Annotated in this window: 50 protein-coding genes (1 of these 50 cut by a window edge); 32 read left to right on the forward strand and 18 right to left on the reverse strand. The window is 37.2% G+C overall.

Annotated features, from left to right (window positions below; genetic code table 11):
- Positions 1–136: 136 nt before the first annotated feature.
- Positions 137–655, forward strand: a complete 519-nt coding sequence (locus NZD88_RS02535) for a RidA family protein (RefSeq protein WP_259827184.1) — start codon at positions 137–139, stop codon at positions 653–655.
- 202 nt (positions 656–857) lie between these two features.
- On the opposite strand, the gene NZD88_RS02540 is transcribed toward NZD88_RS02535, so the two are convergent.
- Together NZD88_RS02540 and NZD88_RS02545 are read right to left on the reverse strand one after the other, a co-directional pair.
- Positions 858–1,217: a prevent-host-death protein gene (locus NZD88_RS02540; RefSeq protein ID WP_169234505.1), complete on the reverse strand. Its 360-nt coding sequence runs from the start codon at positions 1,215–1,217 to the stop codon at positions 858–860.
- A gap of 373 nt (positions 1,218–1,590) precedes the next feature.
- On the reverse strand, positions 1,591–4,074 hold the full coding sequence (locus NZD88_RS02545) for a DUF748 domain-containing protein (RefSeq protein ID WP_259827186.1): 2,484 nt from the start codon (positions 4,072–4,074) through the stop codon (positions 1,591–1,593).
- 498 nt (positions 4,075–4,572) lie between these two features.
- On the opposite strand from NZD88_RS02545, the gene NZD88_RS02550 reads away from it, so the two are divergent.
- The 8 genes from NZD88_RS02550 to hemH are packed head-to-tail and all read left to right on the forward strand — an operon-like array spanning position 4,573 to position 11,556.
- Positions 4,573–5,247, forward strand: a complete 675-nt coding sequence (locus NZD88_RS02550) for a MarR family winged helix-turn-helix transcriptional regulator (protein ID WP_259827188.1) — start codon at positions 4,573–4,575, stop codon at positions 5,245–5,247.
- Positions 5,248–5,249: 2 nt separating this feature from the next.
- Complete coding sequence (locus NZD88_RS02555) at positions 5,250–6,722, forward strand: phytoene desaturase family protein (RefSeq protein WP_259827190.1); 1,473 nt, start codon at positions 5,250–5,252, stop codon at positions 6,720–6,722.
- Positions 6,723–6,724: 2 nt separating this feature from the next.
- Positions 6,725–7,561, forward strand: a complete 837-nt coding sequence (locus tag NZD88_RS02560; RefSeq protein ID WP_259827191.1) for a phytoene/squalene synthase family protein — start codon at positions 6,725–6,727, stop codon at positions 7,559–7,561.
- Positions 7,562–7,590: 29 nt separating this feature from the next.
- Positions 7,591–8,058: an SRPBCC family protein gene (locus NZD88_RS02565; protein ID WP_259827193.1), complete on the forward strand. Its 468-nt coding sequence runs from the start codon at positions 7,591–7,593 to the stop codon at positions 8,056–8,058.
- Positions 8,058–8,516 carry a sterol desaturase family protein gene (locus NZD88_RS02570; protein ID WP_259827195.1) on the forward strand — a complete coding sequence of 153 codons (459 nt, stop codon included), beginning with the start codon at positions 8,058–8,060 and terminating at the stop codon, positions 8,514–8,516. The genes NZD88_RS02565 and NZD88_RS02570 overlap by 1 nt, the downstream gene beginning before the upstream one ends.
- Before the next feature lie 2 nt (positions 8,517–8,518).
- Positions 8,519–9,211 carry a lycopene cyclase domain-containing protein gene (locus tag NZD88_RS02575; protein WP_259827196.1) on the forward strand — a complete coding sequence of 231 codons (693 nt, stop codon included), beginning with the start codon at positions 8,519–8,521 and terminating at the stop codon, positions 9,209–9,211.
- Complete coding sequence (locus NZD88_RS02580; RefSeq protein WP_259827197.1) at positions 9,198–10,478, forward strand: cryptochrome/photolyase family protein; 1,281 nt, start codon at positions 9,198–9,200, stop codon at positions 10,476–10,478. Before NZD88_RS02575 ends, NZD88_RS02580 begins: the two co-directional genes overlap by 14 nt.
- Positions 10,479–10,527: 49 nt before the next feature.
- A complete protein-coding gene (gene hemH, locus NZD88_RS02585) occupies positions 10,528–11,556 on the forward strand; it encodes a ferrochelatase (RefSeq protein ID WP_259827198.1) in 1,029 nt (342 codons plus the stop codon).
- 219 nt (positions 11,557–11,775) lie between these two features.
- On the opposite strand, the gene NZD88_RS02590 is transcribed toward hemH, so the two are convergent.
- The 3 genes from NZD88_RS02590 to NZD88_RS02600 form a co-directional block, all read right to left on the reverse strand.
- A complete protein-coding gene (locus NZD88_RS02590) occupies positions 11,776–12,738 on the reverse strand; it encodes a beta-1,6-N-acetylglucosaminyltransferase (protein ID WP_259827200.1) in 963 nt (320 codons plus the stop codon).
- A gap of 361 nt (positions 12,739–13,099) precedes the next feature.
- A complete protein-coding gene (locus NZD88_RS02595) occupies positions 13,100–13,765 on the reverse strand; it encodes a hypothetical protein (protein ID WP_259827201.1) in 666 nt (221 codons plus the stop codon).
- A gap of 76 nt (positions 13,766–13,841) precedes the next feature.
- Positions 13,842–14,408, reverse strand: a complete 567-nt coding sequence (locus NZD88_RS02600) for a Crp/Fnr family transcriptional regulator (protein ID WP_259827202.1) — start codon at positions 14,406–14,408, stop codon at positions 13,842–13,844.
- A 447-nt stretch (positions 14,409–14,855) separates the two neighbouring features.
- On the opposite strand from NZD88_RS02600, the gene NZD88_RS02605 reads away from it, so the two are divergent.
- Positions 14,856–15,413, forward strand: coding sequence for a hypothetical protein (locus NZD88_RS02605; RefSeq protein ID WP_259827204.1), 558 nt, complete (start codon positions 14,856–14,858; stop codon positions 15,411–15,413).
- A gap of 89 nt (positions 15,414–15,502) precedes the next feature.
- A complete protein-coding gene (locus tag NZD88_RS02610; RefSeq protein WP_259827208.1) occupies positions 15,503–16,006 on the forward strand; it encodes a hypothetical protein in 504 nt (167 codons plus the stop codon).
- A gap of 58 nt (positions 16,007–16,064) precedes the next feature.
- Here NZD88_RS02610 and NZD88_RS02615 read toward each other — a convergent pair whose 3' ends face one another.
- From NZD88_RS02615 to NZD88_RS02625, 3 genes are all read right to left on the reverse strand, one after another.
- Complete coding sequence (locus NZD88_RS02615) at positions 16,065–17,270, reverse strand: MFS transporter (protein ID WP_423738652.1); 1,206 nt, start codon at positions 17,268–17,270, stop codon at positions 16,065–16,067.
- Positions 17,271–17,363: 93 nt separating this feature from the next.
- Positions 17,364–18,278, reverse strand: a complete 915-nt coding sequence (locus tag NZD88_RS02620; RefSeq protein ID WP_259827454.1) for a helix-turn-helix domain-containing protein — start codon at positions 18,276–18,278, stop codon at positions 17,364–17,366.
- 429 nt (positions 18,279–18,707) lie between these two features.
- Positions 18,708–19,223 (reverse strand): hypothetical protein, encoded by a 516-nt coding sequence (locus NZD88_RS02625; protein WP_259827211.1) that lies wholly within the window; start codon positions 19,221–19,223, stop codon positions 18,708–18,710.
- A 123-nt stretch (positions 19,224–19,346) separates the two neighbouring features.
- Between NZD88_RS02625 and NZD88_RS02630 the strand changes: the two genes are divergently transcribed.
- The 8 genes from NZD88_RS02630 (at position 19,347) to NZD88_RS02665 (ending at position 29,759) form a co-directional block, all read left to right on the forward strand.
- The gene (locus tag NZD88_RS02630) at positions 19,347–20,798 is read left to right on the forward strand and encodes an aminotransferase-like domain-containing protein (protein ID WP_259827213.1); all 1,452 of its coding nucleotides are present in this window, start codon (positions 19,347–19,349) and stop codon (positions 20,796–20,798) included.
- Positions 20,799–20,999: 201 nt separating this feature from the next.
- On the forward strand, positions 21,000–21,359 hold the full coding sequence (locus NZD88_RS02635) for a hypothetical protein (protein ID WP_259827215.1): 360 nt from the start codon (positions 21,000–21,002) through the stop codon (positions 21,357–21,359).
- A 70-nt stretch (positions 21,360–21,429) separates the two neighbouring features.
- Complete coding sequence (locus tag NZD88_RS02640; RefSeq protein WP_259827216.1) at positions 21,430–22,131, forward strand: ABC transporter ATP-binding protein; 702 nt, start codon at positions 21,430–21,432, stop codon at positions 22,129–22,131.
- A 10-nt stretch (positions 22,132–22,141) separates the two neighbouring features.
- The gene (locus NZD88_RS02645) at positions 22,142–24,616 is read left to right on the forward strand and encodes a TonB-dependent receptor (protein ID WP_259827218.1); all 2,475 of its coding nucleotides are present in this window, start codon (positions 22,142–22,144) and stop codon (positions 24,614–24,616) included.
- Positions 24,617–24,626: 10 nt separating this feature from the next.
- Positions 24,627–26,075: a DUF3526 domain-containing protein gene (locus tag NZD88_RS02650; protein ID WP_259827220.1), complete on the forward strand. Its 1,449-nt coding sequence runs from the start codon at positions 24,627–24,629 to the stop codon at positions 26,073–26,075.
- Positions 26,076–26,077: 2 nt separating this feature from the next.
- Positions 26,078–27,427, forward strand: coding sequence for a DUF3526 domain-containing protein (locus NZD88_RS02655; protein ID WP_259827222.1), 1,350 nt, complete (start codon positions 26,078–26,080; stop codon positions 27,425–27,427).
- 345 nt (positions 27,428–27,772) lie between these two features.
- On the forward strand, positions 27,773–27,949 hold the full coding sequence (locus NZD88_RS02660; protein WP_073332466.1) for a histone H1: 177 nt from the start codon (positions 27,773–27,775) through the stop codon (positions 27,947–27,949).
- Between the two features lie 238 nt (positions 27,950–28,187).
- Positions 28,188–29,759 (forward strand): M20/M25/M40 family metallo-hydrolase, encoded by a 1,572-nt coding sequence (locus NZD88_RS02665; RefSeq protein WP_259827226.1) that lies wholly within the window; start codon positions 28,188–28,190, stop codon positions 29,757–29,759.
- 122 nt (positions 29,760–29,881) lie between these two features.
- On the opposite strand, the gene NZD88_RS02670 is transcribed toward NZD88_RS02665, so the two are convergent.
- Complete coding sequence (locus NZD88_RS02670) at positions 29,882–30,445, reverse strand: RDD family protein (protein ID WP_259827228.1); 564 nt, start codon at positions 30,443–30,445, stop codon at positions 29,882–29,884.
- Between the two features lie 151 nt (positions 30,446–30,596).
- Between NZD88_RS02670 and NZD88_RS02675 the strand changes: the two genes are divergently transcribed.
- Positions 30,597–32,180, forward strand: a complete 1,584-nt coding sequence (locus NZD88_RS02675) for a right-handed parallel beta-helix repeat-containing protein (protein ID WP_259827230.1) — start codon at positions 30,597–30,599, stop codon at positions 32,178–32,180.
- A 92-nt stretch (positions 32,181–32,272) separates the two neighbouring features.
- Here NZD88_RS02675 and NZD88_RS02680 read toward each other — a convergent pair whose 3' ends face one another.
- Positions 32,273–32,908, reverse strand: a complete 636-nt coding sequence (locus NZD88_RS02680) for an HAD family hydrolase (RefSeq protein WP_259827232.1) — start codon at positions 32,906–32,908, stop codon at positions 32,273–32,275.
- A gap of 50 nt (positions 32,909–32,958) precedes the next feature.
- On the reverse strand, positions 32,959–35,082 hold the full coding sequence (locus tag NZD88_RS02685) for a Tex family protein (RefSeq protein WP_259827234.1): 2,124 nt from the start codon (positions 35,080–35,082) through the stop codon (positions 32,959–32,961).
- Positions 35,083–35,293: 211 nt separating this feature from the next.
- On the opposite strand from NZD88_RS02685, the gene NZD88_RS02690 reads away from it, so the two are divergent.
- Positions 35,294–35,971, forward strand: coding sequence for a YceI family protein (locus NZD88_RS02690; protein WP_259827236.1), 678 nt, complete (start codon positions 35,294–35,296; stop codon positions 35,969–35,971).
- A gap of 105 nt (positions 35,972–36,076) precedes the next feature.
- Entirely contained in the window at positions 36,077–36,355 is a 279-nt protein-coding gene (locus tag NZD88_RS02695; protein WP_259827238.1) for a DUF1294 domain-containing protein, read from the forward strand.
- A gap of 102 nt (positions 36,356–36,457) precedes the next feature.
- Here the strand turns inward: NZD88_RS02695 and NZD88_RS02700 are convergent, their stop codons facing one another.
- Positions 36,458–38,098 carry a hypothetical protein gene (locus NZD88_RS02700; RefSeq protein ID WP_259827240.1) on the reverse strand — a complete coding sequence of 547 codons (1,641 nt, stop codon included), beginning with the start codon at positions 38,096–38,098 and terminating at the stop codon, positions 36,458–36,460.
- A 305-nt stretch (positions 38,099–38,403) separates the two neighbouring features.
- On the opposite strand from NZD88_RS02700, the gene typA reads away from it, so the two are divergent.
- From typA to ychF, 4 genes are all read left to right on the forward strand, one after another.
- Entirely contained in the window at positions 38,404–40,209 is a 1,806-nt protein-coding gene (gene typA, locus NZD88_RS02705) for a translational GTPase TypA (RefSeq protein WP_259827241.1), read from the forward strand.
- 125 nt (positions 40,210–40,334) lie between these two features.
- Positions 40,335–41,945: a glycoside hydrolase family 10-like protein gene (locus tag NZD88_RS02710; RefSeq protein ID WP_259827243.1), complete on the forward strand. Its 1,611-nt coding sequence runs from the start codon at positions 40,335–40,337 to the stop codon at positions 41,943–41,945.
- Between the two features lie 304 nt (positions 41,946–42,249).
- A complete protein-coding gene (locus NZD88_RS02715) occupies positions 42,250–42,801 on the forward strand; it encodes a ferritin (RefSeq protein ID WP_259827245.1) in 552 nt (183 codons plus the stop codon).
- A 198-nt stretch (positions 42,802–42,999) separates the two neighbouring features.
- Positions 43,000–44,091 (forward strand): redox-regulated ATPase YchF, encoded by a 1,092-nt coding sequence (gene ychF / locus NZD88_RS02720; protein ID WP_259827246.1) that lies wholly within the window; start codon positions 43,000–43,002, stop codon positions 44,089–44,091.
- 113 nt (positions 44,092–44,204) lie between these two features.
- Here ychF and NZD88_RS02725 read toward each other — a convergent pair whose 3' ends face one another.
- A complete protein-coding gene (locus NZD88_RS02725) occupies positions 44,205–44,369 on the reverse strand; it encodes a bacteriocin-like protein (RefSeq protein ID WP_169234478.1) in 165 nt (54 codons plus the stop codon).
- Positions 44,370–44,520: 151 nt separating this feature from the next.
- Positions 44,521–44,682: a bacteriocin gene (locus NZD88_RS02730; RefSeq protein WP_169234477.1), complete on the reverse strand. Its 162-nt coding sequence runs from the start codon at positions 44,680–44,682 to the stop codon at positions 44,521–44,523.
- Between the two features lie 145 nt (positions 44,683–44,827).
- On the opposite strand from NZD88_RS02730, the gene NZD88_RS02735 reads away from it, so the two are divergent.
- The 3 genes from NZD88_RS02735 (at position 44,828) to cls (ending at position 48,262) form a co-directional block, all read left to right on the forward strand.
- The gene (locus NZD88_RS02735) at positions 44,828–45,766 is read left to right on the forward strand and encodes a helix-turn-helix domain-containing protein (protein ID WP_259827248.1); all 939 of its coding nucleotides are present in this window, start codon (positions 44,828–44,830) and stop codon (positions 45,764–45,766) included.
- Positions 45,767–45,866: 100 nt separating this feature from the next.
- Positions 45,867–46,631 carry an SDR family NAD(P)-dependent oxidoreductase gene (locus NZD88_RS02740; RefSeq protein ID WP_259827250.1) on the forward strand — a complete coding sequence of 255 codons (765 nt, stop codon included), beginning with the start codon at positions 45,867–45,869 and terminating at the stop codon, positions 46,629–46,631.
- A 167-nt stretch (positions 46,632–46,798) separates the two neighbouring features.
- Positions 46,799–48,262, forward strand: coding sequence for a cardiolipin synthase (cls, locus tag NZD88_RS02745; protein ID WP_259827252.1), 1,464 nt, complete (start codon positions 46,799–46,801; stop codon positions 48,260–48,262).
- A gap of 4 nt (positions 48,263–48,266) precedes the next feature.
- On the opposite strand, the gene NZD88_RS02750 is transcribed toward cls, so the two are convergent.
- Together NZD88_RS02750 and NZD88_RS02755 are read right to left on the reverse strand one after the other, a co-directional pair.
- On the reverse strand, positions 48,267–49,415 hold the full coding sequence (locus NZD88_RS02750) for a methionine aminotransferase (protein ID WP_259827253.1): 1,149 nt from the start codon (positions 49,413–49,415) through the stop codon (positions 48,267–48,269).
- 120 nt (positions 49,416–49,535) lie between these two features.
- The gene (locus tag NZD88_RS02755) at positions 49,536–50,777 is read right to left on the reverse strand and encodes a T9SS type A sorting domain-containing protein (protein WP_259827255.1); all 1,242 of its coding nucleotides are present in this window, start codon (positions 50,775–50,777) and stop codon (positions 49,536–49,538) included.
- Positions 50,778–51,037: 260 nt separating this feature from the next.
- Between NZD88_RS02755 and NZD88_RS02760 the strand changes: the two genes are divergently transcribed.
- Entirely contained in the window at positions 51,038–51,574 is a 537-nt protein-coding gene (locus tag NZD88_RS02760) for a DUF2867 domain-containing protein (protein WP_259827256.1), read from the forward strand.
- Between the two features lie 32 nt (positions 51,575–51,606).
- On the opposite strand, the gene NZD88_RS02765 is transcribed toward NZD88_RS02760, so the two are convergent.
- Together NZD88_RS02765 and NZD88_RS02770 are read right to left on the reverse strand one after the other, a co-directional pair.
- On the reverse strand, positions 51,607–52,338 hold the full coding sequence (locus NZD88_RS02765) for a LytR/AlgR family response regulator transcription factor (RefSeq protein ID WP_259827257.1): 732 nt from the start codon (positions 52,336–52,338) through the stop codon (positions 51,607–51,609).
- Positions 52,307–55,165: a sensor histidine kinase gene (locus tag NZD88_RS02770; RefSeq protein ID WP_259827259.1), complete on the reverse strand. Its 2,859-nt coding sequence runs from the start codon at positions 55,163–55,165 to the stop codon at positions 52,307–52,309. Before NZD88_RS02770 ends, NZD88_RS02765 begins: the two co-directional genes overlap by 32 nt.
- Positions 55,166–55,385: 220 nt before the next feature.
- On the opposite strand from NZD88_RS02770, the gene NZD88_RS02775 reads away from it, so the two are divergent.
- Positions 55,386–57,269, forward strand: a complete 1,884-nt coding sequence (locus tag NZD88_RS02775; RefSeq protein WP_169234470.1) for a DNA topoisomerase IV subunit B — start codon at positions 55,386–55,388, stop codon at positions 57,267–57,269.
- 29 nt (positions 57,270–57,298) lie between these two features.
- Positions 57,299–57,671, forward strand: partial view of a hypothetical protein gene (locus NZD88_RS02780; protein ID WP_259827262.1) — the 5' portion only. It continues 104 nt past the right edge of the window; only the first 373 of its 477 coding nucleotides appear in the window; its start codon is at positions 57,299–57,301; the stop codon falls past the right edge of the window.

Raw genomic sequence — 57,671 nt, forward strand, 5'->3', positions numbered from 1 at the left:
TCCTGTTGATCAGTATGAAGGATATAAAAATTTAGCGAATGTACTGCCAATAAAGAGCAAAAATGTCAACATATGTTGAATGTTTTAAAAATTTTGAAATCTACATTTGCTCTATTAATTCAATACAAAAAATATCATGAAACGTATATTATTTAGTCTGTTTGCTTTTAGCATAGGATGTCTGGCCTTTTCACAAAATAAGAACCACAATGTCATCAATCAGCAAAACAATACAGGTTCTGTCATCATCAAAAATCCAAAAGCTCTTTTTGATCCCACTCCGTTTGCTTTTTCTCATTCTGCAGCTCCTGAAGGTGAAGGTAAATATGTATTCATATCCGGACAAAGCGGTGGCGAAGATTTGAAACATAGTCTTTCCAAAGATTTTAGAACCCAGGTGAAATATGCCTTGAAAAATCTGGAAACAGTTCTTGCGGACTATGGACTCGGAGTTAATGATGTTCTGAAAATCACCATACTTATGGTTGATCATGATCAGGAAAAGCTTACAATCTGGACAGAGGAAATGCATGCAACTTGGAAGAATCATCAATTCCCGGCCAGTACTCTGATTCCCGTTCCCAAATTAGCCCTGGATGATATGATGATAGAAGTTGATGCTGTTGCTTTTATGAAAAAGAATACAACAAAGTAAATTCTTTCAGACGATAAAAAAGGCTTCCGGAATGAACCGGAAGCCTTTGCTTATTTTTGCACAAAAATTAATCTTGTTTTACCAGGTTCAATAGGAACTTTCCACTCTAATTCAGAGGGATTATTTACTGATAACAAAAGCTTTTAGCTCTGCCATCAGACCGTTTTCAAATCTCCAGATAAGCATGGTAATGCGACAGTGGTTAATTAAGTTGATAATTGGCAAGCACCAGGCTCAAAATAAAATGAACATAATTCTGATCAGCTTCCTGTCTGTTGATCAGTCTGTTTTTATAATCATATGAATTCAGGACCTGTATCAGCTTTTGGTACGTTTCAAAATGATCGCCTTTGATTTTAACCCTTCCATTACCTTCCTTTGTTTTAATGATTTCATTATCCAAAGTCCTGACTTTAAATAAGACATAAGATAATTTGGGATGAAAATTCATTCGTCCAACGTATCTTTCCACTATATTAACCTTGAACGGATCAAATACAATTGTGTTAAATACAATATTAGAATCAGATTCCTGTGTACTGAGTTCAAGCGTATAGTTCATAAATTTAATTTTCTACAAATTTACCCAGAAGCTAAAGAAAATCAAAGTAAAAATGAAAATTATGCGACAAAAGAAATATTCAGCTGTAATTTGAGGACCCTTTTTTTGAAATTCTTTATCTGTTTTCTGCGGCTGGATCGTATTTGGCGTACCAAACAGGCATTTTCCGGAATACCTGCTAAGTCCGAAATAAAAAGTAAAAAAAGATGGGCGAAGAGTATTTTTAATTAATTATATTCATAGTATCATTTTGGGTTATAATATAAGATATGAGAAAATTTTTGATGCTACTTGGTATGTGCAATGTATGATTTAATCTCAAGACAGCTTCCGGTCCTCTTCATGCTTCTAGCCTTTTTAATCCAAACTCAGATTAAATAAGATATTTTTTCAGCCCTTCCATAATTCCCTGCCACAAAGTATTGAAGAAACTTTTATTGGGATCACGTTTTACATCAACTTCTACATGATTGGGTTCTCCCTTGGAATCGTTTTTAACAAAAATATTGGCAATAGCGCTGAGGACTTTCTTCTCTTTCCCTGTATTTTTATTTAAAAAGTTCACATGCATGTCAGTGTATTTAAAATAAAAGTTCCCACCAATTTTATTGCTGTTGCCCTTATAATCAAATTTCAAATATTGAATCTGACCGTCGAGACTCACATTAAGATAAGGTCTTACAAACAGGTTGGCATTGTCTACAGAAAGATTTTTTATGGTTCCATTGATTGTGTAGTCATCATTTTTATTGGCCACATCAAATTGCCAATGCACATCGGTAGGGGCATCTCCAAAAAAATTAAAATTTGAATCCACTTTCACCAATGTTGGCTTTCCTTTCATCTTTGCATTGTTTACATCTTTGATTTTTGCATTAAAATCCCCGAAGGTAATTTTACCAGGGATATTTGCTTTTTCCGCCACTTCTTCATAGGAAAGTTTTGAGTTTTTGATGTTTATCTGATTGATATATAGCGGGAATTTCACGTCACGAAGTTTTTTACTGAACATATACCGTACACCAATGTCATCTGGTGGCGCTAGATCATGATAAATATTACAGTCGATTCCGTCAAAAATAATTTGATCCAGGTTTATACTTGTTTTTGCACCCAATACTGAGTTCCTGTCAGTAATCATAATAGATTTTGCCTTTATCGTATAAAGATCCTCTTCAACGGCAATTAAACGGTTAAACTGGGCTCGCGAATATTTAGGAAGAAAAGCAAAATTAGTAACAGCCGTCACTTTTCCGGTATTTTTTATATGATCAACTTTCAGGCGGTAATATTTTCCGGCATCAACATCAATCTTACGGGCAGTGATCAATTGATTTTTAACGTGAAAAGGAACCGATTCTTTAAGGATATCTCTGTTGGTGGTCACTGAATTGAGTTGTACATTAAATTGGTCCACCTTTAATTTTTCATGACCTTCTTTTTTCTGGGTAAATCTTCCGTCTATAATATGAAGCTCTCCCAGATGGGCCAGCAGGTCCGGTGTTGCGTTGTTACTTTTTTTAGCCTTCGTTTTATGCGTTGCGGTAATGATTTCTATAGCAGGACGGTATACATTGATTTTGCCGAGCTGAAGCTGTAATTGCTGTCCAACAAATTTTGAGGTATTATTCAGTATTTCAACTTTCTCTGTTTTGATGTTGAGAAGATCTTTTGTTGTGCTTTTACCGAGGGCTTTAAACTCTACATCATTCAATAAAATATTAGCATCGTTTGACGTTATTTTTTTTATGTTCACTGCCTGCAAAGGATCAGATTTAAAATAGATGTTTTCAAATTCAATATTGTGGGTGGAAAATGCAAACGGAATCTTTTCCTTCACTGTTTTTTTGTCGAAGACAATATCTTTTAAATTCAAATGGAAATTGTCTACAGAAGCCACTTTTGTTTTATCCCGGTGCTGAACGAGAACAGAACCCTGTCCAAAATCAAGATTCTTGATACCGATCTTCAGGTTAACTTCTTTGGGATTTTCCTTTACCTCTTTTTTATTGGTTGAAGTAACGATCAGCTGAGGTTTTACGAATTTTGCATTTTCAATGATAAGAGAATCGTGATTAACGGTGAAGTTGTCTGCAGCAAGCTGGTTGATTTTTAAGTCAAAAACATTCTTTGCATTGTACAGTGCAGGACTTTCAATAGGTTTCAGATGAAATTCGGAAATATTGAGATGCTTGTTTTTCGCATCAATAGTCGTGGCATAAATCTGATAAAAATCGTTGACCGTGATAAGCACATCATGGGCATTAATTTTAAACTCTTTAAATTCAACAGGTAGTTTTGAGGCATTTTGGCTCTGCTTAATGTCGGTAAGATTAATGTTTACATTCTTTCCGGTAATAAGATCTTTCTTGTTTTTGTCCTTAACAGAAATATTTCCGTTGGTTACCAGAATATTTTCAACCCCAAAATTCATTTTCTTTGGGGATGGATCTTTTTTCTCTTTTGGCTTACCAAGTACAACGTTTACATTGGGATCAATGAGCTGTATATTTTTGATATGATAAGAAGTATTGAAAATGGCATTCCAGATCCCGAAATTTTCGATACGCAGACTTTTAACATTCCCATTGATTTGAGTAACGGAAGGATCTTTCGTCTCTTTGGTTTTAATGCTTATGGAGTGGGCAGAAATATCACCTTTGAAAATATTAAGATTGAAATCTTCAAGACTGATTTGGTAAGGTGTTTTTTCATTTACCAGCTGTGGCAATTTGTTTTTGAGGTATATATTCAGCACAAACGGGAAAATAAGCGCTAGAAAAACCAAAATCCCAATGACAATCAGCGCGACCCTTTTTCTCTTTCCGGTTCCTTTGTTTATTAGTTTTTTTTCCATCTTATATTTTTACTGGTGTTAGTTGGCTAAGTTAATCTTTGAACTTACAATATAAATATTACTGTCCAATCCTGTTCCAATTTACATTATAATTGAAATTATTTTGCAATTTTGGTCTTTTAAATTGTATATGAGTAGATGGAGGGACATTATTGAATAACCAATAGGTTGCTGAAAAACGGATCAATTGTTCTGAATTCAGGGGTACATATTTGAAATAAGGCTTAGATGATAAAATCCAAGCCTAGTGTTCAGCTTATGTTTCTGAAGAGTAATGTCTTATGAGGATTTGCTCGTTGTTATTACTACGAGCATGTATTTTATGTCTGGTCAGACTGAAATTTTTCTATCAAGGCTCTTCTTATCAATAAATCTTTACAGATAGACTCATTTTATCATGATCCAATTTTTATAGGGAAATTAAGGTTTTTGATTTTAGTTTATTTGTGTTCTTTATGTCTTTTTATTTAGTATATTTGTATTCTAAATATTCATAAGATGCATTATTCAATTGTTAAAGATGTTATTCAATTACTTGAGGAATTTGAGGGAGAGAATAAAATGAATTCTTACCCTTCAGATGTTGATGGTTTTAAAGCATGGCTATGCGAAAAAGAATCTCATGCAGTAAAGAATGACAGTAATGAACCTTATTGGGAAGGTAAAGAAAACGGGAGAAGTCCCGAAAGTGTAATAAGCACTTCTTTGGTTCACCTTAACAGATATGCTAAATCTTACTCAAAATCTGCCATTTCCGATTCGGACTTTGCGACTCAGGAAGATTTCATTTATCTCATTAATCTTAAGGCATTTGGAGAAATGACCAAAATGGAACTTATTAAAAAAAATGTTCATGAAAAATCCGTTGGAATGTTGATTATCAATCGACTTATAAAATTAGGATGGATTGAACAGGCAGATTCAGAGACGGATAAAAGAACAAAAATCATACATATCACAAGCTCAGGCAATATCTCCTTAGAACATCAGATGCAGAAAATCAGGATGGCCACTCATATTGTCGCTGGAGATCTTAACCATTCTGAAAAAATGGAGTTGATCCGTATTTTAGGAAAATTAGAAAAATTTCACCATCCGATCTTCAGCAGGAATATAGAATCCAGAAACCTTATTGATGTCGTCAGCCAGGAATATTTATTCTTAAAAAATTAATCATGAACAAGAAAATAGCCGTCATCGGTTCAGGCTTTTCCGGATTATCTGCAGCTTCCTATTTGGCAAAAGAAGGAAATGAAGTACACGTGTTTGAAAAAAACAACGAGGTAGGAGGCAGAGCAAGACAGTTTCGGACGGAGGAAGGCTATGTGTTTGATATGGGACCAAGTTGGTATTGGATGCCGGATATTATGGAAGCATTCTTTGAGGATTTTGGAAAAAAAGCATCGGATTTTTATGAGCTTATTCCGCTGGATCCTCAGTTTGAAATGGTGTTTTCAGATGGTGTCATGAATATTCCGGACGGCTATGAGGAAATGACTGCCTTATTTGAAAGTATGGAAACGGGAGCCGGAAAAAAGCTTGACGAATTTATGCAAGATGCCCGGATGAAATATGAAATTGGGATGAAAGATTTTGTAAATAAACCTTGTCATTCATGGTTCGAGTTTATTTCACCCAAAATGGCAAAGAATGCATTAAAGCTGGATTTGCTTACCAACTTCAGCCAATTTGTAAGAAAGTATTTCAGCCACCCTAAGCTAATCACGTTGATGGAGTTTCCGGTCATCTTTTTGGGAGCAGCGCCCAGGAATATTCCTGCCTTGTACAGCCTGATGAATTATGGAGGGTATAAATTGGGAACCTGGTATCCGATGGGTGGTTTTTCAAAAGTGACTGATGCCATGATGAAGATTGCTACAGAACAGGGAGCTCATTTTCACTTTAATTCAAATGTAGAAAAAATAAAGGTTGAAAGGGACAGAGCCATCGGAATACAAGTTCATGGAGAAGACCGGCTATTTGACATGATCATTGCTTCTTCCGACTATCATCATACCGAAAATCAGCTTCTTCCTGAATCGTACAGAAACTATAAACCGTCATACTGGGAGAAAAAAACATTCGCTCCATCATGTCTTATTTATTATTTGGGAATCAAAGGGAAAATTCCCAACCTAAAGCATCACACCCTTTTCTTTGAAAATGATCTGGAGCTTCACACCCATGAAATTTATGAAGATAAGAAATGGCCTACAAAGCCTTTGTTTTACGTGTGTTGCCCATCCCAGACAGATAAAGGGATGGCTCCCGAGAACTGTGAAAATATATTCCTGTTAATGCCCGTTGCACCGGGAATAGAAGATTCTGAAGAAATGAGGGAAAAGTATTTTATTGAGATGATCGGAAGATTGGAAAAACATACCGGAACTTCAGATCTGATCTCAAAAACAGATTATAAAAGGAGCTACTGCATTAATGATTTTAAAGAAGATTACAATGCCTATAAAGGCAATGCTTACGGTCTTGCCAATACACTATCGCAAACGGCTGTTTTAAAGCCTTCCATCCGAAATAAAAAGATAAAAAATCTCCTGTATACTGGTCAGCTTACTGTTCCCGGCCCAGGAGTTCCGCCCTCCATTATTTCAGGGAAAATAGCAGCCCATGAAGCCAGCAAAATAAACTAATTATGAAAAAATTGTTTGACGACCTTTCCTATAAAGTGAGCCGAGAAACGACTAAACAATACAGTACAAGTTTTTCTCTCGGCATCATGGCGCTGTCTCCGAAACTCAGAAATCCGATCTATGCGGTTTATGGATATGTACGTCTTGCCGATGAAATTGTGGACAGCTTTCATGATTATGATAAACAGAAACTTTTATCAAGGTACAAAGAAGAAACTTTTCAGGCATTGGAAGATAAAATTTCCCTGAATCCAATTTTGCAGGCGTTTCAGGAAACAGTCCACCAATACAGGATTGATTACAGTCTTATTCACCAGTTCCTGAAAAGCATGGAAATGGACCTTCAGAAAATAGATTACAATTCAGATCTTTATAAAGAATATATCGTAGGATCTGCTGAAGTGGTGGGACTGATGTGTCTTCATATCTTTACAGAAGGAAATGCTACAGAATTTGAGAGATTGAAGCCCTACGCCATGATCCTCGGATCTGCCTTTCAGAAAGTCAATTTTCTCCGGGATATGAAAGATGATTATCAGATTTTGGGGCGCTGCTACTTCCCGAATGTTGATATTTCATATTTTGACAATACTGTGAAATCTCATATTGAAAAAGAGATCGAAGAAGAATTTAAGACCGCTTTGGAAGGAATCAAAAAACTGCCTGGTTCCGCAAGATTCGGCGTTTATCTGGCTTTCCGGTATTATATTTCGCTTTTCCGGAAAATCAAGAAAACTTCTGCCAGTAAGATCATTAACCAAAGAATAAGAATCTCAAATGGAAAGAAACTATCTTTAATGATGAGCAGCTACGTACAGTATAAAACGTCTCTTTTATAACCGAATAACATTACATAGTACGAATTACAATGATACATAAAATGTATAGAGAACAGCAGCTGAACTGTGATATAGCAACAGCATGGGAATTTTTTTCTTCAGCAAATAACCTCTCTGAAATCACTCCAAAGGATATGAATTTTATAGTCCTTACCGAAATGGCAGATGATGAAATTTATGAAGGGATGATTATTGACTATTATATTTCGCCCCTGTTAGGAATAAAAATGAAATGGAAAACGGAAATCAAACAGGTTGATTTTCAAAAAAGTTTTACAGATTCTCAGAAAAAAGGACCTTATAAACTCTGGAACCATCATCATGAATTTATAATTAACGAAAAAGGAGTTTTTATGAAAGATTCGGTGGATTATGAACTTCCTTTAGGTTTTTTGGGTGAAATAGCGCATAAAGTTTTTGTCAGAAAAAAGCTTGAGCACGTTTTCAACTACCGGTATAAAGTTTTAGAAGAACGCTTCAATAAAAAAATAAAGTAATGAATTTTCTGATTGTAGTAGGCACATTTTTCATCATGGAAGGAATGACGTGGCTTATCCATAAGTACATCATGCATGGTTTTCTGTGGATGCTTCATAAGGACCATCACGACCATAGTAATGAAGGGGCGATGGAGAAAAATGATTACTTCTTCGTTATTTTTGCTTTGCCTACGATACTTTTGATGTATTACGGAACGACACAGAATTTTAATTTCTGGTTTTACATAGCCATCGGAATCGCTTTATACGGAATGGCTTACTTTTTTGTTCATGACATCTTTATCCATCAAAGGTTTAAAATCCTGCGCAATACAGAAAATCCCTATTTACTTGCTATAAGACGTGCCCATAAACAGCATCATAAACACACCGGAAAAGAAAAAGGAGAGTGTTTTGGCTTTCTGTGGGTACCTATAAAATATTTTAAAATGTATTTTAATCAACATAAAGCCTGACCATGTTCCACTACACCTATCTTTTGATTAATTTTTTTACGGTCATCATCTGTTTTGTTTTTTCATTTCATCCTAAAATAAAATTCAACAGACATTTTTCTGCTTTTTTTAAAGCAGCATTTATTGTGGCTGTTGTATTTATCTTTTGGGATATCTGGTTTACCAAAAGAGGGGTGTGGTGGTTCAATGATGCCTATCTTTTAGGAATCCGGGTATATAACCTTCCGGTTGAAGAAATCCTGTTTTTCTTCTGTATTCCTTTTTCATGTATTTTCACATATTTCTGTCTGGATAAATTTTTCAAACTGGGCTGGAAGTCATTGCCGGAAAGAGTATTTGTGATCATTTCCATTATTTCTGCATTGGGAATAGCCTTTTACTTTCATGATAAGATTTACACTATGGTCACGTTCTTATCTACAGCTATCAGTATGTTCACACTTTATTTTGTCTTAAAAGAAAGGTGGCTTGGCAAAGCTTCATTCATCTATCTTATACTGATGCCTGGATTTTTGGTGGTCAACGGAATACTCACAGGGACAGGTCTGGAATCCCCGATTGTGAACTACAATCCCCAAAATTTCATGGGAATAAGAATGCTGACCATTCCGATAGAAGATACGGTTTATGGTTATGAAATGATTCTGTGGAATATCTATTTATTTCAAAAATTGAAGAGCAATGAGCAAAATTAATATTTTCTGGTTCAGAAGGGACCTGAGGCTGGATGACAATGCCGGTTTGTGTCATGCCCTGGATTCAGGACTGAAAGTACTTCCTGTTTTTATATTTGATACCGGAATTCTGGACCATCTTGAAGACCGATCAGACAAAAGGGTAGATTACATCCACCAGGCTCTGGAGAATATCAGTAAAGAACTTCAGACACATAATAGCGGACTCAAAACTTACCGGGGAAATCCACTCGATATCTTCAAAAGACTGGTCAAAGAGTTTGAGATTGATACGGTATTCTGCAACAGAGATTATGAACCACAGGCCATAAAAAGAGATCGGGAAGTTGCTGATCTTCTTGAAAAGAACAACGTGAAATTTTCTGACTTCAAAGATCAGGTGATATTCGAAAAAAACGATATCCTTAAAAGTGATCAGTCTCCGTATACCGTCTTTACCCCTTATTCGAAAAAGTGGAAAGAGCATTTAAAAACTATTGAAATCTATGAAACTGATTTCAGCAATTTTGCCGCAATAAAAAGCTATGAGGATATTCTTAAATTGGAAGATATTGGCTTTAAAAAGACGGAAATAAAATTTACAGAACCGTCACTGGATAAAAAAATCATCGATTCTTATCAGCAATACAGGGATTTTCCTGCCATGGATCATACGACCCATTTAGGAATTGCCCTTCGCTTTGGAACCGTTTCAGTGAGGAAATGTGTAAAATTTGCTCTTGAACATAGCGAAACATGGCTTAATGAGCTGATCTGGAGGGAGTTTTTTATGCAGATTCTGTTTCATTTTCCTTACATAGTCAACCATTGCTTTAAGAAAAAATATGAAGAGATTCCCTGGAGAAACAATGAAGATGAATTTAAAGCCTGGTGTGAAGGAAAAACGGGATATCCTATTGTAGATGCAGGAATGCGGGAACTTAATGAAACCGGTTTTATGCACAACAGAGTAAGAATGATCACGGCAAGTTTCCTCACCAAACATCTCCTGATCGACTGGAGATGGGGAGAAGCCTACTTTGCCGGCAAACTTCTGGATTATGATCTTTCCGCCAATAACGGAAACTGGCAATGGGCGGCAGGCTGTGGTTGCGATGCGGCTCCATACTTTAGAATATTCAATCCTGAAGAGCAAACCAAAAAATTTGACAAAGATTGGAAATACATCCGAAAATGGCTTCCGGGCAACTATGATCATAAACCATTGGTTGAGCATAAATACGCAAGGGAAAGAGCTTTGGAAACGTATAAAAGAGCATTGACTTAATACTTGACGAGACAACTTAAACAATCATTCATAATTAAAATAAATAACATTGGCTAAAAAAGGAATTTTATTGGTAAATCTTGGGTCGCCAAGATCTACAGCGGTAAAGGATGTAAAGGAATATCTTGATGAGTTTTTGATGGATGAAAGGGTAATAGATTACCGCTGGATTTTCCGTGCGCTGCTCGTTCGTGGAATTATTTTAAATACAAGACCCGCAAAATCAGCAGAAGCGTACAAAACAGTTTGGACGGATCAAGGCTCTCCACTGATTGTGATCACTAAAAAAGTTCAGCAAAAACTTCAAAAACTGGTTGATGTTCCTGTAGAAATCGGGATGAGGTATGCTGAACCCAGCATTGAAACGGGAATTCAGAAATTGGTTGATCAGGGTGTTTCAGAAATTGTGCTTTTTCCACTGTATCCGCAATATGCAATGAGTACAACGGAATCTGTCAAAGAAAAAGCGGAAGAAGTAAGAAAAAAGAAATTTCCAAAAGTAAGAATCAATTATATTCAGCCTTTTTACCATAGAGATATTTACATCAACTGTCTGGCAGATAGCATCAGAGAAAAGCTTCCTGAAAATTTTGATGCTTTACAGTTCTCCTATCACGGAGTTCCGGAAAGACATATTTACAAAACAGATCCCACAAAAACCTGCAATCTCAATGATTGCTGCTCCAGAGAAACGAATCCGAGTCATCAGTTCTGTTATCGCCATCAATGTTTCGATACCACTAAAAAAGTGATTGAAAAACTTAATTTACCTATAGAAAAAACCATCATTTCTTTCCAGTCAAGACTTGGAAAAGATAAGTGGATGGAGCCCTATACGGATGAAACTTTAGAAACAATTCCTTCAAAAGGAGTAAAAAATTTGGCTATCGTCTGTCCGGCTTTTGTTTCAGACTGCCTTGAAACCCTGGAAGAAATTTCAGTAGAAGGAAAAGAGCAATTCTTGCATAGTGGAGGAGAAAACTTCCATTATATTCCTTGTCTTAATGATGAAGACCGCTGGATAGAAGTGGTGAAGACCCTGTGTGAAGAAAAACTTCAGCAGTTTTATTTGTTATAAGCGAGAAATCAATTAGATGTTTTTAATCATAAAACAGATAATTCACAATGCAATGCTCTTTTTAAAAATAAAAAATAGAGTATATTTGACCCGAGAAAATATTTTTTTTCATCATTTGTGTTTTTTTAAGTCTTCCTCCGGGGAGACTTTTTTTGTAGGCAGCAATGAAAAACCCTGACCCAATTGGACCAGGATTACGAACATAACTTAAATATTTTTTTAATTTAAATGAGGAATAGTTCTGCTTATATTTTTTACATCGGTGATCTTCACCAATGTTTTAAAAGGTTCATCATATTGGGCTTTAATAGAGTCGATAATGTTATTGTCAACATGATCATCAAACTTCCGGGCAAAAAGATGATTCCCTTGTTGAAGAAAATCTAAATCGGTTTTTGTGAAAGTCTTTGGACGCAGTTTGATATCCCCATCAGGTATCCAGATAATGGCTCTTTTGTCATCATCTACCAAAATACCCGTGAAAGAAGTATTCATTAAAACTGTTTGAAAGAAAGATTCGTCCGCGATTAAAGTGTTGAGATAATAGTCCTCAAACTTTTTGACTTCTATGCTATTGGTAATAAATTCACAGCAATCTCTGGTTAAAATCATCCACTGCCCGCCAATATAAGGGATGACATCTTTCATGAAATTTCTTTTGTGGGTTTTTTCTGAAATTTTATCTTCCAGCTCCTCAAAATAATTTTCAATTCTGTTCATGGTTTCAGGTCTGGACTTTTCCTGATCGGCAATTTTAAGGTAGCTTTTACCATTGTTTTTGGATAAAAACTCTCTGATTATTTTCTGTGATTTTAAAGGATAATCCTGTCCGCTTAAATTAATGAAATAGTCCCATTGCGCATTCATATTCAGAAGATATTTTATTCCGTCTAATTCAGCCTGCACCATGCTGTATCCTCCCCAAACTACATTTTCACTATCCAGGATATGTACATTTGAATAAGATTTTAAAAAATTTCTGACATTCTCACCAATTTCCTGACTCGCTTTTTTGTCAATGTGTATCAGATAAAAATTGGTGGATTCGTAGATCGCTGTAAAAAGTTTTTTGAATTGATCAGGTAAACGATGTACCAAAATTAAGTACGCAATACTAATCGCTTTCATCGGTATATTGCCGATTTCATGTTCATCGCTTTCGCCCATGTAAACACTTCTCATTTTATATATTTTAAAATTATGAATGTTTACAACTTATTTTATAAAGTATTAATAGACATTTTTATAAATATACGAAAATTAAACTGCATTTATTGTAAATAATAAAATTATTGATTTTGTTTCTAAATCTTAATTGTTTGTATTTAACTCAAATAATTAAGATTTTAATTCATTGTAAATCAAATATATGTTAATTTTATTTGTGTTTTTGGTGAAAAACCGTGTTCAAAATATTCTTTTATAAATTCAATACAACTTTCATTCTTTTTTTATCTTCTGCATATTTTGAATGACCTTATTTTTAGAGTATAGGAAGTTTCAAATTTCCCTTGTATACTGCTGAATGCCGTAAGATTAAAGATCATTTAATTTCTTTTACCTTCCTGTTCTTATCTACCCAGCCGGCAAAAAAGACCAGAACGGCTATCAGAGCAATCATAGTGATATATAATGACATTGTGATGGCGGTAGGTACAGGGCCAAAGGTATTGGTGATGGTGACCAGTATCAACAATGCTGTCAGAAACGCAAGTCCCCAGGAACCCTTTTTGTTCTTTGATTGGGTAATGGAAGTGTAGGTGAAAAGGCCTCCAAAGAACAGGATGGATTCAATAATCAATGTGGCGGCTACATGATTCCACAATCCAAAACCTACTTTATAGCTACTGAAAGGAGAGAGTGGTAAGTCAGTTCTGTGAACTACCAGATCAAAGAACCAATGGCTCAGGACACATACACCAACAATTAATGCTCCCCGGATATCTTTTTTTATCAATGCATAAATAAGAGCACCAACGATGCCCCATATCACACCCATGAAAAGGCTGTGGGTGTACGGATAGTAGAGGAACTCGAAGGCGTTCATTTTAGTATAACCCGGACTGATGGCTACTTTCTCGATATTGAACATGAGCATAAACGGCCAGAGAACGTCCGGCAATTGTGTAGCGATAAACAGGGTGGCCAGAGAAACTTTAGGGGCTAATTTTTTAGCTGCAAAGGATAATCCGAAATGTCCGATAAACATATTTGTATGATTTAATATTCTGTCATACAAAGATCAGAGTATCAGGTAAAATCGTCACTTGATAAAAATCAAGAAATTATTTTTTCTTTCTTATTCTGCTAAACGTTTCCGGGGTCATTCCCAGCATTGAGGCAATATATTGTAAAGGAACCTGATTAAAAAGTTCTTTATTGTGTTCAAAAAAGTAATGATATCTTTCTTCGGCAGACATGGATAAAAAGCTGAAAACCCGGTCTTCCAAAATGGCAAAACATTTAATGATAAAGGTTTTTTCAAGTTCATTCCAGTTGGGGGCCAGCTCACCGATTTTCCGATAATCCTCTTTTGAAATGGTATAAAGCTCTACATCTACCAGTGCCTGAATATTCCAACGGGAAGGGGTTTCGAAGAAGAAACTTGAGAAATCGGTTCCGAAATACCCCTTGGTGGTAATCCATTGCGTGATCTCTTTATCATAAGGCATAGTAAAAACTCTCAGTATTCCGGTTTGAATAAAACAAAATTGGTCACACCATTTTCCTTCTTTTAAAAAATAGTCTCCTTTTTTTAATGAGGTTAATTTGAAAAGTGAACTTACCTTATTTAATTCATCCGATTGATCAATCCCAAAATAAGAGGCGATATAGTGTTCGAGTTCTGTCATTGTATAGCTTCATAACGGTATATTTCTGAAAGATAAGGTTTCTTGTGAAAATAAACTTGAGCAGAGTAGTTTTACTTATATTTTACAAATTCTTGATTTTTATCAAGCCAAAATTTCAAATTATAACAGTACTTTGTGTATCCAAAACAAAATAAATCATATTAACAATAAATCAATCAATTTGGATTTTACCGGACCCTATATAATAATCACTTTGATATTGAGTGTAGCTTTCTTTTCTTTAAGTGTAGCGGGCTTTACAAATCCTCAGCTGTTTAAAAGAAAGAATTCACCAACAACACCTAATAGATTCCTTTTATTGTTCGTTTTCCTGCTTATTTCGATAGGGTTTCTGTTGGCAGCAGTGGGCCTGTTCGCTACACAGATTCATAAACACTAATTCATACCCAATCATTGTACACGAATCAAAATATACTATATTTAAAGATGAATAAATTTCTAATGACGGCTATGATCATGTCGTTGGTCACAATCAATCATGTTAAGGCACAAAATAAGAGTACGGCAAAAGTATCCACTCCGCAAAAATCAGTAAAAGAGACTAAGGATGTTGAAAAAGCAAGAGCCTGGATCACTCATGTTGTAGCCAATACCTTAAATAAAGCCAATGGTCTTGCCGAAAATACAAATGAAGAAGCAGAAGGGAAGCATAAGGAAATTTACACCGATAAATATATGGCCTATAAAGATGACGCAATGGAGGCAGGAAAGGGTGGAAAAATGTCATTAAAAGAGTTCAAAAAGAAATGGGCTAAAGATTTTAACTGTGATTACGCGGGTATTGGCACGGATTATCTGGTCTCCGGAACCGATTATGGGCTGATAAAAGTGACCAGTTGTATTTTCAGGGAAAAGATCGGATCTGCTTATATGTTTGAAACCATCATCACAGATACGGAGGCTAAAATTGATTATAAAAGAGACATTAGGGTAATTCCTTCCGGAAGTTCTTTTTTGATAGCCGATGTGCTGGAATATAACTAACCGTTCGAATTTTTAAGCAAAAAAATAAATGGCAGGAGTGAACGCAATCTCATCTATTTATTATACAGATTTAACAATTAAGAGTATAAATGTTTACACAAATTAGAAAGGAACCTCTTACAGCTGAAGAAAAGAAAAAGCTAAGATTTGTATTAAAAACAAGACTTATCATAGGAGCTTTTTTCTGCCCACTTCTCATTTTAGGCTTCATCCTCATTGGTGTGAATGCAATAAACGATATGATCAACGGTACACCTGATACAGGCACTTATTTCGGTATTGTACTAATCTGTGCCATTGTATACCTGATGATCCGGTTTGTCATTCCTTTTTATAAAAAATCCATTAAAAATCTTAAACGGGAAGATAAGTTAGTGGTTAACACTGTTGTTTTATCCGTTGAACAGAAATGGACGAGTAAGGGCTATAAATACTTAATTCAAACAGAATACAGATACATCGATTCCTGGTCAACAACTACGATCATGAAACCTAGTCTCCCTTTTCATGAAATGGGGGTAAACATGCCTATAACGATTCATTGTTTTGAAGATAATAAGACGGATATATTGTATATTGAAAAGACAAGGTAAGGCAACATGGCCAATAGCTGTTATTCATGAAAACAGTATGATTACAAAAAAGCAGAGATTAATTCTCTGCTTGTTCTTTTTTTACCGCCTGATGCATCACCAGGATAATTCCTAATAGTATAATGGCAATCGCCAGATAACGCCAGGCAAGTCCGCCCTGTTCCGTGACGTTTCCACTGACGGATATGATAAAGCTTGTAATAGAAGTAATCACATACACTAATCCACCCATCAGTCCGCCTGCTGTTCCTGCATTTTTAGGGAAATAAAGCATACTCGTTGTAAAAAATGACGTAAACAGGATTCCTGAGCAGATGTGAATGAAAAAGGCGAACGGAACCATAATGAAAAGGCTTTCCGCATAGAAACTGGTGGCAATCAGTCCGGCGATCAGGATCAGCTGTAAAATAATAGGCTGTAAGATCCTGTCCTTAAAGTCAAGCTTAAGTCTGCGTTTTCCTATAAACCCACCAATCATCCAGGAAAAACCTAAGATTAATGTACAATATCCTATGACAACCGGAGTAAAGTGAAATGTGTTCTCAATAATAAAAGGACCTGTTAAATTAAATAGCATTACAATGGAATAGCTCAGTCCTAAAATAAAGATCCCAAGCATGAAAATCCTGTTTTTAAGCATCATTTTGTACAGACTGATGTTCTCAGAAAGATTAAGTTTCTTTTTCTCAGGTAAGCTTTCACCGCTGAAGAACCATTCAAACAGAAACAGAGACGCTGCATAGAAAGCCAGAAAGTAAAAATTAGCATGCCAGTTAAACAGTTTTTCAAGATATCCCCCCAGAAACGGAGCCAAAATAGGCCCGCACGACCAGACGATGGTGAAATAGCTCAGATAATGCTTCACTTTTTCAGAATCATAAAGATCCACAAAAATAGCACGGGTAGCCACAACCAGGACAGAAACGGCCGCTCCCTGAAGAATACGGAGCAGACAGATTAATAAAATACTATCCGTCATCGTAATCAAAATACTGCTGATGATCAGTAGAAAAAGAGCAACCAGCTTAGGACGGTAACGCCCAATGCTATCCAGAATTCCTCCTACAAAAAGTTGCGAAATCCCATAACTCAGAAGATAAGACGTCAAAGTGATCTGAATATCCTTTTCAGAGACCTGCATTTCTTTGGCCATCGATGGGAATGAAGGCAAATAAATATCAGTGACAAATCCCGAAAGCGGGATCGACACAAAAGCCATAATGGTTATTAATCTGATTCTTTTCTCAGATGCTTCTTTCAACAACATACTCGTTCGTTATTTTACTATGCAAAAATAAGCTAAGAAATATCCAGTTGAATTTTAAAAGACAAAGTAAAAATTACAAAAATCAAAGATTTAAAATGTGTTTTTAAATTTTAACGGCGAAACCTCAGCATGTTTTTTAAAGAAATTATTGAAATGGGAAGGTTGTTCAAACCCAAGTGTATATCCTATTTCAGCAATATCCCAATTGGTATATTTTAATAGATTTTTAGACTCTTCAAACACCCTTTCTTTAATTATTTGGGTCGTCGTAAGATGGGTGACCGATTTTACCGATGAATTCAGATGATTAACGTGCACATTCAGGTGTTCCGCAAAGTCAGAAGCCGTTTTCAGAGCCAGCGGATAGGCCGGAGAGTCCAGTGGGAACTGTTTGTTGAGAAGCTCATCAAATAAGCGGTAAAGACGGATGTTGGCCGGAAGCTCATTAGGATTAATATCATCCACACGGTTCTCCAAAGCCAAATGTATCACAGAGGCCAGGTGGCTTTTGATACTGCCGCATCGGAAAGGATAGGCCGAATTATTCAGTTTATACATCTGTTCAAAGTAAAGCGTAGCAAGCTGGGTTTGTTCATCCGTTAAAAAAACAATGGGCTTGCTCCATTCTTTGAATAAAGAGGTCTTTTTAAATAAATTGAATTCAGTATTTCCATTAAAAAACTCCTGATTGAACAGGCAGAAATACCCTTCCTGAAGATCTCCGTCACATTCCCATGAATAGGGAATATGAGGGGAAGGAAAAAAGAGGGCAGGACGGTCAATATACAGTTCATGGGCCCCATACTGAAAAGTGCCATTTCCCAAAATAAAGCTTACTTTATAATAATCACGGCGGTTGTAAGGGCTTTTAAAACTGCAGTATTTCCGCATAGACACATTAAAATGCGACTTTCCTGTTTCAAAATCATCCGAATCAAACATCTTCATCTGATTCTTCCTGAGACGTTTGTAATAATCTTCAATGGTTTCCAGCTGATCACTCATGATATAGAAATTATAAAAATCAAAGATACGGAAACTGCCATTAATCAGATCTGTTTTCTGTTCTGTAATGATAATCTGCAAAATAGTTTTTCTCAATTTCCTTTGAACCGCTTTTATCATTACTTTTTGCAATTTACATCCATCAATTTACATTATTTAAATTTCAAAAAAATCTGCTCAATCTGCGTGATTTTCGAGGGCTTTAAAAGTCACAAAACTTTTCAAACTAAAGTGTTCTAAAGTGTTTCAAAATCTTCTTAATGGTTGAAAAATTACTTAGATACCAATCTTTGCTATCCGGGAAATCTGTGGGAAACTAAAAATATCAATCCCAAAAGTATTTAGCATTTTTTTAAACTTTCGTGGTAACAAATAATAAGGCCAGAATGTTTTAAAAGGATCGAAAACCTGCACTTTTTTCTTGAAAATCTAGCTTTTACTGATTTCCAGTTTTAATATATGCGACGGAAGTTGGAAAGGTCCTGCTGTAGCATCAATAGCGACAGAAAACCCTGACTCTTTTAAAAACTCTAAAAGTGGATCATGTGCCAGTATATTGATCCAGACGACATCTGTGAAGCTGGCTGCGGATCTGCTTTTTTTCCAAAGTGATGTTCTGGTTTCCGGTGAATCAAATTCCGGGAGTATCACAAAGTTCATCTCTGTAGCTCTTTTCCCCTCCGGCAACGCAGGGTGAGTCAATCCGCTTTTAAGAGTGCTGTAGCCTACAGGCTGATCATCTGCATAAGTAATAATAAGCTGATTGGAAAGGTCGTTCAGATCATTGATCATCTTTCTTGGATCAATATCATCTTCAATGTATTTTTTGATATCCTTTTCAGGAACAAGCTCTTTGTATAATGCGTAAACAGAGGCATCAATAATGGTTATAAGATCAGAAATTCCCTCTTCAGAACCCACTGTAAATTTTGAAATTATATTCATGAATCTTTTTTTATTCAAAATTAGAAGATTATAGCTTTCAAAAAGGATACAGTTATCATTAATTTAATCGGTACAGTTTGTTCGTTTTGTAAATTTGTTCAGTACAGATTAGCAAAATTAAGGATGGGGTCATACAAATACGAAATTTTCACTTCAGTTATTGAAGAACAAATTAAAAATAGAATTCTGAGGAAAGGACAGCGATTGCCTTCCGTGCGGGAGATTAAAAATGTATACCATTTGAGTACAAGTTCTGTTCAAAGTGGTTTTGATCATCTTGTGATGAAAGGACTGGTGGAAAGCCATCCACGCTCAGGGTATTTTGTAGCTAATACTTTAGCTATTCATAGCTCTCCATCCAGAGCAAACCTGCCTCCGGTGGTGAGGGATACTGTATTCGCAAAAAACATCATGCTAACCTCGGCCAGAAACAAGCCTTCGGAAGTGAGTTCATTCAATGTAACAGCACCCGGAGATCTTTTAATTCCTCAAAAACTGATTCTCAGAACGATGCAGGAAGTCATCCGCGAGAAAGGAGCCGCATTATTGAGATATTATCCTTCCAATGGCTTGCCGGAGTTAAGGGAGCAAATTTCCCAACAAATGGCAGCTCATGGATGTTTATTCAACCCGGATGAACTTATTATTACAGATGGAGCGCTGCAGGCATTAACCATAGCTTTGAGCGCTGTAACCCAACCCGGAGATATTGTAGCTGTTGAAAGTCCATGCGTCTTTTCAATTCTTGAAGCTATTGCTAACCTCGGGCTGAAAACTATCGAAATTCCTGTTCATTATGAAAACGGTTTCGATACGGATTATTTTAAAAACGTATGTCTGTCGAATGATATCCGTGCAGTTGTGATAACGCCTAATTTCAACAATCCCACAGGTAACGTTATGAGTGATGGTGCTAAAAAAGAGGTGTTGGAGATTGCAACAAGGTTTCAGGTTCCGATTATTGAAAATGATATGTATGGGGACCTTTATTTTGGTGATAAAAGACCACAGTGTATTAAAAGCTTTGATCGTTCAGGACTGGTAATGACCTATTCTTCCTTTTCAAAAACCCTGGCGCCGGGCATCCGTTTAGGCTGGCTGAATACCGGACGTTTTTATTCCCGTGCAGAAAAGGCAAGGTTTGTTTTGGGAAGATCCGTTTCTCCAGTTTATCAGGAACTCATGCTGAAACTCCTTCAGGGAAACAGCTACGACAGGCACCTTCGTTCATTCCGTAAAAAACTCAATAAGCAGGCTGTTGAACTGCTGGGTGCATTACGTCGGCACTTTCCCGAAGATTCCTATTTCCACAACCCTCAGGGAGGGTACAGCATCTGGGGTAAACTGCCGGAAGGAATTGATATGCAGGTATTCTTTGATTACTGTGATCAAAACAGGATTCTATTTACTCCCGGCAATACATTTTCATTAACAGACGAGTACAATGCTCATTTTCGGATCATATTTGCAGACCGCATCACTGCGGAAAGCCTTGCTTTATTAGAAAATGCGGGGGAAAAAGCAAAAGAACTGTTAAAGAAAGGAAGGCGGGATGTTGAAAGAGGGAAGTTATAAAAATCAGAAATGAGTATTAAAAAACAGCTATTTTTTTCTGTCGAGGTTTTTAGTTAATATCTGTAGTTTCCATCTTTAAGGCTTTACAAACTAAAATCCACTAATAATAGAAAAATTTTGAAATTGATCCAAGTAAAGGCGTCCGTTAATTAAATATTTTTTAATTTCGCAAGATTCAATTTCAATCAGTAAATCTATCTATTGAGAATCACGAGGCATTTTAAAAACTATTTAACGGCAGTATTCATTGCTGTTTATGCGTTTGCGGTTTCTCCGGCAGAATATCTCCACCATCATTTTCTTCACAATCAGAACACAGGAAATTCTTTTCAGCAGTCGAAAATAGAAAATGGAAAGATTTTCAAAAAGGCCTTTTCATCATGTGATACCAAATGTCCGATCTGCCACCATAAACTTCTGGGTGCAGAAGGAATTGGGAAGATTTATACTGATTCTTTTTCATTAACAAAAATCACGGGAAAGATTTTCTCTTCCCCCGAATTTCTATTTTCTTACACTCTTTTTTCCTTAGCGGACAGAGGCCCTCCGGCTGTATTGTAATTTTTAAATATCCTATGCCTGCTTTTGCGGGCTGAACTCTTTTAATTATTTAATTACATAATACATTTTCATGTCAATATTACAAGCAATCGAGCTTAGTAAGCAGTACAACCATGTCACTGCACTAAGCGGTCTCAATATATCCGTACAAAAAGGAGAAATTTTCTGTCTGCTCGGTCAAAATGGAGCCGGTAAAACCACCACGATCAATATATTTTTAGGATTCTTAAAAGCCAGCTCCGGGCAGGCCCTTATTAATGGAGTTCCGGTGGAGATCAATGGTGAAACGACCAGGAAGTATATAGCCTATATTCCGGAAGTAGTACAGCTGTATCCCAATCTTACAGGGATTGAAAATTTAGATTTTTTCAGCCAGATGGCTGGTTTTCGTTATTCCAAAGAAGAACTGGGAGAATTTTTAGAGAATACCAGTCTTCAGCAGATGGCTCACCACAAAAAACTGTCGGCTTATTCTAAAGGGATGCGTCAGAAAGTTGCCATCGCTATTGCTGTTGCGAAAAATGCCGATCTCATTTTAATGGACGAACCCACTTCAGGACTTGACCCGAAGGCTACTGCCGAATTCACAAGGATCTGTAAGGATCTTGCAGCAAAAGGTAAAACCATTATGATGGCTACCCACGACATCTTCAACGCGGTGAATGTAGGAACGCGTATAGGGATTATGAAAGAAGGCAGTCTGGTTCATACTCTTGAGGCCAGATCCGTTACGGCAGATGAGCTGCAGAAAATTTATTTGGAAACCATTTAAAAACAGAGTAATGAAGTATTTGTATATCACAGCTGCACTGGCTACTGCCAGTGTGAAGGTCTGTGCGCAGCAGACATTATCCGGGGAAGTGGTTGGCCAGAACCATCAAAGGCTTAAAAATGCCAGAATCATTATTAAAAATAGCGAAAACAGATATGAAGCAACGTCTCAAGATGGCAATTTCAATATCCCGGATGTCAAAACCGGTATCTATGAAATCAATGTCAATGCCGAATCCTATGAAATCCATACGGAACAAATAGAGGCAGATAGTCTGTTTTTATCAAGAAAACTTCTTGTCCATTTGTATAAGGTAGGGAACATTCAGGAGGTAGAAATTCTGGGTAGAGCATCAAAAAAATACCACAGTGATTACTCTTTCTCAGCCACAAAAATTGGGGTTCAAAATAAAGATATTCCGTTTTCGATTTCTACGGTGAGTAAAGAACTGATCAATGACAGACAAGCCTTCCAACTTGGCGAAGCCGTAAAAATAGCCAGCAGCGTAACTCCTGTGAGCTATTATAACCAGTTCAGCATCCGGGGGATCGCACAGAATGAAGAAGGAACCATCATCAACGGAATGCGTACGAGACAGTATTATTTTATGCAGCCCATAACGACCAACCTTGAGAAGATAGAAGTCATCAAAGGTCCGGCCAGTGCTGTTCTTTCCAGTGTAGATCCCGGAGGAAGCATCGTTTTGGTTACCAAGAAACCGTTGAAAACACCCAGTAAGGAAGTCAGTATGAGTGTAGGAAGCTTTAGCACCATAAGAAGCTCACTCGATTTTACCGGACCGCTGAATAAGGAGAAAACCCTTTTATACCGGTTTAATGCAGGGTATGCACAGGCTCAGAGTTTCAGGGATATACAGTCCCAGAAGAGTGTTTTGATTTCTCCATCACTTTCCTATATACCCAATGACCGCACCGCTATGAATGTAGAAATGATTTACAGCGACCTGAACGGAAAAATAGACAGGGGACAGCCTATTTTCGGAGCGGTAGACGGGATGACAAATCTACGGAGCACGCCCGTAAGTTTTAATTTAGGAGCGGTTAATGATTATTTTAAATCAAAGGAGCTGATTATTATGTCCAATTTTACTCACCGTATTACGGATCACATTAGCATCAATGCATCCTATATGAAGCAGACGTGGAAGGAAGATCTTCAGGAGCACCGAACGACCAATGCTTTTGCCGTAGATGCAAATAATAAACCTGTTCCAACACTGGCAGGAATGCAAATGGTACAGCGGAATCAGTTCTGGAATACAGATAATCTCAATGCCTATCTGGTATTCAATCTTAAGACAGGACCGATTGAACATAAAATTCTGGCAGGATACGATTTGATCAGTACTCATAAATACAAAGGAGGAGCACAAAATACGGCAAGGGGATATCTTCTGAAGGATGGAAAGACAGCTTCTTCCTATAATCCTCAGAATGCGGATGCTTATCAGATGGTAACGATCAACGGGATTACCATGCCTAAACCGAATGTAGAGCACTTTAATCTGGCCAATCCGGTTTACAGTATTAAAAATCCTGACGAGTATGTATTTTCAAAAACGGCATTGACCCCTGCTTTGATAAGGTCCAACGGAATTTATATTCAGGATCAGATCAAATGGAACCGTTTTAATCTATTTCTAAGCCTAAGACAGGAATGGTTCCAGGATATTACGCGATATAAAGAGAATAATGAAATTGTTGTCAAAGACAGTAAACTGATCCCCAGACTTGGTCTTACCTACAACGTGAATGAAAACATCAATGTGTATGCGTCCTACATAGAAGGTTTCCAGCCACAGTCGAATACGGCTTCCCTGGCTCCGGTAGTTATTCCTGAAGGCAGGGCCTTTGAGCCTTTGAGGAGCCAATCTAAAGAGGTAGGAATGAAAGCAGATTTCTTTAATAGAAAGATCCATATTGATTTTGCTATCTACGAGATCCGTCAACAGAATATACTGTTGAATGCCAATGATCCCGCTGAGCCGGACCGTCTGATCACAAGAGGGCAGGAGCGTAGCCGAGGCTTTGAAATGGACATGATTGGGAATATATTACCTCAGTGGCAGGTATTTGCATCTTACGGTTACAATGATGCAAGAATTATTGACGATATCAATCCCGCATTGATAGGAGCCAGAAAACAGAATACTCCGTTTCACAGCGCCAATATCTGGCAGAAATACAGCTTTGGAGAATCTTCTTTTCTAAAAGATATTGCGGTAGGAGTGGGAGTTCAGTACAGCGGAAATAAAGTTCCGATGTATAACCGCTCATTTTTGGTTCCAGAATATACTCTCTTTGATGCTGCTGTGTATTATACGCCGAAGCAAGGACCCGTGAGGATATCTCTCAATGTCAATAACCTTTTTAACAGGACGTACTGGCTGGGTGCGCAAAATTATCTCCGTCTGTTCCCTGGAGCTCCAAGAAATGCAATGCTCACCGCAGTCTATAAATTTTAAATCTATAAATATGAGAATACATATTATACGTCTGATTTCAATACAACTTTGGAAACAGTCATTACAGAATAAGGCGGTTATCTTTCTTCTGCTCATCCTGAGTGTTTTGTTTGCCTTTGCTGCCTACACCGGATGGCAGGATTATAAAGTACAGGAAGATATCAGAATTAAACACCAGGTGGATGTACGCCAGCAGTGGGAAGAAAAACCGGATAAACATCCTCACAGAATGGCTCATTATGGTTATCTGATCTTCAGGGCAAGATATCCGTTGAGTTTTTTTGATTATGGTTTGGAGCGGTATATGGGAAATTCAGTATTTCTGGAAGCCCATAAGCAGAATACCGTTAATTTTTCAGAAGCAGGTTTTTCATCCGGAATGTTAAGGTTTGGTGAGGTAAGTACGGCAATGATCCTGCAAACCCTTATTCCTCTGTTTATATTTTTCCTGGGATTCAGCTGTATTTCGGCAGAACGGGAAAACAATACCTTGAAAGTACTAATCAGCCAGGGGGTAAGATGGAAAGAATTGCTGACCGGAAAGATACTGGGACTGCTTGGCCTCGTCAGCCTTGTTTTTATTCCTGTTATGATCCTTTCCGCAATCATGTGGTTTTCTCTAACCGGTTTTAAAAGTACTGTTGATGAATTTCTGCGTCTGTTTTGGATTGCTGCCGCTTATTTTATTTACTTTTTTATTGTGTGCAGCGTCTGTGTAATGGTGTCTGCCGTAAGCAGAACCTCAAAATCTTCTTTAGTCAAACTGATCGGTTTATGGCTTTTGTTTATCGTTATTATTCCGAGAACTGCACAGGCTTTTGGCGGTTATCTGTATCCGGCTCCATCCAAGATAGATTTTGATACCAAAGTGGAAAATGAGCTGATAAAAACCGGAGACAGTCATAATCCAAATGATATTTATTATAAAGGAATAAAGGACTCTCTTCTGCAGGTCTATCAGGTGAAAACAGTGGAAGAATTGCCTTTTAATTATAGCGGCTATATCATGGCGGAAGGTGAAAAAATAAGTTCAGGAATTTATAATAAACACTGGCAGAAACAGCTTGGTATTTATGAAGAACAAAACAGCATCAACCGTTCTCTGGCTTTTGTCAATCCTTTTCAGGCAGTTAAAGACCTGTCGACAGCGCTTACAGGGTCAGATTTTAATTCTTACATCAGTTATCAGGAGCAGGTAGAAGACTACAGATACCAACTGGCACAGCTGATGAATAAACTCCAGATGGAAAACATCAGCAATAAAAAGCAGCAGGCAGATGATAAGCCTTACACCATCAGCAGAGATCACTGGAAAGAGCTTCCTGATTTTCAATATCGATTTATCAGCCAGACTGTTCTTTTTCAGAATGAAATTGCTTCTGTGCTTTCTCTTTTGCTATGGGTATTGGGTCTTCTTTTTGTCCTTCATTTTATGTCTAAAACATTAAAAATAAATTAATCATGTACCTTTTATTATTTAAGAACTTCATTCGTTCCCAGTCCGCCTATCTGGGAATGCTGTTCCTGCTGTTATCAGGACTGGTCAGTATTTTTGTGGGAAGGCAGTTTATAGATAAGCAGAAAGCCAATATTGAGCATACAGCTTTATATCAGAAGGAGCATATCCAGAGATATACAGGGTATATAGAAAAAGATCTGGGACTCTTGCTGTATTATCTCAAATTTGGATTAGTCCACAAAACAGATCATCTGAATGCTCTTTCAATAGGACAAAGAGATGTCAATCCTTCCATCCAGAGTTTAACCATCAGAAACCTGGAGGGGCAGAAGTATGATACCGACCATCAGAATCCTGTCAGTCTCCTTCTGGGGAGTTTGGATCTCGGTTTTGTGATCATTTTTCTGTTTCCGCTGGTCATTATCTCGTACTGTTATAATCTACTGTCGGAAGAAAAAGAAGAAAGTACGTGGATTCTTCTGTCTGTACAATCACAATCACCTCTCAGAATTCTTTTTAAAAAATTTGTGGTCCGCTTTGCAGCTATTGCCGGAGTTTTACTGTTTCTGATGATTATGGCTGTTCCCCTCCTGAGTTTAAATATTAATAAAGCATTAGCAGGTTTTGTTCTGGTCTCGCTCTTGTATATTATCGTATGGTTTGCTTTAAGTTTCTGGGTCGTTTCCTGGAATAAAAGTTCCAGGGCAGGTGCTGCAGGGCTTTTGTGCTTCTGGATTGTACTTACCATTATACTTCCGGCTGTTCTCAATCATTTTATTTTAAGCAAATACCCGCTTCCGGAAGCATTAGATACAGCCATCGGGCAGAGAGAAGCGTATCATGAAAAATGGGATACCGATCAAAAACCGACTTTAGAAAAATTTTACAAACATTATCCGCAGTTCAGGTCGTATGGCTTTCCGAAAGAAAGTTTCAATTGGCTTTGGTATTATGCCATGCAGCAGATGGGAGATGATGAATCTAAAAGTCAGTCGGATCAGTTGAAAGCGAAGCTTTGGAAGAGGGAGGAAATGAGCCGGACGTTTTCTTATTTTGTTCCCGGACTTCATGTGCAGTTTCAGTTGAGTGATCTTACAGGATCCGGATTGGCTGATCAGTTGAGGTTTACACAGGCAGCAGAAAAGTTTCATGAAAGCAAAAGGCTTCTCTTTTATCCCAAAATTTTCGCCAATGAACCAACAGGAAGCATCAACTGGAATCAATTTCAGCTGGAATATTACAATGATCGAAGCGACATCAATTGGTTAGATATGTTGGGGCCGCTTTTGTTGTTCAGTTTGTTCTTTTATTATCTGGGAACTGTGAATTTTAAAAAGCCGATGGTTTTATAGGTTGATAAGATCATATTTTTTAGTACTGACAGGGAAATCTGATGTTAAAACGGTGTGCCTTTCTGACCAGAGTCCATCAGACAGTTACGGTGAGGAGGATATCATTCCGATAGAATTTTGGAATAAGAATAAATGCAGAAGTGATAAAGGAGAAATGATGTTATAATAATGGTTTAAAAGCCCCACTAAGCCTAATGAAACTCCAAAATTTTTAACATAAACGTAAAAAATAACAGTTCGGAGGATGAAAAGATGAAAAAAATCACATTTTAACCTAAACTTTTTTATCCGGAGCTAGGCTGGAATTACCATAAAACCTATATTTGCACCCTAAATTTTAAAATAATGAAAGAACTAATTGAAAAAATCAACGCTGAATTCGAAGCGTTTGCAAGTGAGGCTAACCAACAAGCAGAAAAAGGAAATAAAGCTGCAGGTACAAGAGCTCGTAAATCTGCTTTAGAACTTAGCAAATTGTTCAAAGAATTCAGAAAAGTTTCTGTAGACGAAGCTAAAAAATAATTTGTTCCCGAGCCGGCTCACTGAGCCGGCTTTTTTTATGCCCGAATCTTCCGTAATCATTCTTTACGATTTTCCTTTTTGAATATCTTTGTTACCGTATGTATTTAAAGAGGGGGTGTAATTTTTTCAGACATCACTGCATTATTTCATTGTCAAATCAGCACACGGATCCTTTTACCACTCCGTTTTCTTCTTTATTCCCACAAATTCTATTATCTTTAAGCATTCAATATGTGTTATGAAGATAAATAAATTTTTTGCTGTGCCCGCAGTTGTGCTGGCCGCCCAATTCTCATGGGCTCAGGTGAAGGTAGATCCGAAAGAAAAGCTTGATCCTATTGTAAAAAGCTTTGTAGATGAAATCAACAACAGTTCTCAGCTGGAAAACATGGCCTATGAGCTTCTGGACGGTATAGGTCCACGTCTTGTGGGAACTCCGGAAATGCTGGCTGCGAATGAATGGTCTGCCGCTAAACTCCGTTCATGGGGAATAGAATCCAACCTTCAGCAGTTTGGAACATGGAAAGGATGGCAGCGTGGCATTACGCATGTAGATATGACGTATCCACGTGTGAAATCATTAGCTGCAACACAGCTTGCATGGAGTCCGGCAACGAAAAAAGCCGTAGAAGCTGAGGTGGTAGTTCTTCCAAAAGTTTCTTCCAAAGCTGAATTTGATGCATGGCTTCCTTCGGCGAAAGGAAAAATAGTACTTATCGCGCAATACCAGAAGATCGGACGTTCTGATGAGCAGATCAAAGAATTTGCAACTCCGGAATTGTATGAAAAACTAAAAGCAGAAAAAGAACAGGCCGGAAAAGACTTCCGTGATTATGTGAAAAATATAGGCTACGATAATAATACACTTCCGGAAGCTTTGGAAAAGGCGGGAGCAGCAGGAATTGCTATTTCCAACTGGACCGGCATCATGGGAGCGAACAGAATTTTCGGGGCTAAAACTTCAAAGATCCCAATGATCGACATTGATGTGGAAGATTACGGAATGCTTTACAGAATGGCTGAAAAAGGAGCGAAACCTAAAATCAAAGTAGAAGCACAATCTAAGATTCTTCCTGATGCGAAAAACTTTAATACGATTGGAGTCATTAAAGGAAAAGAAAAGCCTGAAGAGTATGTAATCCTTTCTGCCCATCTTGATTCTTGGGATGGAGCACAGGGTGCAACAGACAACGGAACAGGCACACTTACTATGCTTGAAACCATGAGAATCCTGAAGAAATATTATCCCAATAATAAAAGAACGATCGTTATAGGACTTTGGGGAAGTGAAGAACAGGGACTGAACGGTTCGAGAGGCTTTGTAGCAGATAATCCACAGATTATGAAAGGGACACAAGCCGTATTCAATCAGGATAATGGAACCGGGCGTGTGATCAATATCAGCGGCCAGGGATTCGTAGACTCATACAGCTATATCGGAAAATGGCTGAACGGAGTTCCAAAAACAGTAAGGGATCAGATTAAAACAGATTTCCCGGGAATGCCGGGCGGTGGTGGTTCTGATCATGCATCATTCGTAGCAGCAGGAGTTCCAGGATTTTCTTTAAGTTCATTGAACTGGGGATATTTCGGGTATACATGGCACACGACAAAAGACACCTATGACAAAATTGTTTTTGATGAGGTGAAAAATAATGTGGTTTTAACGGCTGCATTGGCCTATATGGCATCAGAGGATCCTGAATTTACAAGCAGAGAAAGAAGACTAATGCCTCAGGACGATAAAGGTGAAACGGTAAATTGGCCGGAAGCTAAGGAACCGAAAAGGGATTCTAAGGAGTATAAATAGAGGGTGAAGAGCCAAGATATTAGACATCAGATTTCAGATAGGAGATTTTAGGTTAAGACTAAGTTTTTATTGAATATTGGTTCTGTTTTTATATATCTTTAAGATAGAAAAGGTTGTACAGATTATTGTACGGCCTTTTTTTGTGGATAAAGTAGGTTTCTTATTTTTTGCCTTTTATTTTCTTTAACGATGTAGGTTTTGCAGATTTTGTTGTTTATATTCATGCTGAAATTCATCTGAGTAAATTCCTTTTCCCATGTATGGTTGGCTGGTGGGACATAATCTATAAACACGGGCCAGAAATTAGCAAGACACAAAAAGTTTCTTTTTAAAGATAATAACAGACTGGGGTAATTTCCAAAATCATCAATTACCTTTATTTTAAATGCACTTTTTCCTAAAGTAGTTCCCCAATACCATTCGCATATAGTCCCTGCAATAATCACACAGGGAATAGCATACAGAAAGCTGATGATTGCTATTTTTTTAAACAGGTAGAAGAAAATAAGGAAGAAGGGTAGGATGTCAATGAATTTAGCAAAAAGCCTTTCTCTTTCGCTGCCTTTATAAGTGGCGTCGTAGGGAAAATCATATTCAAAAGAATTATAGATCCTGTACCCGAATTCATCAAACTGACGGGTTGGTCTGCGGATAATTCTTCTGTCCTTAAGTTCGGATACTTTCATGGGTGTTTTTACAGTTCTGATTTATTCAAAAATAAAAATAATAGTTCAATAAAACACGTCAACTTCTGTCGTATCGCTCGTTTACATTTGCATTAGTGAAATTAATGAAAGAATATTTTACCATTTAATTCAAACCAAAAAACAAAATTTTATGATTTACGCAAATTCTTTTTTTACATCGGGTAATAGTTATCCTAACGAGGACATTGTACAACTGGTAGATAATTATACTCATCAGGCTGTTACTTATAAAAAAATAGGAACCGCCGTTGAGGATGGGGTCATATATCGAAAAAAAGATAATGATTTTTATGAAAGACAATGGTCCGGATATGTCAATATATTGTGGTGGAATATTAAGGAAACCGGAATTTCTGCATCAACGGTTACAGAACGTATTAACAAAGCCCTGGCAATGGGATATGATACATTTTTTGATGCAATGTCAATTGAGATTGATGAAACGCTTTATCTTCAGGACAATCAAAAAATCCTGTCAAATAAGTGTACGATAAAACAGACCGAAGCTGATAGAGAAATTTTTAACTGCCAAGGGAAAAAAAACATTTCGATTAAAGGATTTACTTTGAAAGGACAGGGAGTTGATTATGTAGAGAGTTCCAGTTCCAGACATGTGGGCATTCTATGTCTTGATGCAAAAAATCTTATTGTTGAAAAGAATTTATTTGAAAATTTTACGTGTTCTGCAGTATCAGGATTGGGTGGAATGGAACATTTTATCTTTAGATTTAATAAGGTAATAAATTTATTTACCAAGGCATGGGCAGAAGAAATTATCGGTGGTAAAAAAGATAATATGGGTATTGTAGTAGGAGGAAAAAATATCACAATTTTTAAAAACTACTTTGAAAATTCGTCACAAGGTATCTATATTGTCGAAAATTCTAATTTCGTCAGCATTTCAGATAATGATGTTCAAAATACTATTTTGGAACATGGAATGTATCTTGATTCAGGCATTTCAAATCTTACGGTGATAGGAAACAGAGTGAGGAATACCATGAAAGTAGGTATTAAACTTCAAAATAGTGACCACACTAATTATGTCAGCAATAATATTGTAATCTCAAATAACATAGTTGAAAATACAGGTGTAGGCGGAGATGGTATTTTGATTAATAATACCACAGTGGGAACTCCACAGCTATATGCAAAAAATGTGGTAGTTTCCGGAAATGTGGTGAGAAACGCAGGCCAGCACGGAATTAATATAAGATTTGTAGATCTGGGTGTGGTTTCCAGTAATGTCATCAATGATATTGGTTATGCAGGAATTTATATTTCCAATACAAAAGGATTGGAAGTCTGCAATAACAATATTAAAACGACTCAGGAAACCGGAATTATGATTGAAGCTCATAATTATTTATTGTCAGCGAATTTTAACACCATTGAAAATCCCGGAATGAAAAATTCTGGCTTTGAGGATTTGTTAACGGGTATTACCATTCGTGGAACACTCAATAAAGAAATATCTGTAAGAAACAATAAGATGGTAGGCAGCGGTAATGCTATGAGATATGGTATTTTTGTAGAGTTTGTTGCCCCTCCTGAAAAAAATCCGGTGAAACAAACTTTTCAGGAAACTTATGAAATCGTAGGAAATACGGTACTGAATGCGGTTACTCCATACAGGTTTAATAGTTCTGTAGATTTACGGCTTTTGAATAACAATTATAAAAATCTATTAACAAGTCCTGTACAGGAATTATAAAGAGATCCCTTAAAGATTATTTTAAATGATTAAAAATGATAAGGCTGTCCTTTTGGGGCAGCCTTACTTATTATATTTAGTATTGATTATATTTAAATAAAATCCTTTAGTTCCGAAAGCTTCGAAACAAAAGGCTTATAATCACCTGTACTCAGCTTTCCAAAGCCATATTCACAGAAAATAAAGGGTAAATGATTAGACATCGCAGAGTTGTAATCAGTCTGCGTGTCACCAATATAAACTGAGTTTTCAATGTTTAAATGATTCCTTTCCATGAGCAGTTGAATGTTCTCAGATTTAGGTTTTTGGGTTCGTCCGTAAGATTCAAAATCGCTAAATAGGTCACTGAACTTATTATAGGCTAAAAATGCTTCAATATATCCGTCCTGGCAATTGCTAACGATAAAAAGCTTGTGATTTTTAGCAAGACTTTTCAGCGTCTCTTCAACGCCGTCATAAAGAATACCGCCGTAGATATGCAGAACCTGATTTTCACTGAGGACAATTTCCGAAAGGACTTCCTGAACCTGCTGATCGGAAATTCCGGGAACAATATCTTTTAAAATATCATCTGCCAGCAAACCCATGTACTGATTCATATCTTCAGGCTTTAAATCCTTTTTGATCAATTGATATTTATTTAAAACCTTATTCCAGATTTTAATGATGGTAGCTCTGGAATCCCAAAGCGTTCCGTCTAAATCGAAAATTAAATTTTTATAGCTCAAAATGTGTTGTTATTTTTTTGATTTTTAGTATTCAAGAAGTTTAAGAGCAATTATAAAATCATGCTCAGCTGAACTCTCTTTCTGGCTTCATCCACTTCAGTTACTTTTACGCGGACATGCTGATGAAGTTTGACCACTTCATTCACATCAGATACAAATCCTTCTTTCAGCTGTGAAATATGAACAAGGCCGCTTTCCTTGATCCCCATATCTACAAAACACCCGAAAGCCGTAATATTATTGACGATTCCGGGAAGAATCATTCCGGGTTTTAAATCTCTGATGCTTTTTACATTAGGATCAAATTCAAATACTTTAGCCGCTTTTCTAGGGTCTAATCCTGGTTTTTCGAGCTCTTTTAAAATATCCTTGATGCCTAAAATTCCTATTTCTTCCGTAACATAATTTTCAGGTTTTACCAAAGCTGTTTTTTCTTTGCTGGCAATCAGTTCATTGGTTTTAATGCCCAAATCCTTTGCCATTTTTTCTACAATTCCATAAGCTTCCGGGTGCACAGCAGAATTATCCAGAGGATTTTTAGCATTGGAAATTCTCACAAATGCTGCCGCCTGCTGGTAGGCCTTTTCTCCAAGCCTTGGTACTTTTTTTAATTGTTTTCTGTCTTCAAAAGCACCGTTTTCCATTCGGTAATTAACGATGTTTTCCGCCATTTTCTCACCGATTCCTGAAACATAACTTAATAATGATTTACTGGCTGTATTTAAGTTGATTCCCACCGAGTTGACACACTTCATCACCGTGGAATCAAGTTCGTTTTTCAACTGGGTTTGGTCTACATCGTGCTGGTACTGTCCCACACCAATTGATTTGGCGTCAATTTTCACCAATTCTGCCAGTGGATCCGCCAGTCTTCTTCCTATAGAAACCGCGCCACGCACCGTCACATCATAAGACGGAAACTCGTCTCGTGCAATTTTACTCGCAGAATAGACCGATGCTCCCGCTTCTGAAACCACAAAAACCTGCAGAGGCTTATCAAAAGCAATTTTCTTAATGAAAAACTCTGTTTCGCGGCTTGCTGTTCCGTTTCCTATAGAGATCGCTTCAATATGGTAGGCATTCACCATCGAACGGATCTTTTTCATAGCCATTCCGCTTTCGTTCTGCGGAGCGTGTGGGTAGAGGGTTTCATTGTGCAGCAGGTCGCCTTTTTCGTCAATGCAGACCACTTTACATCCGCTTTTGTATCCTGGGTCAATGGCTAAAATTCTTTTTTCGCCCAAAGGTGGAGCGAGAAGCAGCTGGCTCAGGTTTTCAGAAAATATTTCAATGGCTTTTTTATCTGCTTTTTCTTTAGCTTCCTGTAAAGCCTCATTAGAAATAGCAGGTTCTAAGAGCCTTTTGTAACTGTCTTTTATGGCCAGAGCGATCTGTTCTGAGCTTTCATTATTGGACTTTATGATGGCTTTTTCTACAAAATCAATGGCTTCATCTTTATCAATACCTATATTCACTTTCACAAAACCTTCCGATTCAGCTCTGAGCATTGCCAAAAGCCTGTGAGAAGGAGTCCTGTTCAGATTTTCTTCCCATTCAAAATACTGCGAAAATTTTTGAGCGTCTTCTTCGTCTTTTTTGGCTTTGACTGCTTTAGAAGTGATCACGGCCTTACGCTGAAACATTCTACGGAGGTTCTTGCGGACATACATATTTTCATTGATCCATTCTGCCATAATATCTCTGGCACCCTGAAGTGCCTCTTCTTCAGATGAAACGTCATTGTTCAGGTATTTGGAAGCCAGAAACTGGAGATTGTTGCTTTTTTGGCTCATAATGATCCTGGCTAAAGGTTCCAGGCCTTTTTCTTTGGCAGTATCTGCTTTCGTTTTCCTGCGTTTTTTGAAGGGCAGGTATAAATCTTCCAGCTCCAGAATATCAAAGCTTTCTTCAATTCTCTGCTTCAGTTCCGGAGTCAGGGCATTTTGTTCTTCAATTGATTTTAAGATACTTTCTTTTCGCTTTACAATTTCTTCAAATTGTTTGCTGATCTTGGAGATCTGTTCGATCTGAACTTCATCCAGATTTCCGGTTTTATCCTTTCTATAACGGGAAATGAACGGAATGGTGCAGTCTTCTGCTAATAATTTAAGGGTATTGTTGATGCTCTTTTCGGATATATCGAGGGTCTGTCTTATATAGCTTGTAACGTTCATTTGAAATTTTAAACAGCTAAAATAGGCAATTTTACTATGGATTGAAATACTTTAGATTCTCCATTTTTTACTATTTCTCTTCCACAATAGGGCGTAAAAAATAAAAATTATGATTTCTTGATGTATGTTAAGAGAATATCTGAGAAGGTTTTTATACTTTTGACTCTTCAAATTTAAAATTTTAATTAAATTTTTTAAACAATAAAATAATATGAAAAAACTTAGTGTAATTGCATTAGTAGGAGTAGGATTGCTTGCAGCATCATGTAATAAAGATAAATCAGCAGGTACTGCGTCTACAGCTACAGAGCAGACAGTAGCTGAAAGCAAAGGAGAAGTATTGCCAGTGGATATTGCTACTTCTGTAGTAAACTGGAAAGCTTTTCACAAAGGAGGAATGGCTCCTCGTTGGGGAACACTTAGCGTAAAATCAGGAGATTTAAGCGTTGAAGGTGGTCAGCTTTCTGCAGGAAACTTTGTGATCGATATGAATTCTATCAAAGTAGATCCGGCTTCAGTAACAGAAAAAGATAAAAAACCTGCAGATTTGGAGGCGCACTTAAAAAATCCTGATTTCTTTGATACGGCAAAAAATCCTACATCAGATTTCAAAATTACAAGTGTTACAGACTTAAAAGATGCACCTAAAGACGCTGTTGCAGGCGCTAATAAAACAGTAAGCGGAAACCTTACATTATCAGGAAAAACAATCAATGTAACTTTCCCTGCTAAAGTAGATGTAACGGATAATTCAGCAGCAGTTCAGGCTAAATTTACGGTAAACAGAGCAGATTGGGGAATCAAGTTTGGTACTTCAGAAACAGATCCAGCAGAATGGATGATCAGCAAAGACATCGAGATTGCTGTTGATGTAAAGGCTAAAAAATAAATTGTTAGATAATACAAATACTGAGAGCTGCTTTCTTATGAAGGCAGTTTTTTTTATGGAGGCTGTGGTAATCAAAGCACCATCTAATTCATTACTTTTGCACCAATGATATACATTCTACTCATAATAAACCTTTTCACCTTCCTTATTTTTGGCTGGGACAAAAGGCTTTCCATTAAACATAAAAGAAGGATTTCGGAAAGTACACTTTTAGGATTCGCTTTTATAGGTGGAACCTTGGGCGCAATTTTAGGAATGCTTATCTTCAGGCATAAAGTGTCAAAAAAATCTTTTTTGCTGAAGTTTGTTGGAGTGGTTTTGCTTCAGGTACTTTTTATTTATATAGTTTGGACTACTGGTCTCTGCCATAAATTTTTTGGATAGAAAAATATTCATGTGAAGGTAATTGAAGATTGGTGTATGAAATTAACGTAATATTTTAATGTTCATTCATAAAAAAAACACCTCAAAATGAGGTGTCTTCCGTTATACAATAAGTTGTACATTTCCCTGAATGATATAGCTGAGATCAGGTTCATTGAATCCTGTTATTTTAATAACCAGGAACCCGTTTTCGTTCTCAATAGAGGTTATCTGTGAATTCCCAACGTCTTTTGCAGACAGGTTTTTGCCAAAAACATCACCATAAAACCATCTTCCCAAAGAGTAGGTTGCTACATAGATATTATACTTGGCAAACATCATATATTCCTGAAATTTAATTTTAGTTGTGATTTTTATTCCAAAATTGGAGGGATCATTTCCCATCAGTTCATGAGTACAGTCTGGAATATAGCCGGCTTTTCCGTCTCCGACATCTCCGCTTCTCGTTACAGGAATAACACCGAATTGCCTTTTTACATTACCAATGGCTTTAGTGTCAGTGGCTTTAATCTGCCCATAAGAAGATATAATGTTATGATCTCCTACGATCCAGTTTGCAGGAAGGCTTCCATCTCCTTCGTATGTAGGAAGTGAGTAATGAATATAGTTTCTAGGTTGGGAAATATCCATAAGTCCATTATATGTATTATAACCTATTATAACATTATTTTGGTCTTTAATTGGTAGAATACCACCTATATTTACGATTGTATTATTTTTCCATTCACCGGTAATTTGACCATTAACACCTCCTGAAGCAGGAGCCTTCACCCCAATCAGAGGTTTGTCAACATAATTAAAATAACCTCCGGTAATTTCAAAATTACCATATTGAACATCAAACAGATCAATTGCGTTAAATATTGCTTCAGCATATATTCCTTTAATAACTATTCCTAAACAATCATCTTTGAATTTGAATCCTGTTTGTCCCCCTTCTACAGTTGGTGAGATTAGTGTTGTAGCCGTAGTTCCTCCCTGAAATAAGAAGCCAAAATCTTTGGTAGCCGATACTCTTTCTAATAGAAGTGCATTGTTTTGCCCTAAAAACTGATACGCATACTGATTGCTGTTTTTACCAGAAGACATAATGTTTTTCATGCTGGTGTAAAAACAGTCTAAAAATTTCCACGAAACCTCACAGTCTGTAAATTTAATATTTTCTAAACTTGAACCATGGCAAAAATTAAAGAAATCTAAACCTACAGCACAGTTTTCAAAATTAGCATCTTTTATATGAGAGAAAGTTATAATATGCTTTTCTGTGCCAGTGCTGTGATTACTGATCAAACTGTTATTGTCCCGATAGGCTGTTTTCAAAATAGTATTTGTCCCGTCTCCTTTAAAAGTGGAACCATTGCAATAAAAACATACTTTATTTGTAATGAATATAGATTGTTTTATATAATATTTTTTATTATTTCCAAATAATAATATGCCTCCGCCCTTAGAAGCTAAATATAAGACAGCTTTGTTAATATTTTCCGTATCGTCTACAGTTCCATTGCCTTTTACTCCGAAAATAGCCACATTTAAAGGTTTTGTGCTTTCGGAGACAGTCCTATTTAAATAATATAGGCCATTTCTGTTTCTGTTTACAATTTCGTCAAAATACACACTTGTAGTAGGTGTATATATTCTATCATAAATATGGGGTTCATAAGTAAACTCATCAATCAGTTCTATTCTATCTGTATCAGGGATGGTACTAGAAGGTGAGAAAAATTCATTGGTAAAAATCATAAATTTTGTTTTTTTGATGTTAATAAATTTTGTTTCCTGCAGGAAATCTATAAAGCAAAAGTAGGGGTGTACAACGACAGAACTCGTCGTATTATTTATTGTTTCAAAAAATATAGAGATGATTACTCTTTTAAACTTAATCTTGTATTTTTAATTTATCATGGGGAAAATATTATAAATGATTCTATTTTAGGGCTTTAACGAGTGTTTTTGTTTAACACTCTCATTATGAATTTGTTAATTAATTTATATTCTTGCTTATTATTCATTAGAAATCACTATTTTTGCACCCGTAAAAATCATTCATGCAAAACATTAGAAATATTGCGATTATCGCACACGTTGACCACGGGAAGACGACTTTGGTTGACAAGATTATTCATGCTACAAACATTTTCAGAGAAAATCAGGAAAGTGGAGAATTAATAATGGATAATAACGATCTTGAAAGAGAAAGAGGTATTACCATTCTATCTAAAAATATTTCTGTTACTTATAAAGACGTTAAAATTAACGTAATCGATACTCCTGGTCACGCCGATTTTGGTGGGGAAGTAGAGAGAGTTTTAAAAATGGCGGACGGAGTAATCTTGTTGGTGGATGCCTTTGAAGGGCCAATGCCTCAAACAAGATTCGTACTTCAGAAAGCTTTGGAATTAGGACTTAGACCATTGGTAGTAATCAACAAAGTAGATAAGCCAAACTGTCGTCCTGAAGAAGTTCATGACAAAGTATTTGATTTATTCTTTGCTCTTGAAGCAACTGAAGAGCAGTTGGATTTCCCAACATTCTACGGTTCTTCTAAGCAAGGTTGGTTCAACACTTCATTAGAGCAAACAGAAGATATTTTCCCATTATTAGACGGTATCTTACAATATGTTCCAGAACCGAAAGTTGAAGAAGGAAACTTACAGATGCAGATTGTTTCTCTAGACTTTTCTTCTTTCTTAGGAAGAATTGCTATCGGAAAAGTAATCAGAGGAGAGATCAAAGAATCTCAGTGGATCGGTTTAGCTCAGGCAGACGGTAAAATATTGAAAGGAAAAGTAAAAGAATTGTACGTTTTTGAAGGATTAGGTAAGAAAAAAGTTACTGAAGTAAAAGCCGGAGATATCTGTGCTGTGGTAGGTTTTGATGCTTTCCAGATCGGTGATTCTTTCGTAGATCTTGAAAATCCTGAACCATTGCCAAGAACTTCTATTGATGAGCCAACGTTGAATATGACGTTCTCTATCAACAATTCACCTTTCTTTGGTAAAGACGGTAAATTCGTTACTTCAAATCACCTGAAAGAAAGATTGTATAAAGAATTAGAGAAAAACTTAGCATTAAGAGTTGAACAAACTGGTGATGCAAACACTTTCTTAGTATTCGGTAGAGGTATTCTTCACTTGTCAGTTTTAATTGAAACAATGAGAAGAGAAGGGTATGAAATGACAATTGGTCAGCCACAGGTTATCTTGAGAGAAATCGACGGAGAAAAATGTGAGCCTTATGAATCATTAGTTGTTGATGTTCCTGAAGAATTTGCTTCCAGAGTTATTGATTTGGCAACTCAGAGAAAAGGAGATCTTCACATTATGGAAACTAAAGGTGAAATGCAGCATATGGAATTCGAAATTCCTTCAAGAGGTTTGATCGGATTGCGTTCTCAGATGTTGACTGCTACTGCTGGTGAAGCTATTATGGCTCACCGTTTCACAGAATACAAACCTTTCAAAGGTGCAATTCCGGGAAGAAGTAATGGCGTTTTGGTAAGTAAAGGTCAAGGTCCAGCTACAGAATATTCTATTGCGAAATTACAGGATAGAGGTAAGTTCTATGTTGATCCGGGCGAGGAGATCTATGCAGGCATGATCATTGGTGAACAAAACAAACCAGGAGATTTGGTTATCAATATTGTAGAAGCAAAACAATTAAATAATATCCGTGCTGCAGGTAAAGATAAAGATGGTGGAGTTGCTCCAAAAATCTTGTTCTCACTAGAAGAATGTATGGAATATATCCAGAGTGATGAAGCGATCGAAGTAACGCCAAACTTCATCAGAATGAGAAAGAAAATCCTTTCTGAAGAAGAAAGAAGAAGAATAGAAAGATCAGCGAAAGCGTAAGAAATTCTTATATAGTAGAAAAGCCTCGAATTTTTCGGGGCTTTTTTTATGAGACTATGTCTTAAAATGTTTATTTTGGCATAATAATCTCTTAGAAAAAATAAATTTAAAGTAGTTTGCAGACGATGAGAATGAATATTATAAAACTTACTGTTTTTGCCGGAGTTTTTGCATCATATACCAGTTGCTCCGTACAGAACAATACAGTAAAAACAGCACCGACTAAGAATACAGCCAAGCCAAACAGCAATACATCAAAACCTAAAGAGCCCGTTACCACAACAAAACCTGTAACAGTAATACCTCCAACTGACGAAAACTTCAGAACCACACTTCCTGAAGTTAAAAGAGAATTCCGTGCAGCCTGGATTGCAAGTGTAGCCAATATCAACTGGCCGTCAAGAAATGATTTAACGGTCGACCAGCAGAAAGCAGAAGCCATAAGCATGCTCGATATGCTTAAAGACAATAACTTCAACGCAGCGATCTTCCAGATCAGACCTTCCGCAGATGCGCTGTATACAAGCAATATAGAGCCATGGTCATACTTTCTGACCGGACAGACAGGAACAGCTCCGTATCCCAATTATGATCCCCTTCAGTTCTGGATTGAAGAAGCTCATAAAAGAGGCCTGGAACTTCATGTCTGGTTAAATCCTTACCGTGCCCATCATTCCAACGGAGGTGCTGTAAACAGCCTTTCTATGGCCAACAAGCTTTCCGATATTGTGATTAAATTAAAGAACGGAATGTATTGGTTTGATCCGGCTAATCCAAAAACTCAGGGCCACGTTTCCAATGTTGTAAAAGATATTGTGAAAAGATATGATATCGATGCTGTACATTTTGATGATTACTTCTATCCGTATGCTACCTACAACAGGGGAGCCGATTTTCCGGATAATGCAAGCTGGAATGAATATCTGAGAAACGGCGGAACATTATCGAGAGCCGACTGGAGAAGGGATAATGTCAACAGATTTGTTGAACGGATTTATAAAGAAATTCATGCAGAGAAAAACTATGTGAGATTCGGGATCAGCCCGTTTGGGATCTGGAAACCGGGATATCCGGCAGGAATCGTAGGTTCGTCTCAATATGATGAACTGTATGCTGATGCTAAATTATGGCTGAATAAAGGTTGGGTAGATTACTTTTCACCACAGCTCTATTGGCCTATCGATTCAAAAGGGCAGGGCTTTGAAGCATTATTGAACTGGTGGAAATCTGAAAATACCATGAACCGCCACTTGTGGCCGGGACTCAATACCGTGGAGATTAAAGTATCCGACCGTCCTACGGAAATTAAAAATCAGATTGAAATATCCAGACAGATCTTAAAGAACGATGCCGGAGAAATTCACTGGAGTATTGCAGGGCTTACCAAAAATTCCAATATGCTTCCTGTCTTGAAAAACGGACCATACAAAGAAAAAGCTCTTGTGCCGAAAACACCATGGATCAAGACAGCTTCACTGCAGACGCCTACAATATTTGTGACAGACAATGGGAGTTCCGCAAGAATCAGCTGGAGCAGCAAAAATATAGGAGACGTATTCCAATGGGTACTTTTCACTCAATACAACGGAGTCTGGGAAACAGAAATCCTGACATTGGACACCCTTTCAAAAGATGTTCCGAAAAATAAAGAAGGTAGAAAATTAAATGCAGTCGCTATAAAAGCCGTTGACAGGCTCGGAAACGAAAGTGATTATATGGCGAAGAAAGTAAAGTAATTGTTTGATGAAGAATTCAGTCTGCCGATTTGAGAATTTGATAAAAAAAAGGAGCTCAATCTACTGGAGATAAAAAAATCATCTGGACAAAAATAAAAGCTTTCGCGCCTTTGCACATCACGAAAATAATGAAACCAGTTCCTGAAAAGAGCTGGGTTTTTATTTTAGAATAGCTATAAATTAAACATCTAATCAATTTTAAATCAATAACTTAAAAACAGATTGGAATTTATCAGAAGAAAAATGAAACAGTGGCGGAACCATTTTTGCATTATTATTTCCATAATCACAAAAATATACCATTATGAATACCAACAGACTTTCCGCGACTATTGAAAAAGCACTAAGTGATCAGATGAACAAAGAAATTCATGCATCACACATTTTTCTATCTTATGGAATATGGGCAGATGACAAAGGATATCAGGGAATTGCCAACTTCCTTTACAGACATTCGCAGGAAGAAAGAAACCATTCCATTAAATTCATGGAATATGTATTGAACAGAGGCGGAAAACCAAAAGTAGATACTATTCCGGCTCCCCCGGCAGATCCTGAATCCCTAACAGCTTGTTTTGACGCAGTCTTTAAACATGAAGTAGATAATACCACAGCGATTTACAAAATTGTAGATATGTCATTGGAAGAAAAAGATTGGGCAACCTGGAATTTCATGCAGTGGTTTGTTCAGGAACAGATCGAAGAGGAAACTCTTGCTGCCAGCCTCATCGATAAATTGAAAATTGCAGGTGGCGACAGAGCAACAGATGAATCTTTATTTACTTTAGATAAAACATTGCAAAATGCACCGAACGATGTCCCGCTCGCTCAGGATGCTACCGGAGATAACCCATAAAAATCGATCGATGAACAAAAATTGATTGAAAATCTGTCAGAATTTTGGCAGATTTTTTTATTATGAATCTCCCTTTAAAATCACTACCTTTGCAGGCTGAAAGTTCAGTGGTCTATAATTGATAAAAGACCAACTTTGAAATAGGAGACCCTGAACCCTGAACAGTATCATTGAACATTAAACTTTGAATTTTACAATATGAAATGTGGAATTGTAGGCCTTCCGAATGTAGGTAAATCAACTCTTTTTAACTGCTTAAGCAATGCTAAAGCGCAGTCAGCAAACTATCCTTTCTGTACCATAGAACCGAACTTAGGAACGGTATCTGTACCGGATCAGAGACTGTTTGAACTGGAAAAATTAGTTAATCCGGAGAGAGTATTGCCGGCTGTAGTTGAAATCGTTGACATTGCTGGTCTTGTAAAAGGGGCAAGCAAAGGAGAAGGATTGGGAAATCAGTTCCTGGCCAATATCCGCGAATGTGAAGCAATTATCCATGTTTTAAGATGTTTCGACAACGGTAACATTATCCATGTTGAAGGTTCTGTAGATCCGATGAGAGATAAAGAAATTATCGACATCGAGTTACAGTTGAAAGACCTTGAAACACTAGGAAAAGCGGTTGATAAAGCTAAAAAATTCATCAAATCCGGAAAGAAAGATGATATCCTTGTCTATGAAACCCTTCAAAACCTGGAGAAGTTTATTGAGGACGGGAAAAATGCAAGAGAATTTCCTGTTAATGATATGACTCAGGCTATTATTGATGATATCCAGCTTTTAACCAAAAAGCCTGTATTATATGTGTGCAACGTAGACGAAAACTCTATCAAAAACGGAAACGAATGGATAGAAAGGATCGAAACGATGGCTAAAAACGAAGGAGCAGAAGTAGTGGTATTGGCAGCACAGATCGAGGCAGACATCAATGAACTTGAAACGTTTGAAGAGAGAGAAATCTTCCTTGACGAGCTTGGTCTTGAAGAGCCTGGAGTAAACCGTCTGATCAGAAAAGCATACGACTTATTGAAACTTCAGACTTACTTTACAGCTGGAGTAAAAGAGGTAAGAGCATGGACGATCGGGCAGGGCTGGACAGCGCCTCAGGCAGCAGGTGTGATCCATACAGATTTCGAAAAAGGGTTTATCCGTGCAGAAGTAATCAAGTACAATGACTATGTAACCTATGGTTCTGAAGTAAAAATCAAAGAAGCCGGAAAACTTTCTGTAGAAGGTAAAGAATATATCGTTCAGGATGGGGACATCATGCACTTTAGATTCAACGTATAAGAATATATTAAAGTTCGTTATAAGAAAAACGCTTCCCAATCTATACGGGAAGCGTTTTTTGCTTAAATAATCACTCTTTTAGGGGAGCGGTTATTTCATATTATTTCTTGCTTTTAGAATAAACGATCAATAGGATCTATTATAATCAGCTGGCACTGCTGTTCTGCACAGCCTCTTCCATATTTCATGCATTCTCCCGTAGCTGGATCAATGCACATCTCTTTTCCGCCAACAATTGTTCTTAATTCTCTTTTGTTCAGTTTTTTTAAATTTTTCATGATCTTTGATTTTTAGTGAATTAGTTTGAAAACTAAGATAGGAAAATATTTACATATATCACCTAATGAAGAAAATTGATACTAAAATTATAGTTGATGTCTAAAAGGACAGAAAAAACCGTCCAGCTAGTGAACGGTTTTTAATTCTTTATTAAGGCTCTATTCCTGGTCTGCATTGTAGCTGTGCACAGCCGATTGATATTTTTCTACAACCTCCTGTCATAGGATCAATGCAGTCCATTAGTCCACCGGTAATACTTCTTAACTGTTTTTTGTTCAGTTTTTTTCCTTTTGGTAAATCTTGATTTTTCATTGTTTGATTTTTAGTGAATTAGTTTAAAAACTAAGGTAATAAAAATATTGACATGTATATCACTTCATGAAGAAAAAAGAGAACTATTTTTTTCATTTTCAAATCCTTCGAACTTTGTATATTTGAATTTTACAAACCGTCAGTTATGGAAAAGATCGCACATGCATCCCTTGAAGATTTTTATAGAGAGATGGCCGCCAAACTCGGAAAAGACCTTGAAAGTATTTTTCCAACGGGGCTCCATAAAGACATCGGACACTTTAATGTATTCGATATCAGACAAACGATAGAAAGGGTAAAAATAACTTCGGAAATGCCCTACAACAGGAGGAAATACTATAAAATCAGTCTGATCAGGGGACGAAACAGAGCAGAATATGCAGACAAAATCATTGCCATTAAGAAAAATGCTTTACTGTTTGCCACTCCCAAAGTCCCGTACCACTGGGTGCCCGAAGATCCGGATCAGTCGGGAAGTTTCTGTGTGTTTACAGAAGACTTTTTTATTAAAGCACAATCTCAGTTCTCATTAGAAGAATTACCCATATTTCAGCCGGGAAATGTTCCGGTATTTGAAATTGAAGATGAGTTGGCAGATGAAATAGAAGCACTTTTTGCCAGGATAAAAAAAGAAATAGCTTCCGATTATGTTTTCAAATATGATCTGATCAGAAACTACGTCCTGGAACTGATTCACTATGGACAGAAGCTGCAGCCTGCCGCCAAGCTTTCTGCTTCAAATGATGTTTCGCTAAGGGTAGTCTCGTTATTCATAGAACTTCTGGAACGGCAGTTTCCCATTGAATCTTCAGAACAGAGGCTGCAGATGAAAACAGCAAAAGATTATGCGGATCGTCTTGCTGTGCATGTGAATTATTTAAACAAAAAATTAAAAGAAAGTACCGGAAAGACAACCACTGAACTCATTGCAGACCGTATGATTCAGGAAGCTAAAATCCTGCTTCGACAGACCAAATGGAATGTTTCTGAGATTTCCTATGCACTAGGTTTTGAAGAATTGGCCCACTTTTCCAATTTTTTTAAAAGAAAAACATCATTTACCCCAATGGAATTTCGCTCATGATTTGAATTTTGCAAATTTCAGATTGATTCAGGCAACCGTTTCTTCTGCAGAATTTTCCAACTTTGTACCATTAAATATTTACAATAAATAATATAAAAAGATGAATACAAAAACAAAAATTGCACTTGTAACCGGCGGAAGCCGCGGACTTGGAAAAAATGCAGCCCTTAAGATCGCTCAAAAAGGATTAGATGTTATTATTACTTATAAAAGCAGCAAAGAAGAAGCAGATGCTGTAGTTAACGAAATACAGGCAATGGGTCAGAAAGCAGCTGCTTACCAGCTGGATACCAGAGATGTAAAAAGCTTTGATGCATTTGTGAAAAAGATTACCGATCATTTGGAAACTGAAACGGGAAGCTCAAACATTGATTTTCTTATCAACAATGCCGGAACAGCTTTATATGCTCCTCTTGTGGAAACTACAGAAGAGCAGTTTGATGATATGGTCAATGTCCACATCAAAGGGGTTTTCTTTCTGACTCAGAAAATGATTCCTTTCATGAATGATGGTGGCGGAATTATTAATATCTCATCAGGACTGGCAAGATTTGCCCTGTCGGGATCATCCGTTTACGGTTCTATGAAGGCAGGGGTTGAAATGCTGACCAGATACATGGCAAAAGAATTGGGACCGCGTAAGATCAAAGCTAATGTTATTGCACCGGGAGCTATTGAAACCGATTTCGGAGGTGGAAGAACCAGAGACGATCAAAACGTAAATTCAATGATCTCCAATAGTACAGCTTTAGGAAGAGCCGGACTTCCGGATGATATCGGAGGTGTAGTCGCTTTCCTGTGTACAGAAGATGCAGGCTGGATCAACGGACAGAGAATTGAGGCTTCCGGAGGAATGTTTTTATAGAAGAAGAATAGTAAGACAGATTCATTTGCTCATATCATTGCGAAGTGCGAAGCAATCTCCATTTCACATACAACCAGTTCTGAAAAAGGACTGGTTTTTTTATTTTTTCTTTTCCATTTAAACCATTCACCTTTTTACTACCTTTAATATCCACAAAGTTCCAAAATATGCTTAAAGAATTTTTCGGTCAGTTTCCCTATGCCCTTTTCGGACTAGAAGTTCTTTATCTTGTTGGAATTATTTTTCTGGCAGGTAAGATTATCATGGATACCAGGAATGCAAGTAAGACGCTGGCTTATCTCATGCTGATCATTTTTTTCCCCGTGGTGGGAGTGATCATCTACTTTGTTTTTGGTGTCAACTACAGAAAAAATAAATTCTATACTTTTAAAATAGAACGCAACGAACAGGTTTATAAGGTAGTAAGTTCCTACATCCGGGAAACTCATCATAAAACCCTGGAAAGTCATAAAAAGCAGATGGAGCAATTTTCGACAACGGTCAATTTTCTTTATAATGCAGGTCATTCCCCGGTATCGGAGGGAAATTATGCGGAAATACTGATCAATGGAGAAGGTAAATTTGATAAAGTCTTTGAAGTTCTTGAAAAAGCAGTTCATCACATTCATCTTGAGTATTATATTTATGATAATGACAGAATAGGAAACAGGCTTGCCGATTTGCTGATCAAAAAGGCTGGAGAAGGAGTGAAAGTCCGTTTTCTGTATGATGATATGGGAAGTGGGAAAATTGGAGGTAATCTTTTAAAAAGGCTAAGGGACGCTGGAGTAGAAGTGTCTCCCGTTAATAAAATCAAATTCAGGATTCTGGCCAACAGGGTCAATTACAGGGATCACAGAAAGATCATTATTGTAGACGGAGCAGAAGTTTTTACAGGGGGAATCAATGTTTCGGATAAATATATTAATCCCAATTCCAAGCAGTATTGGAGGGATGTTCATCTGTATATGAAGGGAGAGGCTGCTTTTTATTTTCAGTTTTTATTTTTCAGCAACTGGATCTTTGCAACAGAGAAAATGCCTGAGATCTCCCAGCTTTATTTTAAAAAAACAGAAGAGGCTGGTACTTCCCTTATTCAAACAGCAGCCAGCGGACCGGATACCAAACCTTCTATTATGTTGAGTACCGCATCGGCAGTGCTTTCAGCCAAAAAAAGGATATATATTGTGACCCCTTATTTTATTCCGGTTGAAACCGTATTCGACGCGATCAAGCAGACCGCACTTTCCGGAGTGGATGTAAGATTGATGGTTCCTAAATCCGGTGATTCTGTAGTGGTCAATGCGGCAGCTTATTCTTATTATGAAGAGCTTTTGGAGAATAATGTGAGGGTTTTCTTTTACAAAAAAGGGTTTATCCATGCTAAAACAATGCTTATCGATGATATTTTTTCATCCGTTGGAACAGCCAATATGGATGTCAGAAGTCAGGAGCTGAATTTTGAGGTCAACGCTTTGGTTTTTGATCAAAAGATCAACGGAAAACTTCAGGACCTATTTCACGAAGATATGAATGACTGCGAGGAAATTACCCTTGATTCATGGAAGAAAAGGCCAAAATACAAAGTCTTCTTTGAGCATCTGGCCAGACTGCTTTCTCCGCTTATCTAAAGGCTCAGAGTTTGGAAAGGTTTTCTATTGCCCTTTCTAAAGTTTCCTGTTTTTTTGCAAAACACAATCTGATGACGTGATCATTTCTCTTGTTTTTATAAAACGATGAAAAAGGAACACTCGCCACTTTATGATTAATCGTCAGCTCAGAAGCGAAATCAAAATCATTCTTATCAGAAATTTTATCATAGGTAAGCGCCTGGAAATAGGTTCCTTCACAATCCAGAAGACCAAAAGATGTTCCGGCAAGTCCTTTTCTCAGAAAATCTCTTTTTTCCTGGAAGAAAGTATTCAGATAATTATAATGTTCGTCATTTTTCATGTATTCTGCCAGAGCCAGCTGAATAGGGGTGTTTACACAGAAAACATTGAACTGATGTACCTTCCTGAATTCGTCGGTGAGGTTTTTGGGAGCGGCACAGTAGCCTGTTTTCCAGCCTGTAACATGGAAGAGCTTTCCAAAGGAGGCAACAAGAAGACTTCTTTCTTTAAGCTCAGGATATTGACAGATGCTTAAATGCTGTTTTCCATCAAACACAATATTTTCATAGACTTCATCACTCAGAATAAGGATGGGAGTATCTTTTACAATCTTCACCAATTCCTGCAGGTCATTTTCCTTTAAGATCTTTCCTGAAGGATTGTTCGGATTATTCAGGATGATCATTTTGGTTTTGGCATTTACCAGACCTTTTACCGTATTCCAGTCGATCTCATAATCCGGAGCTTTCATTTCAAAACGTTTTACAATACCTCCGAAAAGCTCTACGGTAGGCTCATAACAGTCATAAGCCGGTTCAAAGATAATCACTTCATCATCTTTTTTCACAAAGGTGGCAATAGCTGTGAAAATAGCCTGGGTTCCTCCTGCAGTAACCGTTATTTCAGAATCCGGATGGTATATTGCCTGGTGGCTGTTCTCAATTTTTCTGGCGATCTCTTCCTTTAAGGGCATCATTCCTCCCAGCGGAGCATATTGATTAAATCCTTTTCTGATAAAGTGGTCTACGTGGTCCAGCAGTTCAGAGTCCGGCATGAAATCCGGAAATCCCTGAGAAAGGTTGATGGCCTCATTTTCATTGGCAAGCTGCGTCATCTGGCTGAAAATGGTAGTTCCTACATTAGAAAGTTTAGATAAAGGAAGTTGTATCATTAAAGGATCTTTTTATTTACTTCGAATTTAATTCATTTTTTGTAATCAGAAGCAGAAATTCCATAAAAAAGACTGTCCCATGTAAGGACAGTCTTTGAAGTTATATCATTTTATAAGACTTTATTTTGAAATCAGCAGTTTCTGTGAACTCGTGATATGTTCAGATTTCACTTCAACGATGTAAGCACCCTGTGCCAGCTTCTCCGTATTCAGGGTAAGGGTCTGGGGGCCGCTGTTGAGGATTTCAGATTTTTCAAGCAATACTTTCCCTGAAAAATCCATCAGTCTTACCGATACCAGTTCTCTTTTAGGAAGGTTGGTCTGTAGGTCTACATGGCTTTTAGCGGGATTAGGAACCATGATAATTCCTTTTTGTTCCTCTGCCTGAAGTTCTGTTTTAGCAATGTTCTCAAGATCGGAAAGTGGAGATTTCAATGCAATTGCTCCGCCTTCTTTTGTTGGTAAAGTGTCTCTTTTTGAGTAGCAGAATGTAAAACATCTTGTACATATGATCATTTTATCTTTCTTTTCAGTAACGCAGATCGTATACGTTCCGGGAGTAGTATACGTATGGCTTAGAGTAGATATAATATAAGGTGAAGAAGTTCCGTCACCCCATGCCACGGTATAAGTACTTCCCGGATTGTTAGGCGTAGAAACCAGAACAGGATTCATAAGGGTTAAGTTAGCGGTAGCCGTATTGGTTACGGTACTGAATGAAGTGTCAAGTTTAAAATCCGCAGTACATCCGTCACATGATTTCACACAGATATTATCGTACCATACTCTTTCGCTTGGGCTTGAGGTATAATCCGGAGATATCATAACAGCCGTGGAATTGTTCATAATGTTATTAAAATCAGCAGTCGTTACTGCTGAGCCCAGCGTCCATGTTCCATCCGAATTGCTTGGAAGGGTAGTTCCTGTACTATTAGCGATCGGTGCACGCACACGAACCCATCCGCTTCCTGGAGTTACGGTGACATTGGCTACAAAAGTAATATACTGATTGCCAGACATGATGTAGATGGTAGGGTGAATAGGAGCACCATAACCGCCATCTTTTTCAAGATAGAAATCAAAATAAAGACACTGGCCTAAAAATCTTTGTCCTAAATTTTTAAAATCAGAAGGATTGATATACCATGATCCGCCTGATTTATCATCAAGAATAATATACTGGGAACCATCCAGCGTATTCGGGGTACCGGCAGAAACGCCTACATTTCCGTTGGGATAAGGAGCAGGAGTCCAAAGTCCGGGAGGGTTATTAGGGTCATTAAAATCTGAACATGGTGCCTGTGCATTCACCATAAGGCATCCTAAAAGAAGATAAATAGTTAAAAAATACATTCTTACCATAATATTATATTGATTTTATACATCAAAAACCAACAAAAACTTTAAGGATTAATAGTTATTTTGGGTATAGGTTAAAATTAGAATAGTTTTTAAGATCTCTTTAATGTGAATTAATAAGTGAATACATTTTTCTAATAAGTGAAGCTTTGTTACTATTAATTGTAATTAAAAAAAGGAAAGCTGAGATTGCTCATTTCTTTTCTGAAGAAAGACACTTAGATTTGTGAGAACAAAGACTAAATTACCTTAAAATCAGTACCATGAAGATTAAGAAAACTGAATTTCCCAGAGGATCTGTTTTATCCGGAGAAAAAATAATATTTGACTATACGGACAGCTTTAAAGGAGAAGTATTAGATACTGAAGGAAATATCGGTACGGCGGAAATAGGCAGGGCTTTTTTCACCAGTACGCCTCAATGGGGAAAGAAAATGTTCGCTTTCAGAAACAGTATTGTTAAAACGTTCGGACTGAAAACCGGAGCAGACCACAACATACCACAATCGCCGGACGGTTTTAAACTTGAAGTAGGAGAGCAGGTCGGAATTTTCAAAATATTTGATAAGACTGACAACGAAATTATCATGGGTGAGAATGATAAACATCTTGATTTCAGAGTTTCTATTCTTTATGACAAAGCACAAAATAACAGCAAGGCAAACTTTTTAACGATTTCAACTACCGTGAAATACCACAATTGGTTGGGGATATTATATTTCCTTCCGGTTCGTCCTTTCCATCAACTAATTGTACAGGTTATGCTCAAAAAGATGATTGGAAAACTGGAAGGAAAATAAAAAGAAAGAAACGGGATTCCGGGCACCAGCTTTTATTCTAAATTTTCAATCTTCTGTAAGAAATCATTCTTTTTACGCACGGAAACATCCAGAACAGATTGATCTGCCATCACAACCTGTCCGCCCTTCCCCTTGATGTATTCTTTAAGGTGAAAAAGGTTGATCAGATGCTTATGATGAATCCTGAAAAAATTGTATTTCATAAGATGCTCTTCAAAATCATGCAGTGTTTTGGAAACAATGATCTTCGTTTTATCCGTAAGATAAAAGGTTGTATAGCTGGAGTCGGCTTCACAGCGGATGATATCGCTGATGTTGGTTAATTTAAACCCCTGAAGAGTGGGAAGGCTGATTTTATTCTCGTTTAAAGGAATTCCTGAAGAATTTTTATTTTTTTTTATGCTTTCCAAAACTTTATTGACTGCCATAATAAAATCCATCTTCTTAATGGGTTTCAGTAAATAATCTGCTGCACTGTTTTTAATCGCCTGAATGGCAAAATTTTCAAATGCTGTAATGAAAATGATCTGCGAATCTATTTCCCTGAATTTCGAAAGAAGATCAAAAGCAGTCCCGTCCTGCAGCTGCACATCCAGGAAAATAATGTCCGGTGAGTTTTTAGAAAGATAAATATACGCTTCTTCCACGCTTGATGCCTGAAATGCTATTTGGATCTCAGGAAATTCATTCTCCAGCAGAAGAGCAATATAATCTCTGCCGTCCTGCTCATCATCAATGATGCATACTTGTGTTTTGGTTTTCATAAGGTTTTATATAAAGTTTGATCTGGGTTCCCGGCCTCTGTTCTTTTTCAGACAGGTCATAGATTTCCAACAGGATATGAGTCTCAAAAAGCTGCCTGAATGTTTCAATTCTTTTCTGAGATAATTTTACCCCAAAAGAATCTGCTCTTTTCTGTTTTCCGCTGCCTATACCAATACCATTGTCCTCAATGATGACACAGAGTGAAGTTCCCGTATGGTCAAAAGATACCTGGATGTTTCCTTTTCTGTCTTTAAGACCTGCAATTCCGTGTTTTATAGAATTTTCTACAAAAGGCTGAATCAACAGGGAAGGGACCACCCAGTTTTCATTGACCTTTTCAGACAGCGTGATAGAATAATCAAACAGATCTTTCAGTCTGAGTTTTTCCATATTCAGATACAGGGAAAGGTATTCTGCTTCCTCTTTGATCGGCATAAATGTTTTCTCAGAATAATGCAGGGTTTTCCTGATCATTTGAGCAAATATTTCCAGATAATTTTCTGTTTCCCGGTAATCTTTTTTGTACAGTAAAAACTGAATAGAATTGAGGCAGTTATAAATAAAATGAGGATTGATCTGCGCTTTAATGGCCTGTAGCTCCAGCTCGGCGATCTTCTTTTCATAGTACAGGGTTTCCAGTTTTTTATTTCTTTTTTTCTGAAAATAAAGGGTAATAAGAATAAACAGGAAAGCAGTACCCAGGCTGATGATCATCAGTTTAAACCACCAGGTTTGCCAGAATTTAGGATGAATCTCAAAATGCAGTTCTGTAAAAGCGTAAGAACGTTTTCCGTTATACCCAATCCCGAAAACCTTAAATGTATAATTACCAGGTGGAAGAGAATAGATCGTAATTTTCTGCGAGTTGCTGGTTTGCCAGCCATTACTGAGACCCTCAATTTTATAACGGTAGCTTATTTTCCCCTGTGAGGTAAAATCCGGAAAACTGATATTGAAAGTGATGTCGTTATCCGGTGTTTGACCTGTTAATGGCAAATTGGTGTCAAAAATTTCTCTTCCTCCGATTACAATGGAGTTGACGATTACTTTTTTGTTGATGAATTTCTTCTGACTCATCAGATTTTTAACGGAAAGAATTCCTAGACCTTTTGACGTTCCCACGAAAATTGTATCGCCTGAGAGGACACATCCGGCGACTGAATTGGATGGCAGACCGTCTGTTTGTGTAAAATTATTAATCTTTACATCAGCTCCCTGAAGCTCTATTCTGCTGAGTCCGTAATTGGTACTTGCCCAGAATATATTTTTATTTTCAATTTCAATTTTTTTGATCTGATCGGTTGCCAAACCAATGCTTTCCGAAATTCTCCTGAGTACTTTAAAGTTATTAAAAAGCATGATCCCTTTGGCGTTGGTAGCCCCTACATAGAGATTATCCCTGAGTTTTTTAATATCTGTGAAATAATAGCCTTCCAGGAATAAGATTTTCTTTCTTGTGAATGTATTCACTTTATAAAGATCCTTAAAACTTCCGGCAAACAGACTGTCTCTGGTGTAAGGAAGCGCGGTATATATTCTTTCTTTACTGAGCACTTCGGTATAGTTTCCGGTTTGGTAATTGTACGCAATGAGGCCGTCTGACGTACAAAGAAGAATTGATCCCGGGGTATAAGGAACAATATTCTTCAAAAGAAAATCTTTTAAGAAATACTTTTCTTTGATTTGGGGATTATACTGTAAAAGACTTCTGGTAAGTCCAAATATGACGGTGTTTCCTTCGGAAAAGATCGCTTTATGTTCTATTTTAATGTTCTTTTCAAACACAAGATCTGTCACCTTTCCGTTGTGGTAAATGCCACTTTTCGCTTCATTGTAACCCAGGAAAATACCGCGGTCATTTTTGGCAATCGCTTTTATATTGGATGAATTGTTTTTGATGGGAAGATGGATGTAGTTTTTAAAAAACCGGTCAGCAATAAAAAACAGGCCATTGTTCCGGGTGGAAAACCAAGTATTATTGTCCTTATCCACCAGAATATCATTGATGATATAGTTTTCCATCATTTTGACAGGATCGGAAAGCTGATCGCCATCCAGCAATGACTGTTTAAAATAAAGTGTTCCACCTTCTTCCGGACAGAGCCAGAGCCGGTAGTTGTTGTCTATAACGATCCGGTGGATATTTTCCCTCGCTGTATAGCTTTTGAGCTTTTTGAAATAAAATTGGTTGTAAAGTTGATAAATATCTACTGTTCTTTTGTTTCTGAAAACGAAAATATCACCTTTTCGAATGATGGGGGTGTTTTTTTTGATTGAAACATTGCATTTGGTCTTCTTTTTAGTGATAATATTGTACGCCAGAATATTTCCCTTTGTTTCCTGACGGGACAAATACAGCATCTTATCTTTCATACTTAAGCCAAATGCATAATAAGGATCTGTAGTCGTGCTCTTGATGGCCAGAGGAATTCTGCTCACCTTTTCATTCCGATAGATAGAAATATTGTTAGGGTTATAGCTGGAAAACAAATAAAGAGAATTACCGTCAACATAGCCATCAGGATTATGGGTGAACTGAATTTTTTTCAGTTCACTGTTTGAATCCGAATTGATGATTCTTCCGTTTTTTAGATAGGCAAAATCATTCAGAAAAGGAACAATGAAAATTTCACCAGTCGGCAAAGGAATGCAGGACAGCACTTCAATATTTTTTAAACCGTGTTTATTATTGAAATGCTTAAATTCTTTTCCATCAAACCGAAACATCCCGTTATCGCTTCCCACCCAAAGAAATCCATTCCGGTCCTGGCTGACAGAGTAGGTATATGAATTATTCAGGCCATCCTCTTCATTATAATTGACCATTCCGGGAATTTGCGCAAAAAATAACGATGAGGATAACAAAATGAAAGAAAATAAGAAGAAAAGAGTTATTTTTTTCACATGATATTGAATAATACCGTAAATATATAATTTGATTAATAATAACGCAATGTTTAAGATTGAATATTGGCAAAAATCGAATTGAAAAAATTCGGATATTTTTGTACAATTTCGTACTTTTGTATGTTTGCTGAAATCATATATGTCACAAGAAATAAATCCAATCTACTCCGAAGATAATATCAGAACCCTCGACTGGCAGGAACACATCCGTCTGCGCCCCGGAATGTACATAGGGAAGCTCGGAGACGGCTCCTCTGCAGACGACGGTATTTACATTCTACTGAAAGAAATTCTGGACAACTCTATCGATGAGTTCAGAATGAGGTCAGGGAAAAGAATTGAAATAAAAGTGGATGATGGTAAAGTCAGTATCCGTGACTTTGGCCGTGGAATTCCGCTGGGAAAGGTAGTAGATGCCGTTTCTAAAATGAATACGGGAGGTAAGTATGACAGTAAAGCTTTCAAGAAATCGGTAGGGTTAAATGGAGTAGGTACCAAAGCCGTAAACGCGCTTTCGGAGTATTTCCGAGTAAGATCCTTCCGTGAAGGGAAAATGAAGATGGCGGAGTTTTGCAGAGGAATCATCACCGAAAACTATGAGGAAAAAGATACTTCAGACCGAAATGGTACTGAAATCTCTTTCATTCCTGATGGTGAGATCTTTCTTCATTTCAAATACAGAAAAGAATATATAGAAAAGATGCTGCGTAATTACGCGTATCTGAATCCGGGATTGAAAATTCTGTTCAACGGAGAGACCTATTACTCTGAAAACGGGCTTAAAGACCTTCTGGAAGAAGAAATGGAAAATGAAATTCTGTATTCCATCGTGCACCTGAAAGATACCGATATAGAGTTGGCGATTACCCATTCAGACAAATCACAGACAGAAACCTATTTCTCTTTCGTAAACGGACAGAATACCACGCAGGGAGGAACGCACCTTAATGCTTTCCGTGAAGCGTACGTAAAGACGATAAGGGAATTCTTCAATAAAAATTTCGATGCCTCAGATATCAGGAAATCTATCATTGCAGCGATTTCTATCAATGTAGAAGAACCTGTATTTGAATCCCAGACGAAAACAAAACTGGGATCTAATGATATGGGCCCGAACGGACCTACCGTAAGAACATTTATCATTGATTTCCTAAAAAGTAAACTGGACAATTTCCTTCATAAAAACCCTGAAATTGCAGAAGCTATCCAAAGAAAGATTATGATCTCCGAAAGAGAGAGAAAAGAACTTTCAGGAATCCAGAAACTGGCAAGGGAAAGAGCCAAAAAAGTGTCTCTGCATAATAAAAAACTCCGTGACTGCAGACAGCATTATAACGACCAGAAAAATGAAAGAAAAGGGGAGACCCAGATCTTCATTACCGAAGGAGACTCTGCATCCGGATCCATCACAAAATCCAGAGATGTAGAAACCCAGGCTGTATTCTCATTGAAAGGAAAACCCCTGAACTGCTACGGACTGACGAAAAAAGTAGTCTACGAAAATGAGGAATTCAACCTTCTCCAGGCTGCTTTGAATATTGAAGAAAGCCTTGAGGACCTAAGATACAATCAGGTCATTATATCTACCGATGCCGATGTGGATGGAATGCACATCCGTCTTTTGATGATCACATTTTTCCTTCAGTTCTTCCCGGATCTGATCAAGAATGGTCACCTGTATATTCTGCAGACGCCCTTGTTCAGGGTAAGAAATAAAAAAGAAACAAGATACTGCTATTCCGAAGTGGAAAGAATCAAAGCTTTGAATGAGCTTGGGAAAAACCCGGAGATTACCCGATTTAAGGGACTTGGAGAGATTTCTCCCGATGAGTTCAAACATTTCATCGGAAAAGACATTCGTCTGGAACCTGTTGTAATAGGTAAAGACCAGACCATAGACCAGTTGCTGGAGTTCTATATGGGTAAGAATACCCCGGACAGACAGTTATTTATCCTTGAAAACTTAGTAGTGGAAGACACTGATATTGATAAGAAGGAGATGCTGGATGAAGCAGCAGATTAAAAACCAAACTAATAAATATAAAACCGGAAATGAGACTTAACAACCGCAATAAAGCTTCAGTTTATAATTTTGTACACACGATGTTGCTGATGTTGGTTATATTTGGGATTTCCGCATTTTTACTGAACGAATACCGGTTTCATGCTGTGGGAAAAGAAAGTTATATCCTTCTTGTTCTTCCGATCTTAATGCTGGTAGTTTTTCACCTGAACGGCAGACAGATCTTTGAATATGACAGTGATGGAGAAGCCCTGAACTTCAAGAACAGGAATATTATTCCTTTCCTGGACAGGCCACTTCACGATGAATTTCCGAAGTATAAACTGATCAGCTATGAGATCGTCACTGTTTTCTTTATCAAAAGATTATATATTACCATCTCAAGTAAAAACAGCGGTTCTA

Source organism: Chryseobacterium pyrolae (assembly GCF_025153485.1).
In the GTDB taxonomy this organism is placed as follows: domain Bacteria; phylum Bacteroidota; class Bacteroidia; order Flavobacteriales; family Weeksellaceae; genus Chryseobacterium; species Chryseobacterium antibioticum.

Excerpts from the sequence above, each read along its gene's own strand:
- NZD88_RS02765 (WP_259827257.1), bottom strand. The coding sequence starts at position 52,338 with ATGAAAACCAAAACACAAGTATGCATCATTGATGATGAGCAGGACGGC.
- NZD88_RS02645 (WP_259827218.1), top strand. The coding sequence starts at position 22,142 with ATGAAGTATTTGTATATCACAGCTGCACTGGCTACTGCCAGTGTGAAG.
- NZD88_RS02565 (WP_259827193.1), top strand. The coding sequence starts at position 7,591 with ATGATACATAAAATGTATAGAGAACAGCAGCTGAACTGTGATATAGCA.
- NZD88_RS02725 (WP_169234478.1), bottom strand. The coding sequence starts at position 44,369 with ATGAAAAATTTAAAAAAACTGAACAAAAGAGAATTAAGAACAATTGTT.
- NZD88_RS02575 (WP_259827196.1), top strand. The coding sequence starts at position 8,519 with ATGTTCCACTACACCTATCTTTTGATTAATTTTTTTACGGTCATCATC.
- NZD88_RS02675 (WP_259827230.1), top strand. The coding sequence starts at position 30,597 with ATGATTTACGCAAATTCTTTTTTTACATCGGGTAATAGTTATCCTAAC.
- NZD88_RS02685 (WP_259827234.1), bottom strand. The coding sequence starts at position 35,082 with ATGAACGTTACAAGCTATATAAGACAGACCCTCGATATATCCGAAAAG.
- NZD88_RS02735 (WP_259827248.1), top strand. The coding sequence starts at position 44,828 with ATGGAAAAGATCGCACATGCATCCCTTGAAGATTTTTATAGAGAGATG.
- NZD88_RS02590 (WP_259827200.1), bottom strand. The coding sequence starts at position 12,738 with ATGAGAAGTGTTTACATGGGCGAAAGCGATGAACATGAAATCGGCAAT.
- NZD88_RS02625 (WP_259827211.1), bottom strand. The coding sequence starts at position 19,223 with ATGAATATAATTTCAAAATTTACAGTGGGTTCTGAAGAGGGAATTTCT.
- NZD88_RS02640 (WP_259827216.1), top strand. The coding sequence starts at position 21,430 with ATGTCAATATTACAAGCAATCGAGCTTAGTAAGCAGTACAACCATGTC.
- NZD88_RS02750 (WP_259827253.1), bottom strand. The coding sequence starts at position 49,415 with ATGATACAACTTCCTTTATCTAAACTTTCTAATGTAGGAACTACCATT.
- NZD88_RS02540 (WP_169234505.1), bottom strand. The coding sequence starts at position 1,217 with ATGAACTATACGCTTGAACTCAGTACACAGGAATCTGATTCTAATATT.
- typA (WP_259827241.1), top strand. The coding sequence starts at position 38,404 with ATGCAAAACATTAGAAATATTGCGATTATCGCACACGTTGACCACGGG.
- NZD88_RS02580 (WP_259827197.1), top strand. The coding sequence starts at position 9,198 with ATGAGCAAAATTAATATTTTCTGGTTCAGAAGGGACCTGAGGCTGGAT.
- NZD88_RS02760 (WP_259827256.1), top strand. The coding sequence starts at position 51,038 with ATGAAGATTAAGAAAACTGAATTTCCCAGAGGATCTGTTTTATCCGGA.
- NZD88_RS02535 (WP_259827184.1), top strand. The coding sequence starts at position 137 with ATGAAACGTATATTATTTAGTCTGTTTGCTTTTAGCATAGGATGTCTG.
- NZD88_RS02730 (WP_169234477.1), bottom strand. The coding sequence starts at position 44,682 with ATGAAAAATCAAGATTTACCAAAAGGAAAAAAACTGAACAAAAAACAG.
- NZD88_RS02605 (WP_259827204.1), top strand. The coding sequence starts at position 14,856 with ATGAATAAATTTCTAATGACGGCTATGATCATGTCGTTGGTCACAATC.
- NZD88_RS02740 (WP_259827250.1), top strand. The coding sequence starts at position 45,867 with ATGAATACAAAAACAAAAATTGCACTTGTAACCGGCGGAAGCCGCGGA.
- NZD88_RS02670 (WP_259827228.1), bottom strand. The coding sequence starts at position 30,445 with ATGAAAGTATCCGAACTTAAGGACAGAAGAATTATCCGCAGACCAACC.
- NZD88_RS02650 (WP_259827220.1), top strand. The coding sequence starts at position 24,627 with ATGAGAATACATATTATACGTCTGATTTCAATACAACTTTGGAAACAG.
- NZD88_RS02715 (WP_259827245.1), top strand. The coding sequence starts at position 42,250 with ATGAATACCAACAGACTTTCCGCGACTATTGAAAAAGCACTAAGTGAT.
- NZD88_RS02545 (WP_259827186.1), bottom strand. The coding sequence starts at position 4,074 with ATGGAAAAAAAACTAATAAACAAAGGAACCGGAAAGAGAAAAAGGGTC.
- NZD88_RS02620 (WP_259827454.1), bottom strand. The coding sequence starts at position 18,278 with ATGAGTGATCAGCTGGAAACCATTGAAGATTATTACAAACGTCTCAGG.
- ychF (WP_259827246.1), top strand. The coding sequence starts at position 43,000 with ATGAAATGTGGAATTGTAGGCCTTCCGAATGTAGGTAAATCAACTCTT.
- cls (WP_259827252.1), top strand. The coding sequence starts at position 46,799 with ATGCTTAAAGAATTTTTCGGTCAGTTTCCCTATGCCCTTTTCGGACTA.
- NZD88_RS02595 (WP_259827201.1), bottom strand. The coding sequence starts at position 13,765 with ATGTTTATCGGACATTTCGGATTATCCTTTGCAGCTAAAAAATTAGCC.
- NZD88_RS02610 (WP_259827208.1), top strand. The coding sequence starts at position 15,503 with ATGTTTACACAAATTAGAAAGGAACCTCTTACAGCTGAAGAAAAGAAA.
- NZD88_RS02770 (WP_259827259.1), bottom strand. The coding sequence starts at position 55,165 with ATGGTCAATTATAATGAAGAGGATGGCCTGAATAATTCATATACCTAC.
- NZD88_RS02775 (WP_169234470.1), top strand. The coding sequence starts at position 55,386 with ATGTCACAAGAAATAAATCCAATCTACTCCGAAGATAATATCAGAACC.
- NZD88_RS02700 (WP_259827240.1), bottom strand. The coding sequence starts at position 38,098 with ATGATTTTTACCAATGAATTTTTCTCACCTTCTAGTACCATCCCTGAT.
- NZD88_RS02660 (WP_073332466.1), top strand. The coding sequence starts at position 27,773 with ATGAAAGAACTAATTGAAAAAATCAACGCTGAATTCGAAGCGTTTGCA.
- NZD88_RS02555 (WP_259827190.1), top strand. The coding sequence starts at position 5,250 with ATGAACAAGAAAATAGCCGTCATCGGTTCAGGCTTTTCCGGATTATCT.
- NZD88_RS02665 (WP_259827226.1), top strand. The coding sequence starts at position 28,188 with ATGAAGATAAATAAATTTTTTGCTGTGCCCGCAGTTGTGCTGGCCGCC.
- NZD88_RS02600 (WP_259827202.1), bottom strand. The coding sequence starts at position 14,408 with ATGACAGAACTCGAACACTATATCGCCTCTTATTTTGGGATTGATCAA.
- NZD88_RS02630 (WP_259827213.1), top strand. The coding sequence starts at position 19,347 with ATGGGGTCATACAAATACGAAATTTTCACTTCAGTTATTGAAGAACAA.
- NZD88_RS02695 (WP_259827238.1), top strand. The coding sequence starts at position 36,077 with ATGATATACATTCTACTCATAATAAACCTTTTCACCTTCCTTATTTTT.
- NZD88_RS02560 (WP_259827191.1), top strand. The coding sequence starts at position 6,725 with ATGAAAAAATTGTTTGACGACCTTTCCTATAAAGTGAGCCGAGAAACG.
- NZD88_RS02690 (WP_259827236.1), top strand. The coding sequence starts at position 35,294 with ATGAAAAAACTTAGTGTAATTGCATTAGTAGGAGTAGGATTGCTTGCA.
- NZD88_RS02570 (WP_259827195.1), top strand. The coding sequence starts at position 8,058 with ATGAATTTTCTGATTGTAGTAGGCACATTTTTCATCATGGAAGGAATG.
- NZD88_RS02550 (WP_259827188.1), top strand. The coding sequence starts at position 4,573 with ATGCATTATTCAATTGTTAAAGATGTTATTCAATTACTTGAGGAATTT.
- NZD88_RS02710 (WP_259827243.1), top strand. The coding sequence starts at position 40,335 with ATGAGAATGAATATTATAAAACTTACTGTTTTTGCCGGAGTTTTTGCA.
- NZD88_RS02655 (WP_259827222.1), top strand. The coding sequence starts at position 26,078 with ATGTACCTTTTATTATTTAAGAACTTCATTCGTTCCCAGTCCGCCTAT.
- NZD88_RS02755 (WP_259827255.1), bottom strand. The coding sequence starts at position 50,777 with ATGGTAAGAATGTATTTTTTAACTATTTATCTTCTTTTAGGATGCCTT.